This is a genomic window from Arthrobacter sp. RIT-PI-e (assembly GCF_001187915.1).
Taxonomy (GTDB): Bacteria; Actinomycetota; Actinomycetes; order Actinomycetales; family Micrococcaceae; genus Arthrobacter_D.
This window is the reverse complement of record NZ_LGIU01000085.1, coordinates 1-55428: the sequence shown is the minus strand read 5'-3', so window position 1 is coordinate 55428 and position 55428 is coordinate 1. Positions and strand designations below refer to the sequence as shown.

Annotated in this window: 54 protein-coding genes, 1 tRNA gene and 1 pseudogene (1 of these 56 only partly in view); 29 read left to right on the top strand and 27 right to left on the bottom strand. The window is 69.7% G+C overall.

Translation table 11 applies throughout. The annotated features are described in order from the left end of the window. Nucleotides 1-141: the 3' portion of a hypothetical protein gene (locus tag AC792_RS12130; protein ID WP_049830767.1), read on the top strand. It extends 468 nt beyond the left edge of the window; the window shows 141 of its 609 coding nt (coding positions 469-609); the start codon falls outside the window, past its left edge; the stop codon is at nt 139-141. A 157-nt stretch (nt 142-298) separates the two neighbouring features. Here the strand turns inward: AC792_RS12130 and malQ are convergent, their stop codons facing one another. The 8 genes and pseudogenes from malQ to AC792_RS12095 all read right to left on the bottom strand — a co-directional run bounded on the left by malQ (nt 299) and on the right by AC792_RS12095 (nt 8488). Then, entirely contained in the window at nt 299-2470 is a 2172-nt protein-coding gene (gene malQ, locus AC792_RS12125; protein WP_049830766.1) for a 4-alpha-glucanotransferase, read from the bottom strand. A 76-nt stretch (nt 2471-2546) separates the two neighbouring features. Beyond that, nucleotides 2547-3020: a MarR family winged helix-turn-helix transcriptional regulator gene (locus AC792_RS12120; RefSeq protein ID WP_049830765.1), complete on the bottom strand. Its 474-nt coding sequence runs from the start codon at nt 3018-3020 to the stop codon at nt 2547-2549. A gap of 62 nt (nt 3021-3082) precedes the next feature. Further along, nucleotides 3083-3676 (bottom strand): MBL fold metallo-hydrolase, encoded by a 594-nt coding sequence (locus AC792_RS17950; protein ID WP_082177703.1) that lies wholly within the window; start codon nt 3674-3676, stop codon nt 3083-3085. A gap of 32 nt (nt 3677-3708) precedes the next feature. Further along, nucleotides 3709-4005, bottom strand: a pseudogene (locus tag AC792_RS17945) (MBL fold metallo-hydrolase); the annotation flags it as partial. 236 nt (nt 4006-4241) lie between these two features. Further along, nucleotides 4242-4346, bottom strand: a complete 105-nt coding sequence (locus AC792_RS18220; RefSeq protein ID WP_442853618.1) for an MFS transporter small subunit — start codon at nt 4344-4346, stop codon at nt 4242-4244. 1 nt (nt 4347) lies between these two features. Further along, the gene (locus AC792_RS12105) at nt 4348-5730 is read right to left on the bottom strand and encodes an OFA family MFS transporter (RefSeq protein ID WP_049830762.1); all 1383 of its coding nucleotides are present in this window, start codon (nt 5728-5730) and stop codon (nt 4348-4350) included. A gap of 155 nt (nt 5731-5885) precedes the next feature. Next, nucleotides 5886-7529, bottom strand: coding sequence for an alpha-amylase family protein (locus tag AC792_RS12100; protein ID WP_049830761.1), 1644 nt, complete (start codon nt 7527-7529; stop codon nt 5886-5888). Next, entirely contained in the window at nt 7526-8488 is a 963-nt protein-coding gene (locus tag AC792_RS12095) for a TIGR03885 family FMN-dependent LLM class oxidoreductase (protein ID WP_049830760.1), read from the bottom strand. The genes AC792_RS12100 and AC792_RS12095 overlap by 4 nt, the downstream gene beginning before the upstream one ends. A 254-nt stretch (nt 8489-8742) precedes the next feature. On the opposite strand from AC792_RS12095, the gene AC792_RS12090 reads away from it, so the two are divergent. Together AC792_RS12090 and AC792_RS12085 are read left to right on the top strand one after the other, a co-directional pair. Continuing rightward, nucleotides 8743-9747: an NADP-dependent oxidoreductase gene (locus tag AC792_RS12090; protein WP_049830759.1), complete on the top strand. Its 1005-nt coding sequence runs from the start codon at nt 8743-8745 to the stop codon at nt 9745-9747. A 50-nt stretch (nt 9748-9797) separates the two neighbouring features. Then, a complete protein-coding gene (locus AC792_RS12085; protein WP_049830758.1) occupies nt 9798-10259 on the top strand; it encodes an SRPBCC family protein in 462 nt (153 codons plus the stop codon). Here the strand turns inward: AC792_RS12085 and AC792_RS12080 are convergent. After that, complete coding sequence (locus AC792_RS12080; RefSeq protein ID WP_152916188.1) at nt 10256-10849, bottom strand: GNAT family N-acetyltransferase; 594 nt, start codon at nt 10847-10849, stop codon at nt 10256-10258. The two genes, AC792_RS12085 and AC792_RS12080, sit on opposite strands and share 4 nt — an antisense overlap. A 206-nt stretch (nt 10850-11055) precedes the next feature. Here AC792_RS12080 and AC792_RS12075 point away from each other — a divergent pair, with 206 nt between their 5' ends. Next, a complete protein-coding gene (locus AC792_RS12075) occupies nt 11056-11883 on the top strand; it encodes an aldo/keto reductase (RefSeq protein ID WP_049830756.1) in 828 nt (275 codons plus the stop codon). 108 nt (nt 11884-11991) lie between these two features. On the opposite strand, the gene AC792_RS12070 is transcribed toward AC792_RS12075, so the two are convergent. Further along, nucleotides 11992-12660: a pyridoxine/pyridoxamine 5'-phosphate oxidase gene (locus AC792_RS12070; protein WP_049830755.1), complete on the bottom strand. Its 669-nt coding sequence runs from the start codon at nt 12658-12660 to the stop codon at nt 11992-11994. Nucleotides 12661-12918: 258 nt separating this feature from the next. On the opposite strand from AC792_RS12070, the gene AC792_RS12065 reads away from it, so the two are divergent. Both AC792_RS12065 and AC792_RS12060 read left to right on the top strand, forming a co-directional pair. Next, nucleotides 12919-13392, top strand: a complete 474-nt coding sequence (locus AC792_RS12065; protein WP_049830754.1) for a DUF4190 domain-containing protein — start codon at nt 12919-12921, stop codon at nt 13390-13392. Then, a complete protein-coding gene (locus AC792_RS12060; protein ID WP_049830753.1) occupies nt 13382-14209 on the top strand; it encodes a DUF1684 domain-containing protein in 828 nt (275 codons plus the stop codon). Before AC792_RS12065 ends, AC792_RS12060 begins: the two co-directional genes overlap by 11 nt. Before the next feature lie 15 nt (nt 14210-14224). Here the strand turns inward: AC792_RS12060 and AC792_RS12055 are convergent, their stop codons facing one another. The 3 genes from AC792_RS12055 to AC792_RS12045 form a co-directional block, all read right to left on the bottom strand. Next, the gene (locus AC792_RS12055; RefSeq protein ID WP_049830752.1) at nt 14225-14806 is read right to left on the bottom strand and encodes a sigma-70 family RNA polymerase sigma factor; all 582 of its coding nucleotides are present in this window, start codon (nt 14804-14806) and stop codon (nt 14225-14227) included. Between the two features lie 152 nt (nt 14807-14958). Then, on the bottom strand, nt 14959-15198 hold the full coding sequence (locus tag AC792_RS12050) for a hypothetical protein (RefSeq protein WP_235436701.1): 240 nt from the start codon (nt 15196-15198) through the stop codon (nt 14959-14961). A 3-nt stretch (nt 15199-15201) separates the two neighbouring features. Continuing rightward, complete coding sequence (locus tag AC792_RS12045) at nt 15202-16731, bottom strand: glycosyltransferase (protein ID WP_235436699.1); 1530 nt, start codon at nt 16729-16731, stop codon at nt 15202-15204. Between the two features lie 268 nt (nt 16732-16999). Here AC792_RS12045 and AC792_RS12040 point away from each other — a divergent pair, with 268 nt between their 5' ends. Beyond that, complete coding sequence (locus tag AC792_RS12040; RefSeq protein ID WP_049830751.1) at nt 17000-17662, top strand: alpha-ketoglutarate-dependent dioxygenase AlkB family protein; 663 nt, start codon at nt 17000-17002, stop codon at nt 17660-17662. A gap of 69 nt (nt 17663-17731) precedes the next feature. Here AC792_RS12040 and AC792_RS12035 read toward each other — a convergent pair whose 3' ends face one another. Further along, complete coding sequence (locus tag AC792_RS12035; RefSeq protein WP_049830750.1) at nt 17732-18244, bottom strand: mycothiol transferase; 513 nt, start codon at nt 18242-18244, stop codon at nt 17732-17734. Between the two features lie 121 nt (nt 18245-18365). Continuing rightward, nucleotides 18366-19367, bottom strand: a complete 1002-nt coding sequence (locus tag AC792_RS12030) for an alpha/beta fold hydrolase (RefSeq protein ID WP_049830749.1) — start codon at nt 19365-19367, stop codon at nt 18366-18368. 129 nt (nt 19368-19496) lie between these two features. Between AC792_RS12030 and AC792_RS12025 the strand changes: the two genes are divergently transcribed. The 7 genes from AC792_RS12025 (at nt 19497) to AC792_RS11995 (ending at nt 24159) form a co-directional block, all read left to right on the top strand. Then, a complete protein-coding gene (locus AC792_RS12025; RefSeq protein ID WP_152916186.1) occupies nt 19497-19811 on the top strand; it encodes a hypothetical protein in 315 nt (104 codons plus the stop codon). Nucleotides 19812-19977: 166 nt separating this feature from the next. After that, nucleotides 19978-20439: a DUF2243 domain-containing protein gene (locus tag AC792_RS12020; protein ID WP_235436697.1), complete on the top strand. Its 462-nt coding sequence runs from the start codon at nt 19978-19980 to the stop codon at nt 20437-20439. Continuing rightward, on the top strand, nt 20432-21307 hold the full coding sequence (locus AC792_RS12015) for a cytochrome c oxidase assembly protein (protein ID WP_049830746.1): 876 nt from the start codon (nt 20432-20434) through the stop codon (nt 21305-21307). The genes AC792_RS12020 and AC792_RS12015 overlap by 8 nt, the downstream gene beginning before the upstream one ends. A gap of 126 nt (nt 21308-21433) precedes the next feature. Then, complete coding sequence (locus AC792_RS12010; protein ID WP_049830745.1) at nt 21434-21886, top strand: hypothetical protein; 453 nt, start codon at nt 21434-21436, stop codon at nt 21884-21886. A gap of 215 nt (nt 21887-22101) precedes the next feature. Further along, on the top strand, nt 22102-23277 hold the full coding sequence (locus AC792_RS12005) for an alpha-amylase family glycosyl hydrolase (protein ID WP_235436695.1): 1176 nt from the start codon (nt 22102-22104) through the stop codon (nt 23275-23277). Nucleotides 23278-23366: 89 nt separating this feature from the next. After that, nucleotides 23367-23633: a hypothetical protein gene (locus tag AC792_RS12000; RefSeq protein WP_049830744.1), complete on the top strand. Its 267-nt coding sequence runs from the start codon at nt 23367-23369 to the stop codon at nt 23631-23633. A 55-nt stretch (nt 23634-23688) separates the two neighbouring features. Beyond that, a complete protein-coding gene (locus AC792_RS11995) occupies nt 23689-24159 on the top strand; it encodes a DUF5684 domain-containing protein (protein ID WP_049830743.1) in 471 nt (156 codons plus the stop codon). A 78-nt stretch (nt 24160-24237) separates the two neighbouring features. Here the strand turns inward: AC792_RS11995 and AC792_RS11990 are convergent. After that, nucleotides 24238-24310: transfer RNA gene (locus tag AC792_RS11990), tRNA-Ala, on the bottom strand. Between the two features lie 111 nt (nt 24311-24421). Between AC792_RS11990 and AC792_RS11985 the strand changes: the two genes are divergently transcribed. The 4 genes from AC792_RS11985 (at nt 24422) to AC792_RS11975 (ending at nt 29532) form a co-directional block, all read left to right on the top strand. After that, complete coding sequence (locus tag AC792_RS11985; protein ID WP_049830742.1) at nt 24422-26020, top strand: DHA2 family efflux MFS transporter permease subunit; 1599 nt, start codon at nt 24422-24424, stop codon at nt 26018-26020. A 60-nt stretch (nt 26021-26080) separates the two neighbouring features. Continuing rightward, nucleotides 26081-27547 carry a S10 family peptidase gene (locus AC792_RS11980; RefSeq protein ID WP_049830741.1) on the top strand — a complete coding sequence of 489 codons (1467 nt, stop codon included), beginning with the start codon at nt 26081-26083 and terminating at the stop codon, nt 27545-27547. Nucleotides 27548-27609: 62 nt separating this feature from the next. Continuing rightward, nucleotides 27610-27732 carry a hypothetical protein gene (locus tag AC792_RS17940; RefSeq protein ID WP_268753380.1) on the top strand — a complete coding sequence of 41 codons (123 nt, stop codon included), beginning with the start codon at nt 27610-27612 and terminating at the stop codon, nt 27730-27732. 30 nt (nt 27733-27762) lie between these two features. Next, complete coding sequence (locus tag AC792_RS11975) at nt 27763-29532, top strand: glycoside hydrolase family 15 protein (protein WP_049830740.1); 1770 nt, start codon at nt 27763-27765, stop codon at nt 29530-29532. Between the two features lie 34 nt (nt 29533-29566). Here the strand turns inward: AC792_RS11975 and AC792_RS11970 are convergent, their stop codons facing one another. After that, entirely contained in the window at nt 29567-30067 is a 501-nt protein-coding gene (locus AC792_RS11970) for a DUF456 domain-containing protein (protein ID WP_049830739.1), read from the bottom strand. 116 nt (nt 30068-30183) lie between these two features. On the opposite strand from AC792_RS11970, the gene AC792_RS11965 reads away from it, so the two are divergent. Then, nucleotides 30184-31140 carry a TIGR04086 family membrane protein gene (locus AC792_RS11965; RefSeq protein WP_152916183.1) on the top strand — a complete coding sequence of 319 codons (957 nt, stop codon included), beginning with the start codon at nt 30184-30186 and terminating at the stop codon, nt 31138-31140. Nucleotides 31141-31260: 120 nt separating this feature from the next. Here the strand turns inward: AC792_RS11965 and AC792_RS11960 are convergent, their stop codons facing one another. Next, complete coding sequence (locus AC792_RS11960; protein ID WP_049830737.1) at nt 31261-32178, bottom strand: SDR family oxidoreductase; 918 nt, start codon at nt 32176-32178, stop codon at nt 31261-31263. Between the two features lie 299 nt (nt 32179-32477). Continuing rightward, nucleotides 32478-33281: an SGNH/GDSL hydrolase family protein gene (locus AC792_RS11955; protein WP_049830736.1), complete on the bottom strand. Its 804-nt coding sequence runs from the start codon at nt 33279-33281 to the stop codon at nt 32478-32480. Between the two features lie 121 nt (nt 33282-33402). Between AC792_RS11955 and AC792_RS11950 the strand changes: the two genes are divergently transcribed. The 3 genes from AC792_RS11950 (at nt 33403) to AC792_RS11940 (ending at nt 36313) form a co-directional block, all read left to right on the top strand. Next, complete coding sequence (locus tag AC792_RS11950; protein WP_049830735.1) at nt 33403-34257, top strand: SDR family oxidoreductase; 855 nt, start codon at nt 33403-33405, stop codon at nt 34255-34257. Beyond that, complete coding sequence (locus AC792_RS11945) at nt 34250-34885, top strand: flavin reductase family protein (protein WP_049830734.1); 636 nt, start codon at nt 34250-34252, stop codon at nt 34883-34885. The genes AC792_RS11950 and AC792_RS11945 overlap by 8 nt, the downstream gene beginning before the upstream one ends. A gap of 162 nt (nt 34886-35047) precedes the next feature. After that, nucleotides 35048-36313 (top strand): alpha-hydroxy acid oxidase, encoded by a 1266-nt coding sequence (locus AC792_RS11940; protein WP_049830733.1) that lies wholly within the window; start codon nt 35048-35050, stop codon nt 36311-36313. Nucleotides 36314-36370: 57 nt separating this feature from the next. Here AC792_RS11940 and AC792_RS11935 read toward each other — a convergent pair whose 3' ends face one another. Both AC792_RS11935 and AC792_RS11930 read right to left on the bottom strand, forming a co-directional pair. Continuing rightward, nucleotides 36371-36631, bottom strand: a complete 261-nt coding sequence (locus AC792_RS11935) for a GlsB/YeaQ/YmgE family stress response membrane protein (RefSeq protein ID WP_049830732.1) — start codon at nt 36629-36631, stop codon at nt 36371-36373. 640 nt (nt 36632-37271) lie between these two features. Continuing rightward, complete coding sequence (locus AC792_RS11930; protein ID WP_160317642.1) at nt 37272-37763, bottom strand: winged helix-turn-helix domain-containing protein; 492 nt, start codon at nt 37761-37763, stop codon at nt 37272-37274. 292 nt (nt 37764-38055) lie between these two features. Here AC792_RS11930 and AC792_RS16530 point away from each other — a divergent pair, with 292 nt between their 5' ends. Next, a complete protein-coding gene (locus AC792_RS16530) occupies nt 38056-38226 on the top strand; it encodes a CsbD family protein (protein WP_082177701.1) in 171 nt (56 codons plus the stop codon). Between the two features lie 291 nt (nt 38227-38517). Beyond that, nucleotides 38518-39264 (top strand): hypothetical protein, encoded by a 747-nt coding sequence (locus AC792_RS11925; protein WP_152916181.1) that lies wholly within the window; start codon nt 38518-38520, stop codon nt 39262-39264. A gap of 1703 nt (nt 39265-40967) precedes the next feature. Here the strand turns inward: AC792_RS11925 and AC792_RS11920 are convergent. Then, entirely contained in the window at nt 40968-41549 is a 582-nt protein-coding gene (locus AC792_RS11920; RefSeq protein WP_049830729.1) for a TetR/AcrR family transcriptional regulator, read from the bottom strand. Next, nucleotides 41546-43051 carry an MFS transporter gene (locus AC792_RS11915; RefSeq protein WP_049830728.1) on the bottom strand — a complete coding sequence of 502 codons (1506 nt, stop codon included), beginning with the start codon at nt 43049-43051 and terminating at the stop codon, nt 41546-41548. The genes AC792_RS11920 and AC792_RS11915 overlap by 4 nt, the downstream gene beginning before the upstream one ends. 190 nt (nt 43052-43241) lie before the next feature. Here AC792_RS11915 and AC792_RS11910 point away from each other — a divergent pair, with 190 nt between their 5' ends. After that, nucleotides 43242-43508 carry a hypothetical protein gene (locus AC792_RS11910; protein ID WP_049830727.1) on the top strand — a complete coding sequence of 89 codons (267 nt, stop codon included), beginning with the start codon at nt 43242-43244 and terminating at the stop codon, nt 43506-43508. Nucleotides 43509-44165: 657 nt separating this feature from the next. Here AC792_RS11910 and AC792_RS11905 read toward each other — a convergent pair. Next, the gene (locus tag AC792_RS11905; protein WP_049830726.1) at nt 44166-45014 is read right to left on the bottom strand and encodes an HpcH/HpaI aldolase/citrate lyase family protein; all 849 of its coding nucleotides are present in this window, start codon (nt 45012-45014) and stop codon (nt 44166-44168) included. A gap of 108 nt (nt 45015-45122) precedes the next feature. Next, nucleotides 45123-46031 carry an NmrA family NAD(P)-binding protein gene (locus tag AC792_RS11900; RefSeq protein WP_049830725.1) on the bottom strand — a complete coding sequence of 303 codons (909 nt, stop codon included), beginning with the start codon at nt 46029-46031 and terminating at the stop codon, nt 45123-45125. A gap of 380 nt (nt 46032-46411) precedes the next feature. On the opposite strand from AC792_RS11900, the gene AC792_RS11895 reads away from it, so the two are divergent. Continuing rightward, on the top strand, nt 46412-49660 hold the full coding sequence (locus AC792_RS11895; RefSeq protein WP_326948142.1) for a glycosyl hydrolase family 65 protein: 3249 nt from the start codon (nt 46412-46414) through the stop codon (nt 49658-49660). A gap of 19 nt (nt 49661-49679) precedes the next feature. Here AC792_RS11895 and AC792_RS11890 read toward each other — a convergent pair whose 3' ends face one another. Continuing rightward, nucleotides 49680-50012 (bottom strand): L-rhamnose mutarotase, encoded by a 333-nt coding sequence (locus tag AC792_RS11890; RefSeq protein WP_049830724.1) that lies wholly within the window; start codon nt 50010-50012, stop codon nt 49680-49682. Between the two features lie 58 nt (nt 50013-50070). Further along, nucleotides 50071-51102 carry a LacI family DNA-binding transcriptional regulator gene (locus AC792_RS11885; RefSeq protein ID WP_049830845.1) on the bottom strand — a complete coding sequence of 344 codons (1032 nt, stop codon included), beginning with the start codon at nt 51100-51102 and terminating at the stop codon, nt 50071-50073. 171 nt (nt 51103-51273) lie between these two features. Between AC792_RS11885 and rhaI the strand changes: the two genes are divergently transcribed. From rhaI to AC792_RS11870, 3 genes are all read left to right on the top strand, one after another. Further along, nucleotides 51274-52440, top strand: a complete 1167-nt coding sequence (gene rhaI, locus AC792_RS11880) for an L-rhamnose isomerase (protein WP_049830723.1) — start codon at nt 51274-51276, stop codon at nt 52438-52440. Further along, nucleotides 52437-54560, top strand: coding sequence for a bifunctional rhamnulose-1-phosphate aldolase/short-chain dehydrogenase (locus AC792_RS11875; RefSeq protein ID WP_049830722.1), 2124 nt, complete (start codon nt 52437-52439; stop codon nt 54558-54560). Before rhaI ends, AC792_RS11875 begins: the two co-directional genes overlap by 4 nt. 1 nt (nt 54561) lies before the next feature. Next, on the top strand, nt 54562-55428 hold an 867-nt coding region (locus AC792_RS11870; RefSeq protein ID WP_268753379.1), incomplete at its 3' end, for an FGGY family carbohydrate kinase.

The window sequence follows — 55428 nt, the reverse complement described above, 5'->3', positions numbered from 1 at the left end:
GGCGGCACCTCTGTCAAGGACGCCTCCCCCGTGGTCGCGGCGTCGGGGAACACCGGCCCCAGCGGCGGTGACCCCTACGAGGTCGAGGAGGCCCCGTTCCAGGACCAGGACGAGTCCACCCGCCCGGAACTCGGCAAGTAGCAGCACTGCACGCAGGAGGGGCCCGGACACCGTCCGGGCCCCTCCTGCGTTCCGGTCCGGGCCCGTCGGCCTCCGTCGAGGGGCGGCACGGGACGGCTCGGTGCGTCCCGCCCCTCGGCACGCCGATCATGACGGCCCCTGACGAGTCACCTCGCGGTCAGGCGATCGGAACGCTCGGTCCCTGCTCGGTGACCGGGAGGCCGAGCGCCGCGACCAGTGCTGCGAAGCGGGGGTTCCCGGCGAGATCGTCCACGAGCACGGCGTTGCCGTCGGCGTCCGCCAGGGGGATCCGCCAGTTCGGGTACTCGTTCCCGGTACCGGGCTGGTTCTGCGTGCGGCGCTCCCCCACCGCGTCGGCGAGGGCGACGCCGAGCAGCACGGACGGCGTGCGCGCGATGAACGCGTGGAGCCCCTCGACGGTCTGCCGGACCGTCGGCTCCTTCCCGAGGAGACCGCGTTCGCGCAGCAGTGCCAGGAACTTCTCCTGGGTGGCGCGGTCCTCCGCCCGTTCCTCCTCCACGGGGCGGCTGAGCAGACCGAGCCGTTCCCGCAGTGCCACGTGCTCGCCCGCGAGATAGCCCTCGCTCGGCGGGAGATCGTGCACGGTGACCGTGGTGAGGCAGCCCTCCCGGTACGCCTCGGGCGGCTTCGGGCCGTCGTCGTCCTGCTCGAACCACAGGATCGAGGTGCCGAGGATCCCCCGCTCGGCGAGGTACTCCTGGACACCGGGCTCGAAGACGCCGAGATCCTCCCCCACCACCACGGCCCCTGCGCGCTCGGCCTCCAGGGCCAGGATGCCGATCAGCGCGCGGTGGTCGTAGTAGACGTAGGCGCCCGCGCCGGGCGAGGCACCCTGCGGGATCCACCAGAGCCGGAAGAGACCGAGGATGTGGTCCACCCGGATGCCCCCGGCATGCCGCAGGATGTTGCGGAGCATGTCCCGGAAGGCGGTGTACCCGGACTCGGCGAGCCGTTCAGGGTGCCAGGGCGGCTGGGCCCAGTCCTGCCCGTGCTGGTTGAACATGTCCGGTGGCGCGCCCACGCTGATCCCCGACGCGAGGACGTCCTGCAGCGCCCAGGCGTCGGCCCCGCTGGGGTGCACCCCCACGGCGAGATCGTGCACCACGCCGATGGACATGCCCGCCCCCGTGGCCCGGAGCTGCGCCTGCTGGAGCTGTTCGTCGAGGAGCCACTGGAGCCAGGCGTGGAAGTCGATCCGCGCCGCGTACCGCTGCGCGAGATCCTCGGCGGTCGCGGAACCGGGCCGGCCCACCTCGTCCCACTCCTCGGCGCCCGGCGCCAGGTGCTCGGCGAGCGCGGACCACAGGGCGAAGTCGACGAGGCCCTGCCCCTGGTCGGCGCGGTAGGCCTCGAAGTCCTGCTGCCGCTGCGCCGGGCGTTCCACGGCGAACACCAGGTCCAGTGCCTCGAGCTTGGCCGCGTAGGCGGGGTCCCGGTCGAGGAGGTCCGCGGTGGTGTTGTCCGCCGCGAAACTCGCCGCGAGCTCCTCGATCCGCGCCCGGCCGGTCTCGTCCAGGCGCGCGTACTCGGGGATGTCCTCCACGCGCAGGTACAGGGGGTGGAAGTAGCGGCGCGTGGTGGGCAGGTAGGGGGAGGGTTCCACGGGCGGTACGGGTTCGGCGGCGTGCAGCGGGTTGACGAGCACGAAACCTCCGCCGAGACCCGCGGAGGCCTCGGCGAGCCGGCCGAGGTCGGCGAGGTCGCCGATCCCCCAGGAGTCCGAGGAACGGGCCGAGTAGAGCTGCGCCATGAGCCCCCAGGTCCGGCGGTCCAGGAGCTTCTCGGTGGTGCCCAGCCGGTCCGGTGTCACCACGAGCGTGCAGGAGGACTCCTCGCCGTCCACCGAGGCGTGCAGTGTGTGCCAGCCCAGCGGGAGTTCCTCGGGCAGCAGGCCCTTCACCCGGCGCAGCTCCTGCCCGCCGACCGTCCGGGTCTCCACGGCGTCGTCGTCCACCGTCGCGGTGTGGCGGACGCCGTCCTCGGTCACGGCCCAGAGCACGGTCCCGGATCCCACCGGCACGGAGAGCGGGACCGGTTCGGCCCGGCCTTGCCGCACCACGACGACGGCGGGGAGCGCGGTGCGCCACGGGGCGTCCTCGGCCTCGGCCAGGGAGCCGGCGATCCGGTCCTCGGACCCGGCATCCACCCCGAGCGCCGCGAGCACCTTCACGAGGGTCTCGGGGGCCACCTCGGCCGGCTCGCCGTCCCATCCCTTGAAGGTGGTGCCCACACGGTGCGCCTCGGCGAGTCGCCGGAGGGCGGAGGTGTGGGCGGGAGCTGCTTCCGGGTGTTCCGTCGTGTCGGCCATGGTCCCAATCTAGGCGCCGGGCGTCGCGCCGCGCACCCGGCCACCCCCTGCGGTGGCGATCCGCCCGCTGCTGTCGCTACCAGGTGTCGCGTGCGTAGGTGCCGATTAGTCGGTCGATCAGCACGCCGAGCTGGTCCACGTCCGTGCGCTCCCAGCCCTGCAGCAGCTCCACGAACGCCGTGTGGCGGCCGGACTGCGCCTCCGCGAGCCGCTGCTCACCGAAGGGGGTCAGGAGCACGCGCTGCGAGCGGGCGTCGCCGGGATCGAGTTGCCGGAACACCAGCCCCAGCTGTTCCAGGCTCCTCAGCTGCCGGCTGATGGACGGCTTCCCCACGCCGATGCCCAGCGCGAGGTCCGTGGCGCGCAGCGCGCCATCGCGTTGCAGCAGCGTCAGGATGCCGTAGGCGGCGGGTTCCATCCCGGGGTGCACCGTCTTCGCGAGTGCATGGCAGGTGATGCGCTCACGGCGCCACAGCACACCGGTCTGCTCCTCGAGGACCTCGATGGCGTGGTCGAACCCGGGATTCCTCGATTCCTCGGTGGTGTCCATGGTGGAAGCGTATAGACGCTCGCGAGCCCGGGTGCACGGTTCCGGGAAAAAGACCGAAGATGTCAGGGCGCGGGCGCCCCCGGCTCGCCGACGTGGTCGCGGTGCATCGCCGTCTGGCTCAGCGCGGAGAGCAGCTGGAACCCCTGCAGCCCGGCCCATCCCGCGGACCAGGTGAGGCCCGCGGCGAGCTCCCACACCGTGGGCACGGTGCTCCGGGTCCTCGCCTCCTCGAGCGCGGCGGCCACCTGGCGTGTGCGCTGCAGCTGGTGCTCCAGGCATTCGCGCGCCCGGTCGGCGACACCCGTGAAACGGTGCCCGTGCCCGGGAAGCACCTCGTGCTCCGGGTACCTGCACACCCGCCGGACGGACTCCGCGTAGTCGGCCAGGGGGTTCGTGACGGTCGGCCCGCCGAGACCCAGACCGGGGAACACCGCGGGGAGGACGTGGTCACCGGTGAACAGCAGTTTCCGGCGCTCGTCCACGAGGCAGATGTGCCCCCCGGTGTGACCCGGCGTGGCCAGGACCCTGATCACGGAACCGGGGACGGCCAGGACCTCGCCGTCGGGGAGTTCGTGGTCCCCGGCGAGGCGAGCCCCGCGGGGAGGCGGCCCCCCCGGCCCGCGGCCCCCCCCCGCCGGTCCGGCGGGACCCCCCACGCCACGAGCTGCGCCGTCGCCTCCTCCGGATCCCGGCCGCGGGCCCCGTGATGCTCGAGCGCCCTGCACTCCGCGGCGTGCAGGGCGAACGGCGCCCCCGACGCGGCACGGAGCCGCACCGCCATGCCCACGTGGTCGGGGTGGAGATGGGTACCGGTGATGCCGCTGACGGCGGCCGCACCGGCGCCCCCGGGCACGACGACGTCGAGTGCGCTGACCAGCCGGTCCCAGTTCTCGTCGGAGTCCCACCCGGGATCGATCACGTGGACGCTGCCGTCGGCTCCCCCCACCAGGTAGCTGGACGAGTGGGCCAGGTGACCCCCGGGCATGGATTGCGCGAGCGCCCAGACGCCCTCGCGCACCTCCTCGAGGGGAGGGAGGCCCTCCGGGGGGACGGCCTCGTCCTGCTGGTTTCCGGTGCTCTCCATGGATCCTCCCGATGCTTCGGTGCCTCGCGCGTGCACGCCGTCGTCCTGTCCCACTGCGGCCGGGCAGCAGGACGCCCGCCGGGGACCAGGAGCGGGATGCTCCGCTCCCCGGCGGGCGTTCTGGAGGTGGGCGGGTGTCAGCCGCCGAACAGGGCCGACGCGCGGATGAGCGTCTGCGTGATGCCGTAGATCAGCGGGGCGCCCACGAGCGCCCAGGCGATGGCGATGCGTGCTCCGGTCATGTCAGGACTCCTTCACTGATTCTGGTGCGGTCTTCTTCACGGGCTCATGGAAACGCGGGTCCACGGGCTTGATGAGCAGGTTCGCGACGAACCCCACCACCAGCAGGCCCACCATGGTGAGCAGTGCGGGCTGGTAGGCGCTCTCGGTCAGCTGACCCGGGGTTCCCTGCGCGTCGAGGAAGGCGTTCACGATCAGGGGCCCCGCGACCCCCGCCGCCGACCAGGCGGTCAGCAGCCGGCCGTGGATGGCGCCCACCTGGAAGGTACCGAAGAGGTCCCGCAGGTAGGCCGGGACGGTGGCGAACCCGCCCCCGTAGAAGGAGATGATGAAGAACGCGAGCACCACGAACAGGAGCGTGCTGGAGGAACCGGCGAGGGCCAGTACCGTGTAGAGCACGGCGCCCACACCGAGGTAGATCATGTAGATGCGCTTGCGGCCGATGATGTCCGACGTCGTGGACCAGACGAAGCGTCCGGCCATGTTGCCGATGGACAGTAGACCCACGAACCCACCGGCCACCGCCACCGTCACGGCGCTGTCGGTGTCGCGGAAGAAGTCCTGGATCATGGGGGATGCCTGCTCGAGGATGCCGATGCCGGCGGTGACGTTGCAGAACAGGACGATCCAGACCAGCCAGAACTGCTTGGTCCTGATGGCGTTGGACGCCGAGACGTTGTCCGTGGTGACGAGCGCCTTCGACTTGAGCGTGGAGGGGTCGAATCCGGCGGGCTTCCAGTCGGCCGCCGGCACCTTGATGGTGAAGGCACCGAACATCATGTAGACGAGGTAGATCACGGCGAGGGTGAGGAACAGCTTGCCCACGGCGTCGCCACTGGCCACCCAGCCCTCCGCACCGGAGTTCGGGTCGTAGAAGCGCAGCAGCTGCGTGGACAGCGGGCTCGCGATGAGCGCGCCGCCGCCGAAGCCCATGATCGCCATGCCGGTGGCCAGCCCCGGACGGTCCGGGAACCACTTGATGAGCGTGGACACCGGGGAGATGTACCCGATGCCCAGGCCGATCCCGCCGATGAAGCCGTACCCCAGGTAGACCAGCCAGAGCTGGTTCGTGAAGATCCCGAGTGCACCCACCAGGAAGCCGGCGGTCCAGAAGAGCGCCGAGGTGAACATCGCCTTGCGGGGTCCGTTGCGGTCCACCCAGGTGCCGAGGACGGCGGCGGAGAGGCCCAGCATCACGATGGCGATCGAGAAGATGATGCCGATCTGCGTCAGCGAGGCGTCGAAGTGCGCCGTCAGTGCGGTCTTGTAGACGCTCGTCGCGTACGCCTGGCCGATGCACAGGTGCACGGCGAGCGCCGCCGGGGGGATGAGCCACCGGTTGAACCCGGGTGGCGCAATGGTCTTCTCGCGGTCGAGCCAACTCATCGAGGGCCTTTCTTCGTGCTGGAGAGGCCGCTCCCCGGCCATGGTTGATACAGGCAATTATGCTGTGCGTCACACCGTTCGGGAAATGCCGTACCGCACGAGGCCGATCGGGCAGGAAGAACCACCCCGGGCAACGGATCGTCCGGGGTGGTTTCTCACAGCAGTCGCTTCTCCCCGGCCCGGATGATCCTCAACCAGCGGTACCCGTAGCCCTCGAGCCCGATCTCGAGCTTCCCGTCGCGGCACTCCACCTGTTCGTCGCCGAGCAGATCGATCACGTGGGTGATCTCCTCGCCCTCCGGGAGCGTCACAGAGACGCTGCGGGCGTCGACCGCGAAGTTGTGGAGGGCCACGAGCTGACCCATGGAGCTGACCATCGTGTGCGCGAACACGCAGGGGTGCTCCTGCTCCAGAATGGTGAACGTCCCCCAGCCGATCTCCGGTGACTTCTTGTAGGCGGCGATGAGCTGTCGCATGAAGTGGAGCAGGGAGCCGGGATCGTGCTGTTGGGCCGCGACGCTCACGTGCTCCGGGGACGCCCCGCCCTCCACCACGGGGAGGGGGAGCTTCGAGGCGTCGGCGGCGGAGAAGCCCCCGTTCACCTCGGGTGACCACTGCATGGGGGTGCGCACCGCGGACCGACCGGGGACCGATGCATTCTCCGCCATCCCGATCTCCTCGCCGTAGTAGAGCACCGGAGCACCCGGGAGGGAGAAGACGAGGCTGTAGACCATGCGGATGCTGCGCGGGTCGTTCGCCAGCATCGGGGGCAGACGCCGGATGATCCCGCGCCCGTGGATCTGCATCGACTCCTCCGGCGCGAAGGCCTCGAACACCTCCCCGCGCTCCTGATCCGTCAGCTGGTCCAGGGTGAGCTCGTCGTGGTTCCGCACGAAGTTGGCCCACTGGTTCACCGCCGTGATCCCCGGGCGCTCGGCGAGCACCTCGGCCAGGGGCGTGGCGTCGTGACGCGCGAGGGCGAGGTACATGTGCTGGTTCGCAACGAAGTCGAACTGCATGGTCAGTTCGTTGCCCTGCTCACCGAAGAAGGCCTTCTGCTCCTCGTAGGGGAGGTTGACCTCCCCCAGCATCATCCCGGTGCCGCTGCGCCGTCCCACGTAGCCGCGCAGCGCCCGCAGGTACTCGTGCTCGTTCCGGCCCTCGGCCTCGATGAGGAACGGCACGGCGTCCACCCGGAAGCCGTCGATCCCGAGCTGCAGCCAGAACCCGATGACCTTCGCGATCTCCTCCCGCACCGCCGGGTTGGCGGTGTTGAGGTCGGGCTGGTGACGGTAGAAGGAGTGCTCGTAGTACTGGCCCGCCTCCTCGTCGTGGAACCACACGCCGTCCTCCACGTCGGGGAACATGCTGGCGCGCCCGTCCTCGGGCTTCTCGTCCCGCCACACGTAGAAGTCGCGGTACCGGTTGTCCCTCGAGGACCGGGCCTGGCGGAACCAGGGGTGGTCCACCGAGGTGTGGTTCACCACGAGGTCGATGATCACGCGCATCCCGCGGTCGTGGGCGGTACGGACCATCTCCACGAAGTCACCGAGGTGCCCGTTGCGCTCGTTCACCCCGAAGTAGTCGGCGATGTCGTACCCGTTGTCCTTCCGCGGGGAGGGGTAGAACGGGGCGAGCCAGATGCAGGTGACCCCCAGTTCCTCCAGGTAGTCCAGGCGCTGGCCCAGCCCCTCGAGATCCCCCACGCCGTCGTCGTCCCAGTCCAGGAACGTCTCCACGTTGAGGTTGTAGAACACCGCGGTCTTCCACCAGAGGTCGCTCGTGTCGGTGATCCTCATCGGGACATCACCTGCGGCAGCACGCTCTCGCCCATGACCTTGAGGAAGTACTCCTGCTTCTTGTCCACGTTGTGCAGATAGATACGATCAGCTCCTGTGTCGGTGATGCGGGTGAGCAGCTCGGAGAGCTCGGCGGCCTCCGAGGTGCAGAAGACGGAGTCCGCCACGGCCTCGGGGGAGATGAACTCCGCCGCCTGGTCGTAGTGCCGGACCGTCTCGAGGTCCCAGCACAGCGGTGGCGGCAGGATGTTGGTGCGCCACTGGTCGTGCGCGGTGTGCACCGCCTGCTCCCGGGTGGGCGCCACGCTGACCTGGGCCTGGACGACGACGTCCCCGCGACCGCCGGCGTCGCGGTAGGCGTCGACCACCCTCCGCAGCTCGTCCACCGGTTGCAGGATGGTGGCCAGCCCGTCCGCCCAGGAGGCCGCCCAGGCGGCCGTCTCCTTCGTGACGGCCGCCCCGAGCAGCGGCGGAGGGATGTCCGGGAGGGACCACACCCGCGCCCGGTCCACGGTGATCAGGCCCCGGTGGGTGACCTCCTCCCCCGCCAGCAGCGCCCGGATCACGTCCACGCACTCCCTCAGGCGGGCGTTGCGCTCGGGCCGCGTGGGCCAGCGCTCCCCGATGATGTGCTCGTTCATGGCCTCACCGCTTCCGAGGGCCGCCCAGAACCTGCCGGGGTACAGCTGCTCGAGCGTGGCGACGGCCTGCGCGGTGATCACCGGGTTGTACCTGTACCCGGGTGCGGTGACCACGCCGAAGGACAGCGAGGTCGCCTCGAGGGCCGCCCCCAGCCAGGACCAGGCGTACCCGGATTCCCCCTGCCGTTCGCTCCACGGGGTGAGGTGGTCGGAGCACATGGCGGCATCGAAGCCGGCGGCCTCCGCCTCCTTCACCAGGTCCAGGAGTGTGCGGGGGTCCAGTTGTTCGTGCGAACAGTGGAAACCGAGGAGGGTCACGGCTCATACCTCGTTCGTCGGTGGTGCGCGAGTCGGTCCTTCCACCCTTCAGGCTCCACGCCGAGGAGGCAAGCGGAACGGCGGCCGGTGGCCCGATGGTTACTGTTCCGGAATCTCCGACCACCTTGAGGGCGTACCCGTCATCGGCATCCGGCGTTCCGAGGATCACATCCTTCTCGGGAAGTGATCCGCCCCCGTACGGGGTTACCTCCCTGCGACAGTCTTCCGATCACCATCTCTTCCAAGGAGCAGCCATGACCCTCAGCACACAGATCCAGCTCGTCACACGGCCCGTCGGGGCCCCCATCGGGGACGACTTCGCCACCGTGGAGGTGGAGCTGCCGGATCTCGGTCCCGGTGAGGTGCGTGTCCGCAACGAGTTCGTCTCCGTGGACCCCTACATGCGCGGACGGATGAACGACACGAAGTCCTACGTGCCGCCCTTCGGCCTCGGCGAGGTCATGACCGGTGGTGCGGTGGGCCGCGTGGTCGAGTCCAACAGTGACACCCTGGCCGTGGGGACCGCCGTCCTCCACAACTTCGGCTGGCGAGACGTGGCCCAGGCACCGGCCGAGCAGTTCTCCCCCCTGCCGGACACCGAGCTGCCCCTGTCCGTGTTCCTCGGGGCTGCGGGCATGACGGGCCTCACCGCCTACGCCGGGCTGAAGCGGGCGGCGGCGCTCGCGGAGGGTGACGTCGTGTTCATCTCCGGCGCCGCAGGTGCCGTGGGCTCGATCGCCGGTCAGCTCGCCCGTGAGCTGGGGGCCTCCCGCGTGATCGGTTCGGCCGGGTCGGCGGAGAAGGTGGCGATGCTCACGGAGAAGTTCGGCTACGACGAGGCATTCAACTACAAGGACGCCCCGGTGCGGGAGCAGCTGCGCGCCGCGGCCCCGGACGGGATCGACGTCTACTTCGACAACGTGGGCGGGGATCACCTCGAAGCAGCACTCGACCGGATGAACACCGGAGGTCGTGCGGCGCTGTGCGGGGCCATCTCCCAGTACAACAACACGGAGCGCACCCCGGGTCCGGACAACATGTCGAACATCGTCACGAGGTCGCTCAAGCTCCAGGGCTTCATCGTGGGCCAGTACCAGGACCTGCAGGCGGAGTTCACCGAGCGGATGACCACCTGGCTCGCCGACGGCACCGTGGTGTTCGACGAGACGGTGGTGGACGGCATCGAGAACGCGGCCGGGGCGTTCCTCGACATGATGGCCGGGGCCAACACGGGCAAGATGCTCGTGCGCGTCCGGTAGTCCCTGCGGTATCGCAGCCGGCCGTCCCGACCGGCTGCGATACTGACCCGATGACCGTGTCCTTCACCTGCACCACCACCACGCAGCTGGACCGGGACGAGCTCTTCGAGAGGTCACTGAGCATCGACGCGCACACGGGGTCGATGCGCTTCTCCCGCGAGCGGGCGGTGGCCGGGGTGACGAGCGGGCGGATCGGCCTGGGGCAGCAGGTCACCTGGCGGGCGTGGCACTTCGGCGTCCCCGTGCGGATGACCAGCGCGATCACCGAGCTGGAGGCCCCGCACCGGTTCGTCGACGAGCAGGTGCGCGGTCCGTTCCGCGCCTTCCGCCATGTCCACGAGTTCTCGCTGCAGGACGGCGCCACCACCATGGTGGACAGGATCGAGTTCACGGCTCCGTTCGAGGTGCTGGGGGCGGTGGCGGAACGCTGGCTGCTCCGCCCCTACCTGCGTCATCTCATCGGTGTCCGCAACCGGTTCCTCGTCTCCCCCGCCGGGGCCGGGAGGGGCTAGTATCGGCCCGCCGGCAGCAGCGCGAGGTACTGCGGGAACTCCGCCAGGAACGCCTGCACCCGTGGGCAGCGGGGCACCACGGCCACCCGGCGCCGGTGCGTGTCGAGCAGGACCTGGCGGATCAGCGCGGGCTCCACGTCCACGGTCTCGAACCGGGGATCCACCACGGCCTGGGTGAGGACGGTGCGCTGCCCCTCCATCTCGTACTTCACATGGCCCGTCATGACGCCGTCGCTGAACAGTTCGAAGCGGGAGAACAGCATGTTGTCGCGGAAACCGGCGCGAGCCCCGACCGGCGCCGTCCCGGCCTCGGCCTGCGCCTCACGACGCTCGATCTCCTCGACCAGCAGCTCGTAGCGGTTCAGGGCGTCACCGGGCGGGAAGTCGCGGTCCAGCAGGCGGTAGACCTGGTTGCTGAGGACCCGCAGGCGGCGTGTGGAGACGGCCATGAGGTCCTCCGGGACGTCGACGTCCTGGGTCCGCGCGGCCGAGGTGCGCGGAAAATCCGCCACACCGGTCAGGCCGAACCGCCCCGGTCCGGAGGACTGCGCCCTGCGCGAGAGGTGCTCTACGAGTGAGGAAGTTTCCATGGTCAGCTCCACGACGGTGGTCGAACGGCCCGCTGCTAGGCCTCGTTCCGAACTATAGGCGCCCACCTGCCCGATGGGAAATAAAGCACCCTTACTATTTTCTCGGGGACCCGGGCGGTGATCCTCCCGCCGTCGGGGTCGGTTGACGCGCTGGTGGCACCCGGGAAAGGCTTGTCCGGTCAGCGATCCTTCGAGCAGGAGCCCCCATGGCACTCGCACCCACCGTCCAGCTGCGCAGCGGCGCACACCTCCCCCTCCTGGGCCTCGGCACCTGGCCCCTGGACGACGACGAGGCGGCGGCCACGGTGGGCCGCGCCATCGAGACCGGGTACCGGCTCATCGACACGGCGGAGAACTACCGCAACGAGAAGGGCGTGGGCGAGGGCATCCGGCGGTCCGGCATAGCCCGTGAGGAGCTCTTCGTCACCACCAAGTTCAACCGTGAGCACCACGGCCGCGACGGCGTGCGCCGGGCGTTCGAGACCAGCGCCCGGCTGCTGGGGCTGGAGTACATCGACCTCCTGCTCGTGCACTGGCCCAACCCGGACCAGGGCCATCACGTGGAGGCCGTCCAGGGCATCGCGGACCTGCTGGAACAGGGCCTGGTGCGAGCCGTGGGAACGTCCAACTACAAGCCGGCCCACCTGCAGCAGGTCCTGGACGCGGGGGTGGTCCCGGACGTCAACCAGATCCAGCTGGATCCGCAGCGCCCCCGTATCGAGGACCGGGCGTTCCACGACGAGCACGGGATCGTCACCGAGTCCTGGAGCCCGCTGGGACAGGGGGGCGGGCTCCTGCAGGAATCCGCCGTCGTCGCGATCGCCGAGACCCACGGCCTCACCCCGGCGCAGGTGGTGCTGCGGTGGCACGTGCAGCAGGGCCTCGTGGCCATCCCGAAGTCCTCGGATCCGAATCGCCTGGCCCAGAACCTGGACGTCTTCGGCTTCGAACTGTCCGCGGAGGAGATCGCCTCCCTCTACACGCTGGACACCGGGCAGGCGGAGATCGTGGACTCGGACGAGTTCGGCCACTGAGCAGAGCCGGCCGAGTTCGGCCACTGATCCGTGCAGCCGGCCCGCCCCGCGACCTTGACGGGGCCGGGCCGGAGCCCGGGCCGCCGGTCGATCGTCAGGGCCGGGGCATCAGGGCCAGAGTATCTCCCGGGTCCAGGCCTCGTCGGCCCGCGTGTAGCGCAGGCGGATGTGCTTGCGCTCCTGGTCCGCCTGCCAGAACTCCACGGTGTCGGGCGCCACGGTGAACAGCGTCCACGCCGTCCGGTCCAGGCCCTCGGTGTCGTCCTGGCCGATCCGCCCGGCCTGCTCCCGGACCGCCTCCTCCAGGGCCTCGCGGCTGGTGAGGACGGTGCTCTGGCTCCCGGCCAGCACCAGCGCTCGCGCCACCGGGTGGCGGCGCTGGAAGTCGGCGTGGTTCTCCTCGGCACCCGCGGTGGACACCGCACCGCGGATCCTGATCTGACGCCCGGCCTCGGGCCAGAAGAAGGTCAGCGCGGCGGCGGGGGTGTCGCTCAGCTGGCGGCCCTTGGGGCTGTCCCTGCTGGAGGCCACCTGCCACCCGGCCTCCGTGACGTCCTTGAGGATCACCACCCGGGCGTCGGGCAGACCCTCGGCGTCGGCGGTGGCGAGGTGCACGGCGTGCGGCGAGGCGACGCCGTCGTCCACCGCGCGTCGCAGCCAGTCCAGGAACAGGTCCACCGGCGACGGCGGGGCCGCGGACGGATCGAAGGAGGGCATGTGCTCGGGGAACACGGCGACCCCGCGGACGATGTTGCGGATCACACCTGAATCACTCATGGCGTCAGCCTAGCTGCCGGGTCCCCCGTGCGGCGGGGTGACTTCCCACGCGGGTCCGGGCAGGAGAGCGGGCGGGACGCACAGCCCGATGAGCAGCCCGATGTGCAGCCCGATGCAGGCCTGACGCACCGCCCGGGGTTCCGCCACGCCCGGCGCGTAACCCGGGGAAAGGGGTGCGCGGCGGGCGTGCGCACGGGACAATGGTGTTCCCGGGATGAGTTCCCGGACCTGCACAGCTGCCGAGCAGAGGAATCCACGATGTCCCAGGACCCGTATCCCAGCGATCGTCCGTCCGGCGGCCCTGGTGCCCACCAGGACGACGGCGGGCCCTACGGCCGCGAGGGCGGCCACGAACAGCACCCGCCGTACCAGCAGTCCCCTCCATACCGGCAGGAGGGCGGCCCCGCGCAGTACCGGCCCTACCAGCCCGGGCTCTACCGTGGGTACGCCCCCGGCATGTACGCGCCCACCGCCCGGACCCTCGAGGGCGAGAAGGCCGCGCAGCTCTCGATCGTCCTCGGGATCGTGGGCTTCTTCGTGGCCGGGCTGATCCTCGGCCCCCTGGCGATCTGGCAGGCCGGGAAGGCTGAACGCCTCGGCGTGCCCGCCACCGCGGGCAAGGTACTGGGCTGGATCCTCACCATCCTGTACGGCGGGCTGCTGCTCCTGGGGATCCTCCTCATGATCCTCCTGTTCGCCGGCATCGGCATGGCCGGCAGACTTGGGAACTGAGCCCCGATCCGCGGAGGAGCCCCCCGAGCAGTGGGCGCTCTTCCGTGCCCGCCGGGACGAGGCGCTCGCGGAACCGCACGGCTGGCTGACCCTCACCTCGTTCCAGTGGCTGCCCGCGGAACCGGCGGTCCTGGGGCCGGTGCCCGGCCTGTGGTCGGCGGACGGAGCGTCCGCCACGGTGACGGCGTCGGCCGAGGACGGCCTGACGGAGCTCGTGACCGCACAGCCGCTGACGGGGACGAGGACGGCGACCCTCGACGAGGAGGAGTCCCTGCGCTGGGTGGCGTACGGTGGCGCGGACGGCCACCGCACCGAGGTGGAGCTGGCGCGGCGGGGCGGACGCTACGCCGTGAGGACGCGGGACGCGCAGGCTCCCACCCTCACCGCGTTCACCGGGGTGCCCACCTTCGGCCACCGGCCCGACCTCGTGGTTCCAGGCCGCTTCGAGCCGTACCCGGAGCCGGTGCCGGAGCACATCCGCACGGCACACCCCGACGTCCCCGGCACCCATCTCACGGCGGGGGAGGGGCGCTTCGGCCTCCCCGGACAGGAGGCCGGGTTCCGCCTCCATGCCTCGCAGGACGACGACGGTTCGCTCGACGTCACGTTCCACGACAGCACGAACGGGGTCTCCACCGCGGGGTGGCGCAGGCTCGGGATCGCGCCGCCGGGCGAGGACGGCGCCGTGGTGCTCGACTTCAACCGGGCGGTCAACTACCCGAGTGCCTTCACCCCCTACGGGACCTGCCCCCTGCCCGTTCCCGCCAACCGGGTGGCTGCACCGATCGAGGCCGGCGAGAAGGACCCGCTGCGCTGAACGACGACGCCGCGGTCAGCCGCCGGCCGGCGTGAGCTCGCCGCGGAGCCGGATGATGCCCTCGCGGATCCTGCTCTTGACGGTGCCCGACGCCGTGCCCAGCTGCTGCGCCACCTCGTTGTAGGTGAGGCCACCGAAGTAGGCGAGATCGATCGCCTCCCGCTGCAGGGGTGTGAGGCGCGTCAGGGAACGGCCGAGCCGCTGCTGCTCCTCGGCGGAGAGGACGTCCTCGACCACGGAATCGTAGTCCGCCGGATGCGTGGTCCGCCCCCATACCTGCAGGCGCTCGGTGGCGGCGATCTCCGAGCGGACCCGGTCTATCGCACGACGGCGGGCCATGGTCATGGTCCAGCTGAGCGCACTCCCGCGCTCCGGGTCGAAGGACGCAGCCTTGGTCCAGATCTCGAGGAAGACCTCCTGCATCACCTCCTCGCTGATCTGATGATTCACCACCACCTTGCGGACCACCCCGAACACCCGGGCGGAGGTGAGCCGGTAGAACTCCGCGAACGCGGCGCCGTCCCTGCACCGGATCCGGGAGAGGAGGCCTCCGAGTTCGTCGCCGGAGAGGGGGAACACACCCGGTGCCCCCGTCATGACGGGGGCGCACCGATGGTGTGGGGAGAACGGATGGAGCAACGGACAGTGGGCATTGAGACCTCCGGAAGCACTGCACTGGATCACCCGGAAACGTCTCCGCCCGTGCGATCCCTCGCCCTCATCATGCCGCAAGGTCCGGCATCATGTGCTCACATCGGGTGGCGACTCTCCGCGTCGGGGTAGATGCTACGGGTCTCGGTGCGGCGGTTCCGGCCGGACACCCAGTCGCCCGGATAGATCTTGGGCAGGACGTTGGCGAGGGCCAGGGACGCGTAGAGCACCGTGTTGATGGCCACGAAGGCGGCGAGGACCGCGAAGATGCCGGAGTGCAGTACCGATTCCGGGAGGAGGATCCCCGTGTGGATGACGATGCCGGTGTGAGGGGCCATGGTTCAGGACTCCTGGGGTTCGAGGGTGCGTGCGGGGGCGGCGTGGACGAGGTGCTTCCAGCTGGCCTGGCGGCCGGACGAGAGATCGATGATCCCCTTGACGTAGACGAGGTTGAGGAACATGTCGAAGAACAGCTCGGGGAAGAGGGTGACAGCCAGCAGGCGCGCCTTCCAGCCGCCCTTCCACACGGTGATCACCCGTTCGAGGGTGAACAGGAAGCCGAGCCCCAGCCAGAACGGGAACCAGATCCAGGTGTCGAGGGACACGAGGGTGAGGATGATCAGCGCCAGGTAGCCGCTCAGGGCGATCACGCCGTACCCGATCCCGAGCTGCTGCGCCCAGTACCGGAGGGTGGTGGGGGTGATCCCGTAGGCGCCGATGTTCTCGAGGGCGCCCCGCTGCCACCGCAGGCGCTGGTTCCACAGCGTCCGCCAGGAGGGCATGAGCTCCGTGACCACGGTGCAGTCCTGCGGGGAGATCATCAGCCCGCCGAGCGACTTGACGGCGATGGTGAGCTCGTTGTCCTCGGTGAGTGCCGCGGTGTCGTACACGTCCCCCGGGGTTCCCGGGAGGGTGCGGTTCCGGCTCGCCGCGATGGTGCGCAGTGCCACGGGACGGAAGAGCGACGCCGTGCCGGTGAGCACGAACACCCTTCCACGACGACGGCGCATCTGGCGCGAGTACCGGATGTACTCGTTGCGCTGGAACTGGCCGATCAGCCCGTGGCCCTGCTCCCCGTAGAAGAGGCCTCCCACCGCCATCAGCGCGCGGTCCTGCACGAACCGGACCACGGCGTTGGCGAGGAAGCCGTCGTCGAGCTGGGTGTCGGCATCCATGATCATGATGACGTCGTTGTCCCCCTGCTGCGGCAGCACCACCTTCAGCGCCTGGTTGAGCGCGCCCGCCTTCTTCCCGGTGTTGGCCACGGACTCGATCACCTCGACCCCCGCCTCGCGAGCCAGCCGGACCGTGGCGTCGGTGCAGTTGTCCGCCACCACGATGATGCGCTCGGGCCGGTGCGACTGCTTCTCGAGGGAGGCGATGGTGTGTGGGAGCGAGGCCTCCTCGTTGTGCGCGGGGATCAGGACGGTGACGGTGACCTCGCCCGCGAACTCGCCGCGGTTGGAGGCCATGATCACCTTGGGTGCCAGGGGGAGGTGGTCCGGGTTCATCGACCTGCGGGAGCGGGTGGTGACCCGGCGTTCGAGCTGGGCGAGCCCGGCGGCGGCCAGCAGGGCGAGGGCGAGGGCGGTGAGGATCACGCTGGGAGCGGGCGCCTCGGAGTTGTAGAGCACCTGCCAGATCCCGATCACGGCCCGGTGGGACTCCTCGATCCCGGACTCCGGACGGTTCACCGCGATGGCGGTCCACAGGAGACCCGCCGCCGTGGTGACGATCCCGGCGATCACCAGACCCACGATGCGGTCGAACTTCCCCCTGGACCGGTACTCGTCCGCGGGGACGGATGCGTCCATGGCGTCCTCGACGACGGCGGGGCCGGGGCCACGCGTCTCCTGGGGTGTGGTGGTCATGGTCACGAGGAGTCCTCCGGATCGGGCAGCGGCTGCGTTCTCCGGTAAGTCTCGCGCCGTGATCTCAGGGCACCCCTACCGCCGGCTGAAGAAACCTTCAAGTAATTCCGTGGTTCGGCCGAACTGCGCGGACGGAGGTGCCCGCAGGTGGTGCAGGTCCCGACGCCGTCCTGCTCCGGGGTGCTCGGCCGAGAGGACACCTACGACCAAGGGACCCGTTGTCCGATGGTCTTTCCCGTCCTCTCGAGCGTCGGCGCACAATGGGACCATGAGCGACGTCCCCGAGGCCCTGCTCCCGCGGCCGCGCAGGGAGGTGGCACTGGGTGCCGTGCACCTCCCGGACTGGCTCGACGCCGCACGCCAGCGTGAGCTCGTGGTCCTCTGCCGCACCTGGGCCCGCGGGCCCGTGCCGATGCGGGCGGTGCGCATGCCGAGCGGCGGCACCATGTCCGTCCGCAGTCTGGGCCTCGGCTGGCACTGGCAGCCCTACCGCTACAGCCGCACGGCCGACGACGCCGGCGGGCAGGCGGTCCTCCCCTTCCCGGAGGTGCTCCGGGACCGGGGACGCGCGGCCGTGACCGCCCCGCACGGGCCGGGGGCAGGATCCGGGTACGAACCCGACGCCGCCCTGGTCAACTACTACGACGACGACGCGAGAATGGGCATGCACCAGGACCGGGGGGAACGGGGGGAGGCCCCCGTGGTGTCCCTGAGCCGCGGTGCCGGCTGCGTGTTTCGCTTCGGCAACGCACGGACCAGGAACCGCCCCTGGCAGGACGTGGAGCTGTACTCGGGGGACCTGTTCGTGTTCGGAGGCCCCTCACGTCTCGCGTACCACGGGGTGGTGCGGACGCTCCCCGGAACTGCACCGAACGGCATCGGCTTCGAGGGCCGGATCAACATCACCCTCCGGCAGACCGGGCTGGGCTGAACCTCCCCCGGATCCTCGGTGGACCTCCCCTGGACGGGCCGGGCGGAACTTCCCCTGGACCGGGCCGGGTCAGGCCCTGCCCAGGATGATGCCGCGTGCGTAGGCGGCCTGGCCCGCGTGCTGCACGGCGTCGTCGACCACGCTGACCAACCGGGCCAGCAGGGTCACCGGAGGATCCCAGTCCTCGTCCACCACCCGCGCGAGGTCCTCGTCCTCGAGATCGGCCAATAGCTCCGTGGCACGCCCGTGCGCGGCGTCGAAGTAGTCCAGCAGCTGCTGCGCGGATGCGACGCGCACGGCGTCCACCTGCTCGGACGAGTGCCCGTACCCGGTGTCGTCCGCCTCCAGCGGAAGCTCCCACCGGTCCGCATGACCGCCGGCGCCCCATACCTCCTCCGACCCGAAGGCGTCCGCGAAGTGGTTGTCCTCCACCCGGCTCAGGTGCCACACCAGCCAGGCCACGGAGTTGGCCGATCCGCCCGGACGCGCGACGAGCTGATCGGCGTCGAGCCCCTCCACGGCCCGGTGCACCAGCTCCGGCAGCCTGCCGTACGCCTCGACGAGTACCTCGACGGATGTCATGGATGTTCCTCCTGCGAGATCGGACGGCTCAGCGGCTCGGAGCCGTCCAGCCAGGATGGCACGGCACACCCCTTCGACTCCACCGTGTCCCGCCGCTCCTCCGTGTCGATTCTCCGCACCGCTAGTCGCCGGCGCCCTCCTTGCCGCGGCGGCGCGCCTCGGCCTGCTGCGTGCGGCCGAGCTCCACGAGGTGGTCGTCGTCGGTGTGGTTGCCCGTGAACTCGATCGCCACTCCCCTCACCTCGGCGGCGACCGCCTGCACCACGTCACCGGGATCCAGCGACGTCTCCTCCGCCGGCAGCTCCGGCATCACGGCGATCGGTTCGTCCGGCGCCGAGGCCTCCTTCGCACTGAGCGTCCCCTCGGCATGGCTGACACACAGCTGCGCCACCTCCCTGGCATGGGCGTGCATCACCGAGTGCGCGGCGCCCTCGATCTCCACGGTGGAGGCGTCGGGGAAGTCGCCCGCGAGCCGTGAGACCCACTCACGGGGGGAGACGGCGTCGTGCTCGCCGCGGATGATCAGCGTGGGGATCCGGATCCGCGGCGCCGTGTCCCGGATGCGGTAGGAGAGCATCTGCGGAAGCACCTTCAAGAACCAGCCAAACCCACAGGTCAGGTAGGCGACGACGGCCAGCAGCATCACCCGGAACGGCTCGTGCACGGCGGACCTGACGAACCGGACGGCCTGGACGGGGAGGGTACCCGCGCGGTCGTCGACCACCGGGCTGATCAGCACGAGCGTCGAGAGGCCGGGGCGGGCCGCGGCGAGCTCGGCGCAGATCTGCGTTCCCATCGAGTGGCCCACCACCACCGGGTCCTCCATGCCCACCTCGTCGATGGCCGCACCCACGAGCTCGGCGAAATCGCTGATCGTCAGCGCGTGCCGGGCATGCGGCACCCCGCCGAAACCCGGGAGGTCCAGGGCGTAGACGGGCCCGAACTGCATGAGGTGCGGGGCGAGCTGCTCGAAGTAGTGCGAGGAGACGCCCAGCCCGGAGACCAGGAGGAAAGGCCGTTCGCCCTCGGTACCCACGCGGCTGACCCGGGTCCAGAGGTTCCCGTGGTGGACCCTCCCCACCGTGATGTCCGGGAGGTCCTCACCCTTCGTCGATCTCGCCACGCGCCGTTCTCCTTTCCTGCAGCGGGATGGACCCGATCGGGAACTATCATTTCTCCTGTGGCCCCACCCGCTGGGGTCGTACAAAAGTCTGGGGAGACACATATGGAGCGTAGGCGGGTCTATCGTCCGTTGCGTTACAGGCGCGCGCGAACACTACTGATCATCATCGGCCTCTTCTGGTCGTGGCTGGGCCTCGGGGGCGGCGGTGACCTGATCGCCGCCCTCCATTCACCGATCACCGGGGCGTTGGTACTCTACGCGCTGGCCGTGAGCATACCGGTGACCATCGCCGCCGCCGTGCTGGCCGCGATGCGGATGCTCCTGATGCACCCGCGGCGGGGCGGCGTCGTGGTGAGACTCCCGGCCGCTCCCCGGTACCCTCCGCGGAGCAGGGCGGCCGAGGAGGTGGACCGCGGGTGGTCCTACCGTCAGGAAGCCTCCTGACGTGACGGCGGAGCCCTTCCGACAAAGTGCTGGACGGCCCTGCCGTCCGCTGGCACGCTGAGGAGTACACGACTCCTTCGACGTCAGGCCCGCCATCACCACCGCCCAACCGCCCCTCCACCCTGCGTCCGCCACCGGCACCGGTCCGGCGCGCCGCAACGTCCTGGTGGGATTCCTGTTCGGCTGCGGGATCATCGCCTTCGTTGACGAGGTGGTCTTCCCCCAGCTCCTCCATTGGCATTCCTTCTACGATCGGTCCACGCCGTCCGCCGGCCTGGTCTCGGACGGGATCTTCCACGCCTTCAGCTGGTTCGCCACGGTGGCTTCGCTGTTCATGTTCGCGGACCTCCGGCGCCGGTACGCCCTGCGGTCCCGGCTGTGGGCCGGCGGCATCCTGCTGGGCGTGGGCACCTTCCAGCTGTACGACGGCCTGGTGCAGCACAAGGTCTTCGGGCTGCACCAGATCCGCTACGACGTGGACCTGCTGCCCTACGACCTGGCCTGGAACATCGCCGCCGTGGCCCTGCTGATCGCGGGGGCACTGCTGGTCGTGGTGGATCTCCGGCGGAACGGGCGACGGCGCGGCGCGGCGCAGGACGAACAGCGGCACGGCATCGGGCATGGGTGAGGACCTGCACCATGGCGGTCTCCCGGCCGGGGCCGGTGGCCCGGACCCCGGTGACCTCCTCCTCGACGTGATGGTGGGCAGCGCCTGGCTCGTGGTCGCGGCGGGATACCTGGTGGCCGGACGCGCGGCGGCCCTGCGCGGACGCCCGGACCGGCCCGCGCACCGCACGGCCGCATGGCTGGCCGGCACGATCCTCGGGCTCCTGGTCACGGTGGGCCCGCCGGCCCGCGCCGCGCACGACGATTTCGTGGCGCACATGCTGGTGCACCTGGTCCTCGGCATGCTGGTCCCGCTGCTCCTGGTCCTCGGGGCTCCGGTGACGCTCTTCCTGCGGGCCGTGCCGGTCCGCGTGGGGCGTCGCTACAGCAGGATCGCCGGAGCACGCCTGCCGAGGTTACTCGCCCACCCGTGGACGGCACTGCTGCTGACCACGGTGCCGCTGGCCCTGATCTACGGCAGTGGCAGGTCCCTGGACATCGTGCACCATCCGGTGCTCGGGCCCCTTGTGCACCTGCACTTCCTCGCGGCCGGGTTCCTGTTCACCTTCGCCGTCGTGGGGCCGGACCCCAATCCGCACCGTGCGCGCCCCTGGGTGCGCGGCAGCGCGATCGTCGCCGGGATCACGGCCCACGGCGTGGTGGCCAAGCACATGATCGCCGTGGGCCAGCAGGGTGTGCCGGCCGCCGCCGTCGAGCAGGGGGCGCAGCTCATGTACTACGGCGGTGACGTGGTGCACGCGCTGGTCCTGGTGATGTTCTGCGCGCAGATCTACCGGAGCACCGGCCGGCGCCTCGGTGTCGTGCCCGGTCCGGGCTCCCCTCCCGGCGCTTCGGACCACAGGGTCCGCACTCCTCTGCACACCCCGTGACGGACGTGTCAACGTCCTTTTGGAGCGGGACCGCAGGAATGGACAGGGATGGTCCACCAGACATATAACTAGACAAACGAACTACTTCGGAGCACGCTCCGTTCTCTGCGAAAGGGTAGGAGAGCCATGACGGCAACCATCACCGAGATCCTCGGCCCCGGCGACCTCGCAGCGGATGCCCCCCGGCACTGCGGGGACGCGATGACCCTCCGCGAGACCTCCTACCGGGGTGCCGGCTACGGCGTCATCGGCCAGGTGCACGCCGGGTTCGACGTCGAACTCGTGTGGGCCTGTTCCTGTGGCTTCCAGCTCTCCTTCGCCGAGCCCGCCGACCTCGCACTGCCCCTCTCCCCCGCCCTGCGTCGCGTCGCCGCGGCCACGGCGGCCCTGGAGTCCTGCCAGGGGAAGGTCGACCAGGCGGACGCCGAACTCGAGGCGGCGATCCACCGCGCCCCCGCCGCCGGGGTGCCGGTCCCGGACATCGCAGAGGCCGCCCAGCTGGACCCGGCCGCCGTCCGGGCGCTCCTCTCCGCTCACGTGGGTGCAGGGAACACCGATCTCCTCTCCCACGTAGGCTAGACGGGAGCAGCGGCCCTGCGGGGCCGGGACGCGGCCCTCCGTGGGGCGGACACCGACCACGGAGGAGTTCCACCCATGACCGAACCCGACTGGGCCCGGCACGCCGTCTGGTGGCACGTCTACCCCCTCGGCCTCACCGGGGCCGAGCAGCCCCCACCGCCGATCCCGCAGAACCGCCCCGCCTGCTGAGCCTGATCCCCTGGCTGGACTACGCGGTGGAACTCGGCGCCTCGGGCCTGGCACTCGGGCCCGTCTTCGCCTCCGAGACCCACGGGTACGACACCACCGACTACTTCCGGATCGATCCGCGCCTCGGCACCCTCGACGACTTCGACACCCTCGTCACCGAAGCACGCGCGCGCGGTCTGCGGATCCTGCTGGACGGCGTCTTCAACCACACGGGCCGGTCCTTCGGCGCGTTCCGGCAGGTCCTGGATGAGGGTCCGTCCGCCGAGCGGGCCTCGTGGTTCTCGCTGGAGTGGCCCGAGGACGCCGGTCCCGGCGCCGAACCCGCATACCGCGACTTCGAGGGGCACCACCACCTGGTGGCGCTGAACCACGAGGAACCCGCCGTGGCCGACTTCGTGGTGGAGGTCATGGACCACTGGCTGCAGCGCGGCGCGGACGGGTGGCGGCTCGACGCGGCCTACGCGGTGCCGTCGTCGTTCTGGGCCGGCGTGACCGCCCGGGTGGGCGCGTCCCACCCGGAGGCCTACTTCGTGGGCGAGTACATCCACGGCGACCACGCGGCCGCCGTCCGGGAGGGCGGCCTCGATTCCACCACCCAGTACGAACTGTGGAAGGCCGTGTGGAGTGCGCTCAACGACGCCAACTTCTTCGAGCTCGCCGCGGCACTGGAGCGGCACAACGCCCTCCTCGGATCCTTCGCGCCACTGACCTTCCTGGGCAACCACGACGTCACGCGGATCGCCAGCAGGCTCGAGGACCCCGATCTCCTGGCGCACGCCCTGGTGATCCTGTTCACCGTGGGCGGGAGCCCGTCCGTGTACTACGGCGACGAGCAGGCCTACCGCGGCGTCAAGGAGGACCGGGCGGGAGGCGACGACGACGTCAGGCCCCGCTTCCCGGCCTCCCCCGAGGAGCTCTCCCCCGTGGGACGGCCCGTGTACGAGCTGCACCAGCAGCTGATCGGCCTGCGCCGGCGGCACGCCTGGCTGCACCGGGCCCGTACCGAGGTGCTGCAGCTGACCAACGAGGTACTGGTGTACCGGGTGTCCGAGGGCAGTGACCACCTCGTGGTGGCGCTGAACCTCTCGCAGGACTCCCGTGGCACGGGGCAGGCCGGGGAGGTCCTCGCGGGGCAGGCGGGCGCCGACGGCTCGGGTCAGCTGATCCTCCCGCCCTGCGGCTGGGCCGTCCTGGGATCATGACGCAGCTGCGGGGTGCCGCCCGGAGGTGACGACGCCCCCGCACCACAGTGGATAATGGAGGCGGACAGCCAGGAGGACGGGGAGGCCGCATGAATTCCGAGGAACACCCGACGGAGACCGATCCCGCCGACTTCACGCCCTGGCCCCGACCCATCCCGCTGCAGGTGCTCGGCACCGTCAAGAAGGTGCTCCTCGTGGTGGTGATCGTCGTCGCCGTGCAGCAGCTGCTTCCCGCCATCACGCTGGGTTCCTCGCTCAGCAGCACCTTCACCCTGCTCCTGATGCTCTCCTGGCTCGCGCCGCTGGTGCGCGTGGTGACCAAGCGCCCCTGGGCACGGAGGCAGGCGGAGGAGTAGCGCCACGCCACGCCGTTGACGTGGATCCGGCAGGGGCGCCCGTACTGTTCGAGGCATGACACCACTTCTCCTCGCCGCCGGCGGCATGCTGCCGGCGCTCTCCTCGAACACCACCACCGATCCCGCCTTCGCTGCCGGTGCCGCCATCGGCGGCCCCCTCGGCTTCATCCTCACCATCGTGATCACCGGCTTCGCCCTCAAGGGCATCTTCGCGAAGGCCGGGCGCCCGGCCTGGGCCGCCTTCGTCCCGATCTACAACTACATCGTCCTCTTCCGGATCGCCGGGCTGTCCGCCTGGCTGGTGATCCTCCTCTTCATCCCACTGCTCAACCTCGTGGCCCTGGTCCTCCTCGCGATCAACGTGGCGAAGGTCTTCGGCAAGGGCGTGGGCACGGCGATCCTGCTCTTCCTGTTCGCCGTCATCATGTACTTCGTGCTGTCCTACGGCTCGGCCCGCTACCTGGGACGCGAGGCGGCGCAGCGCCCCCTCGGGTCCGCTCCCCGGACTCCGACCGGGGCCTACTGACCGGGACCTGTGGCCACGATCCGGAACGACGAAGAAGGGCCCCTGCATGCAGGGGCCCTTCTTCGTCGTTCCGGATCGTGGAGCTTAGGGGAATCGAACCCCTGACCTTTTCATTGCGAACGAAACGCTCTACCAACTGAGCTAAAGCCCCGCACCACTTCCGAACACCAATACTGTACCCAGAAGCGGAGGGTATGCCCAAAGCACACCGTTCCCCGGGCGAGCCCGGGATTTGTCAGGAGGCGGGAGTAGTCTTCTCGGCATGCCCAGCAAAGCCCCCCGGTCGACCCCTGCCCAGCACACGGATCAGGACATCAGGCCCTGGCCGGCCCTGTGGTCCCTCGTCATCGGTTTCTTCATGATCCTCGTGGACTCCACGATCGTCTCGGTGGCCACCCCCGCCATCATGGAGGGACTCGGAGCGGGGATCGACAGCGTGATCTGGGTGACCAGCGCCTATCTCCTGGCCTATGCGGTGCCGCTGCTCATGGCCGGGCGGCTCGGGGACCGCTTCGGCCCGAAGCGCATCTACCTGATCGGGCTCGTGGTGTTCACCGTCTCCAGTGCCTGGTGCGGGTTCGCCGGCTCCGTGGACGCCCTCATCCTCGCGCGCGTGCTTCAGGGCCTCGGGGCGGCCCTGATGACACCGCAGACCATGTCCGTGATCACCCGGATCTTCCCGCCGGAGCGGCGTGGGGCCGCGATGGGGCTGTGGGGGTCCGTGGCCGGCATCGCGACCCTCGTGGGGCCCGTGGTCGGCGGCCTGCTGGTGGACTCCGCCGGCTGGGAGTGGATCTTCTTCATCAACGTGCCCGTCGGCGTCGTCGGCTTCGTCCTGGCCGCACGCCTGGTGCCCACGCTGCCCACCACGTCCCGCCGGTTCGACTTCCTCGGAGTGTTCCTCAGCGCCGCCGGCCTCTTCTGCCTGGTGTTCGGCATCCAGGAGGGCGAGACGTACGACTGGGGCACCATCGCCGGGCCGCTCTCGGTGTGGTCGCTGATCATCGGCGGCATCGTGCTGCTCTTCGCCTTCGTGCTCTGGCAGCGGTTCAACCGGGGCGAGCCCCTGGTACCCCTGAGGCTCTTCGGGGACCGCAACTTCTCCCTGGCCAACACCTCCATCACCGCCATGGGCTTCACCATCACCACCATGACCCTGCCGCTCATGCTGTACGCCCAGACCGTCCGGGGCCTCTCCCCCACGCAGGCGGCACTGCTCCTCACCCCCATGGCCGTGATCTCCGGCGTCCTGGCACCGTTCGTGGGGAAGTACGTGCAGCGCGGCAACCCCAAGTACATCGCGATCGCCGGGTTCGCCGGCATGTCCGCGGCACTGTTCTGGCTCGGCTCCATCCTCACCCCGGACGTCCCGATCTGGCAGCTGCTCCTGCCGATCGCCCTGCTCGGACTCTCGAGCGCGGGGATCTGGTCACCGGTGTCCCTGACCGCCACCCGCAACCTCAGCCCGTCGCTCGCCGGTGCGGGATCCGGCGTCTACAACACCACGCGGCAGATGGGCGCGGTGCTCGGCAGCGCGGCGATCGCCGCGATCATGCAGGCGCGCCTGACCACGAACCTGGTGGGGGCGGACGGCGTCAGCACCACGCCGGGGACGGCGCTACCGGACGAGGCACTGGCCGGGTACGCACTGTCGATGGGCCAGGCCCTCTACCTCCCGGCCACCGTGGTGATCATCGGCTTCGGTGCCGCCCTGTTCTTCGCGAAACCGCAGCACACCACCGCCTGGGCGGACGACGCCGGCGCGACCGGGCATTCCCCGGCCGGCGGCTCCGCCGCGGAACCGGCGCTCGACGACGCACCCTCACCCGGGTCCGCACAGCAGGTGCAGCAGCCCCGGTAGGACACCCGGACCCACCGGCGGAGATCTGTTGCTTCGGGGAACCACCGGTAGAGTGCTGGCATGGCTGACGAGACGAAGGACACACCCAAGGATTCCTCCCCGGTCACGGCGAAGGAGGTCTCCGACGACTTCGCGGTCAAGGAGCACACCTCCCCCTCGGGCCTGAGGTACACCACCACCACGGGCCGGCTGGTGCTGCGGCGCGAGGAGACGAAGGACGGCAAGGCGGACGGCTTCAGGCCCAAGGCCGAGATCTTCGTCGTGGCCTACACGAAGCAGGACGCCGAACCCGGCAGGCCCGTGACCTTCGCCTTCAACGGCGGGCCGGGCTCCGCCTCCGTGTGGCTGCACCTGGGGCTGCTCGGCCCCCGCCTGGTGGACTCGGGCGACGTCGGCTCCATGACGCCGGCACCCTTCGGCCTCGTGGACAACCCGGACTCGCTCCTGGAGTCGAGCGACCTCGTCATGATCGACCCCGTGAACACCGGGTACTCCCGCGTGGTGGAGGGTGAGCAGGCCGACGAGTTCCACGCCTTCGTCGAGGACCGGGACCTCGTGGCCGAGGTCATCCGGCTCTGGACCACGCGCAACAACCGGTGGCTCTCCCCCAAGTACCTGGTGGGCGAGAGCTACGGCACGCTCCGCGCGGTGGCCGTGGCCGGCAGGCTCTTCGACGCCTACGGCATGACCGTGAACGGCCTGGGCCTCATCTCCACCGTGCTGAACATGTCCACGCTGCGGTTCTTCCCGGGCAGCGACCTCCCGTACGCGCTGCACCTGCCCACCTACGCGGCGGTGGCCCACTACCACGGCAGGCACGGCGACCGGGAGCTCGCGGACGTGGTCCGTGAGGCCGAGGAGTACGCGGCGCGCGACTTCGGGTACGCGCTCACCCAGGGCAGCCGGCTCACCGCTGCGGAGAAGGACGAGGTGGTGGCACGCCTGCACGCCATCACCACCCTGGACGAGGGCTTCATCCGCCGGACAGACCTCCGCTGGGCGTACCACGAGTTCGCCGCGGAGCTCCTGCGCGAGGAGGGTCTGGCCGTCGGCCGGATCGACGCGCGCTTCACGGCCCGGCCGGAACACCTGCAGGCCTCGGACTCCTTCGACGATCCGAGCATCAGGGCCATCACCGGCCCGTACTCCGCGGCGATGAACCACTACGTCCGCGCCGAGCTCGGGTACGAGAACGACCTCCCCTACGAGATCCTCACCGCGCGGGTGCACCCGTGGAGCTACCGGACGTTCGAGGGTGCTCCCGTGGACGTGTCGGGCGTGCTGGAACGGCTCATGGTGCACAACCCGGCCCTGCGGGTGCACGTGGACTACGGGTACCACGACGGCGCAACACCCCATTTCGCGGCCGAGTACGTGTGGGCGCACATGAACCTCGACGACGCCGCACGCGCACGGTTCACCCACCACTACCACGAGGCGGGTCACATGATGTACCTGAATCCGACGGCACGGGACGCCCAGCTCCGGGCCCTGCGCGCGTTCGTGACGGAAGCCGGAACCATGTAGGAAATAGTCAGTAGGATGATGATCACCACCGCGGCACCGACCGCTGATCGTTAGGACATCCCATGCTGAAAAGAATCCTCTGGGCCCTGGTACCCGTCATCGCCTCCCGCGTCCTGAACAGGAGGGGCAACCAGCAGCAGCCCCGCGCGGACAAGCGGCGGTACAACGGGAAGTACGGCAGGTAGGACCACGGCGGCGCAGGAACGAGAGGGCACATCATCACACGAGACCAGGCCGGCTTCGTCGACCTCCGTTCCTACGCCGCCCTCGGTGACGGCCGTACCGTGGCACTGGTGGCACTGGACGGTTCGATCGACTGGTATCCCACGCCGGACCTCGACTCGCGCCCCGCCTTCGCGCGGATCCTGGACGCCGACGAGGGCTTCATGATGCTCGCGCCGACCACCGAGTACGCGGTGGAGAGGCGGTACGCGCCCGGGACCAACGTGCTGGAGACCACCTACACCACGGACACCGGGACCGTGCGCGTCACCGATTCCCTCAACACCGGTGTGGCCGGGCGGTTGCCCTGGGGGGAGTTGGCCCGTCGCGTCGACGGTCTCTCCGGCCAGGTGGGCATGGCCTGGCAGGTCAGGCCCGGTACCTGCTTCGGGGCGGCCTCGCCCTGGCTGGACCTCGGTGCGGACCATCCGATCCTGCGGCTCGACGGCACGGCGCTCGGGATCCTGGGGATCGACCACGGGCTCACGCAGCCGGAGGGCCAGCTGGTCGAGGGAGCCTTCACCACGCAGGAGGGATCACGCCACCTGATCGCGGTGGTCTCCACCCACAAGGAGCCGCTCCCGCTCCCGGATCCGCGGACCATCGACGACGGCGTGGACCGCACCATCCGCAACTGGGAGACCTGGTCCGAGGACTTCGCGTACGACGGCGACTACCGGGAGGAGGTGCTCCGGAGTGCCCTGGCGCTGAAGCTCCTGCTGCACAGCCCGTCGGGGTCGATCGCCGCAGCGGCCACCACCTCCCTGCCGGAGAGCCTCGCGGGCGGTAAGAACTGGGACTACCGCTACACCTGGGTACGGGACACCGCCTACACGCTGCACTCGCTCACCCGGGTGGGGGTCCGCGAGGAGGTCCACGCCGCGGTGTCCTGGATGCTGAAGAACCTCCGCGCGCAGGGTACGGAGCTCGAGGTGTTCACCCGGCTCAACGGCGACCTGCCGCAGGGAACCAAGACCCCCGACCTGACGGGGTGGCGCGGGATCGGCCCCGTGGTGGACGGCAACCCCGCCGCCGGACAGCTCCAGCTCGGGGTCTTCGGCGACGTCTTCGACATCGTCTGGCAGTACGTGGACGCCGGTCACGTCCTGGACCCGGCCACCATCCGCCAGCTCGCCGACCTCGCCGATCTCGCCTGCGACGTCTGGCACCGGCGCGACGCAGGGATCTGGGAGCTACCGGAGGAACGGCACTACGTCAGTTCCAAGCTCGGGTGCTGGAACGCCCTGCGCTGCGCGGTACTGCTCGCCGAGCGTGGGCAGATGCAGGGCTCGGTGGAACGCTGGGCGGCCGAGCGGGACCGCATCAGCGAGTGGGTCCACGAGAACGGATGGTCCGAGGAGCGCCAGAGCTACGTCTGGTACCCGGGCTCCACCGAACTCGATGCCTCGATCCTGCTGCACGCCATGACCGGGTTCGACACCGGCCCCCGGATGTCCGCCACCATCGACGCCCTGCGCGAGGAGCTCGGCGCCGGCCCCCTGCTGTACCGGTACAGCGGGATGGAGAAGGAGGAGTCCACGTTCGTGGCCTGCGCCTACTGGGCCGTGTCCGCCCTCGTGGCCGTGGGCCGCCGCGAGGAGGCGGTGGAGCTGATGGAGCAGCTCCTGCCCCTCGCGAACGACGTCGGCATCATGGCGGAGATGATCGAGCCGTCGGACAACTCGTTCATGGGCAACCTGCCACAGGGGCTGAGCCACCTCGCGCTCATCGTGGCAGCGCTCTCGCTCTCCGCCCAGTACTGACGTCACACCCCGGCCCGATACCTCGGGCCGGGCGTCAGGCGGTGGCGAAGTAGACCCAGGCGCCGATCACCCAGGTGGTCGCGGCCGCGCAGGCGAGACCGAGCTCCACGAGGATCCCGAGGCCCGTGGCCTTCAGGGCGTGGATGCTCGAGCCCACGGCGGGGCCCACGCTGCGCTGGCGCACCCACTCGCTGGCGAACAGGCCCAGGGCGAAGCCCACGAACAGGCCCACGACGGGGATCACGAACAACCCCACGATCCCCGCCAGCACCCCGACGACCACCGAGCGTCCGGGGATCTGGCGCTGCTGGAGCGCCCGGCCGGTCAGCACGAGCCCCGAGGCGAGCCCCGCACCCGCCAGGACGGTGCCGATCGCGAAGACCACCCAGCCCTCGGTGCTGGCCACGGTGAGCGCCCACACCAGGAGCGACACGATGACGAGGATGCTCCCGGGCAGCACCGGGATGATGATCCCGGCGATCCCCACCGCGATGAGCGCCCCGCAGACGACCGTCATGATGACCTGTAGTTCCATGACGCAAGTCTCGCATCCACGGGCGCCGCGCCACGGCCTCCACCTGGAGGCGCCGTGGAATACTGGTGATGCTAAGCCGACTTAGGAGCCTCCGGGCCCTGACATCAGGAGGACCAGTGAGTACACCAGGCAACAGGGACGGCGACCGGCGGGATCCCGCCGGTCAGGGCATGTCCGGCGGATCGCGGGACGCCGCGGGCAGTCACTCCGTGGACGACGACCTCACCGAGGAGTACGTCCCGGGCATGTACTCGGGGGGCTCGGCGGACGAGATCCGGCCCTCCACATCACCCATCCCCGCCTCACGGACCACCGACACCACCCGGAGCCCGGAGGTGACAGGGCCCGGGATGCAGGGGCGCACGGACACCCGGGCCGTCCCGGTCACCGCGACCAGGGACCACCGGCCGGCACGTGACCTCGACACGGGGAACCGCGACCTCGACCGTGACCTCGACCGCTCCCCGGCACCGGGCACCACTGCCCGCCCCCTGCCCAGCCTCGAGGACAGGAAACTGATCCACCAGCGGGAGAAGGAGCACTTCGGTGGCATGAAGTTCGGATCCGCCTTCTTCGGCTGGCTGACGGCCACCGGGTTGTTCGTGATCCTGACCGCGCTGGCCGGCTCCGTGGCGGCCCTGTTCGGGTACGGGTCCGACCTGACCACCGCTGATCTGACCACCGGCTCGGCGGAGCTGCAGGCCACCGGCATCACCGCCGCCGTCGTCCTGGGTGTGATCCTCCTGGCCTCCTACTACGCGGGCGGTTACGTCGCGGGCCGGATGGCACGCTTCAGCGGGCTCCTGCAGGGTGTCGCCGTGTGGCTCTGGGCGTTGATCGTGGCCGTGGTGCTGACCATCATCGGCCTGATCGCCGGCAACAGGATCGACGTTCCGGCCCAGTTCGGGAGCATCGGCGTCCCTGCACTCGGTGACCTCACGGGACCGGGGCTGATCGGGCTCCTGGTCGTGGCCGCGATCGCCCTGGTCGGCGCGGTGCTCGGTGGACTCACCGGGATGCGGTACCACCGCCGGATCGACCGCATGGACTTCGACGCCCCCGGGGAACGCTGAGCACTTCGAACCTCCCCTGTTCCGGGGTCCAGGAACGGAAGAACCCCCGGTCTCCTCGCGGAGACCGGGGGTTCTTCGTGCGGGGCACGATCCACTCGGGATGGATCGCACCGCTGCGGATCACGGCGAAGGCATACCGCCGTTGACGTTGAGCGTCTCACCGATCACGTAGCTGGACTCCGCCGAGGCGAGGAACACGTAGGCCGGTGCGAGTTCGGTGGGCTGGCCGGCGCGGCCGAGCGGGGTGCTCTTGCCGAACTCGGGCAGCTCCTCGGCGGGCTGTCCGCCCGAGGGCTGCAGCGGCGTCCAGATGGGACCCGGGGCCACGGCGTTGACGCGGATCCCCTTGGGTGCCAGCTGCTGGGCCAGTCCCTTGGTGAAGTTGTTGATCGCGGCCTTGGTGCTGGCGTAGTCCACGAGGGTGGGTGAGGGCTCGTAGGCCTGGATCGAGGTGCTGTTGATGATCGCCGAACCGGCGGGGAGGTGCTTCAGCGCCGCCTTGGTCACCCGGAAGAACGAGTAGATGTTCGTCTTGTAGGTGTGGTCCAGCTGCTCGTCGGTCAGTTCCTCGAGCGTCTCGACGGCGATCTGCTTGCCGGCGTTGTTCACGAGGATGTCGAGGCCACCGAGGCCGTCGACGGCCTGCTGCACGAGGGACACGCAGTAGTCGGCGTCCTTGAGATCGCCGGGAAGGCACACCGCGGTGCGCCCCTCGGCCTCGATCAGGCCCTTGATGACCTGGGCGTCCTCCTCCTCCTCGGGGAGGTAGGAGAGGGCGACGTCGGCACCCTCACGTGCGTAGGCGATGGCGACGGCGGCACCGATGCCGGAATCGGCCCCGGTGATGAGTGCCTTGCGGCCCTCGAGCCGGCCGGTGCCGCGGTAGGAGGTCTCGCCGCGGTCCGCCTTGATCCCCATGTCGGCGTCGAGGCCGGGCTCGGGCGTGTGCTCGGCCGGCGGCGTGATGCTCTCGAACCGGGTGACGGGGTTCTGGAATGTGTACTGGTCGGTCGATCCTGCTGTGTTCTCGGAGGCCATGGATATTCTCCCTCTACAGACGGGGTGTCCGGCGCTGGGGTGCCGGACGGGTCAAGCCGAGCGTCGAACGCTAAGCATGCTTATCACCCTACTCGGTGGAGCGCACCCGTGCGACCCGTCGTCGGACCCTGGTCACCGGACCCGGGCGTCGGGTAGGGCTCAGAAGACGACCTGGAAGAAACCCGCGCCGATCCCGAGGACGAGGCCCACAATCAGCAGCCAGATGATCGGGGTGCTCAGTCTGCGCATGAAGTCCATAGTCCGCCCAGTCTAACCGCGGCACTCCCTGCCCCCGGGGTTCACTTCGTGACCGCCCGCCGCGCGCGGGCAAGGCGCTTCAACCCGTCGGCAGGTCGCACCGGGGTGGGCCACCTCGGCTGCAGCTCGTCCCCCAGGGTGATCCTCCGCAGCCGCCGGCCGAACATCGGCACCACCCACTCCCCCAGCCACGCCGTCTCCCGGCGCAGGCCCGCCACCAGACCCGCGTACCCCTCAGGCTCGGGGAGCCGCGGTACCAGGGAGTGGTCCACGCCGAGGATCCGCAGCACGTGGGCGGCGAGATTGCGGTGCCCTGCAGGTGACATGTGGATCCTGTCCGCGTCCCAGAGACCGGGGTCCGAGTACTCCTCGAAGCACCAGTAGTCCACCAGGACGGCGTCGTGGTCGCCGGCGATGCGCCGCACGGCATCGTTGAACTGCCAGTTACGGCGCTTCATCGGCTCGAACACGGGACTCAGCGGGATGTCGAACCCCGTGAAGAGCAGCGGGCGCGCCCCGGAGTCCGCGATGCGCGCCACCATGCGCTCGTACTCGCCGAGCAGCACGGGCATGTCGGTGCGCAGCTCGAGGATGTCATTGCCCCCGGCGTAGAGGCTGACGAGCGTGGGCTCCAGGGCCAGCGCCCACTCCAGCTGTTCGTCGCGGACATGGTGCAGGCGCTTGCTGCGGATGGCCAGGTTCGCGTACTCCCAGCCCGGGTCCTGCCGCCCGAGCTGCTTGGCCACGCGATCCGCCCACCCGCGCACACCGTTGGGGAACGTAGGGTTCCAGTCCCCCACGCCCTCGGTGAAGGAGTCCCCGATCGCCACGAATCGTCCGGCCATTGGAGCCACGGTAGACGCACGCGACCTACGGGGCCCTACGCCGGGGCGAACAGGGGATGAACGGACACGAGGAGATGATCGACGAGGAAATAATTCCGGCCCGGTCGTGGCTGGGACGGACATGGAACCTCGCATCGCAGTCACCGGATCCACCGGGGTGGTGGGCGGCGGCGTCGCCCGCATCCTCTCCTCCGAGGGCGTACCGCTCGTGCTCCCCGTCCGCTCACCGGACCGGGCGCCGCAGCTCCCGGAGTCGGTCGTCCGGCAGGCCTCCTACGCCGACGTCGGGGCGACCGTCGAGGCACTGACCGGCGTCGACGTGGTCCTCATGGTCTCCGCCGCCGAGGAGGAGGACCGCGTGGCCACGCACCGCTCCTTCATCGACGCCGCGCGGCAGGCCGGGGTACGTCACGTCGTGTACACGTCCTTCTTCGGTGCCTCCCCCGAGGCCACGTTCCTCCTCGGCCGCGACCACTGGCACACGGAGGAGTACCTCCGCGCCTCGGGCCTCTCCTGGACGTTCCTGCGGGACAACCTCTACCTCGAGGCCGTTCCCGCCTTCGCCGAGGACGGCGTCATCCGCGGACCGGCCGGTGACGGGCGCCTCTCCGCCGTCGCGCAGTCCGACGTCGCGGCCTCGGCCGCAGCGGTGCTCAGGGACCCCGGCGCCCACGCCGGGAAGAGCTACGATCTCACCGGATCCGAGGCCTTCACGCTCACGGAGGCGGCGGCGCTGATCACGGAGCTGACCCCGGCCACCGTCCGCTTCGTGGACGAGACGCACGAGGAGGCTCTCGCCTCGCGCGCCCACCACGGCGCACCGGAGTGGGAGGTGGAGCGCTGGGTCAGCACCTACACGGCGATCGCCCGCGGCGAGATGGCCGGGCTCTCCCCCGACGTCGAGCACCTCACCGGGCGCCCGCCGCTCACCCTGCGCGCACTGCTCGCCGGGAAGGCACCGGGCTCCGATGCGTAGGGACGTGGTGCCCGATCCGGCGTCGAGCCGGGACTTCTACGCGTTCCTCACCTCCGTGGTGGTCCCGCGCCCCATCGCCTGGATCTCCTCCACCTCCGCGGACGGCATGGACAACCTCGCCCCGCACTCCTTCTTCACCATCGCCTCGGTGAACCCGCCGATCGTCCAGTTCACCTCCGTGGGACGGAAGGACTCGGTGCGCAACATCGAGGCCACGGGCGAATTCGTGGTGGCCTTCACCCCGGAGCGCCTGTTCGAGGAGGTCAACGCCACCGGCACCGGCTTCGCACCGGACGTGAGCGAGTTCGACATGGTGGGGCTCACCCGCGAACCGAGCGCCACCGTGCGGCCCCCGCGGGTCCTCGAATCCCCCGTGGCACTGGAGTGCAGACTGCACTCCACCCAGGAGATGGGCGACTGCACCCTGGTGTTCGGGGAGGTGCTGCACGCTGTGGTCTCCGAGGACGTGCTCGACGGCGACCACCCCGCCATCGACGCCCTGGAACCGCTCTCACGGCTGGGCCGGAACGAGTGGGGTACCGCCGGTGAGATCCGGGACATCACCCGCATCCGGCTGGAGGAGTGGCCCGGTCACTACGGCGGGCCCGGTACCGGGACCTCCGTGTAGCCCGCCGCAGTTCCTGCTGGTCGGTCTCCGGATCCGATGGTTGCCCTCGGGTTCGCCGGACGGTTAGAGTGAATCGTTTCAACGAGTGGATCCGGTCCCGGTCGCCGGGGCGGGCACCCGCTCACCCGATCCTTCGCCGTCGAAGTCCAAAGGACGTTCCCCGTGATCCAGCGCCAGCTTCCCGTCCCCGCCGAACTGCTCGAGTTGATGCAGTTCAAGAAGTTCGAGCTGAACGGGAAGAAGCGGAGGCTGGACGCGGCGCTGACCATCGGGGATCTGCGCACGATCGCCAAGCGGCGCACCCCGCGGGCCGCCTTCGACTACACGGACGGCGGCGCGGAGGGCGAGCTGTCCATGAAGCGTTCCCGGCAGGCGTTCGAGGACATCGAGTTCCACCCCTCGATTCTCCGCCCGGCCGAGCACGTGGACACCTCCGTGGAGATCCTCGGCGGCCCCAGCGCCCTGCCCTTCGGCATCGCCCCCACCGGGTTCACGCGGCTCATGCAGACCGAGGGCGAGACCGCGGGGGCCGGCGCCGCGGCGGCCGCGGGCATCCCCTTCACCCTCTCCACCCTCGGGACCACCTCGATCGAGGGCGTGAAGGAGGCCAATCCGAACGGGCGCAACTGGTTCCAGCTGTACGTGATGCGACAGCGGGAGATCTCCTACGAGCTCGCACGCCGTGCCGGTGAGGCGGGATTCGACACCCTCATGTTCACCGTGGACACCCCGGTGGCCGGCGCCCGCCTGCGGGACAAGCGCAACGGGTTCTCGATCCCACCTCAGCTGTCCATCGGCACCATCCTCGACGCCGTCCCCCGGCCGTGGTGGTGGATCGACTTCCTCACCACGCGCAAGCTCGAGTTCGCGTCCCTGACCGACACCGGCGGAACGGTGGGGGATCTGATCAACGCGGCCATGGATCCGACCATCAGCTACGAGGACCTCGCCGTCATCCGGGACCTGTGGCCCGGGAAGATCGTGATCAAGGGTGTGCAGAACGTCGAGGACTCCGTGCGCCTGGTGAATCTGGGGGTGGACGGCATCATCCTCTCCAACCACGGCGGCCGTCAGCTCGACCGCGCACCCATCCCCTTCCACCTGCTGCCGCAGGTGGTCCGCGAGGTGGGGGCGGATGCCACGGTCATGGTGGACACCGGCATCATGAACGGGGCGGACATCGTGGCGTGCATGGCCCTGGGGGCGAAGTTCACCCTGATCGGCCGCGCCTACCTCTACGGGTTGATGGCCGGCGGGCGCGAGGGCGTGGACAGGACTATCGCGATCCTCCGGGACGAGATCGAGCGGACCATGCGCCTGCTCGGCGTCAGCCACCTCGGCGAGCTCGAACCCAAGCACGTCACCCAGCTCACCCGCCTCGTACCCGTTCCACGGGCAACCGGTGAGATGGCCGCCTACCCGGGATAGGCCGGACCGGCGCCGGGTAGGGGAGGAACAGCCGGCGCCGCCCCTCCCCTGCAGTACTCAGCGGGTGACGCGGCGGCGACCGGCGAGCGTCTCGGCGACGCCGATCAACAGTACGGCCGCGATGACCGAGACGATGAATCCGAAGATGTTCAGCTCGAAGATGTCGCCCGTGCCGAGAAGGCTCGCGACCGAGCCGCCGATGATGGATCCCACGAGCCCCAGCAGCAGCGTGGCGAGAAGGCCCAGGTTCTGCTTCCCCGGTTTGATGAGGCGTGCAAGTGCGCCGATGATGAGGCCGGCGATGATGAATCCGATCATGAGGTGTCTCCTGGTAGGTCGATGAACAGCGGGAAGCTGGTGTCGAACGGTTGTAACCTGTCTGCGCCCGTTTCTATTGCCTGCCCCGGGATCCCCGCCCGGACGAGAGGAGCCACTGCACGGCTGGGCGAGGCGCGATCAGATCCTGTCGGCCTCCACGGGCATGAGCCATGGCTACGCGAATCCCCTACTCGGTTCTCCTCGGGGGCGTACGGCGAGCTCGCCTCTTCGAAGGCCATGATCACGGATGCCCGATGGTCCCTGCAGCATCCTCGTCGAGCCATGCGGTATCTGCTTTGCCCAAGCCTGCAGCCATAGCCGTTTCCCTCCAGGACGTCAGCCCTGTCAACGCCTTCTGGACGGTCTCAGTGGATGGGAAACTTCTCGGGACAGTCCGAAGTCGTCGTCGGTTCGGATGAGGGAACATGTGTCGACTTCAGTCGTCGAGCGGTCGACGGGGCTGTCGGCCATTGGAGGACAGGGCGTCGTGTTCACCACTCCGTGCTGATGCTCCCGAGTACGGGCGGCGTCGTGTTGCCGGTCCCGTAGTTCGACATGAGCATCCATCCCTGCGGGAACATGCCAGGAAGGTCTTGCTCCTGGGTGAGCTCTGCTACTCATGATCCGGACGAGGCGGTTCTCAGGTCAGGCGTCGTCGGACGTCGTCGAGGACCGTGGAGAGATAGCCCTGGACGATGCGGGCCTCCTCACCACCGAGATGAGTGGCGGCGTCGATGACGCTTGCCCGTAATGATTCGACAGGATGCCGCCGTTCCCAATCCTTCATCGCCGGTGCCGGCGTGAGATGAACCCCTCTGCGATCACGCGTGGCACGACGGCGCTGGAGATATCCCTCGTTCTCGAGCCTGTCGATGATCGCCGTCGTCGTGGCGGAGGTCAGCCCCAGGTGTGCCGCAACGTCTTTGGGACTCACCGTGCGTTCGTCCTTCCACTCCTGGGACAGATACTCCAGAGCAGCCATGTCCTTGTCATTGAGGTGCATGGCGTCCCGGTGCTCCCGGTATCCCCGATCGGTGAGCTGACGCAACTGGCGCAGGGTGTCCACCATGGTCTCGACGTGCTCGAGCGGGTTCGATCGGGAGCGAGCCCGATCATCGTCGCACTCACTCATCTTTGCCTCACCTTCCATGACCGTCCTGAGGACCAGACGTCAGCTGACGTCAACGAACCAGCCTGTCACACAATGATAACAAGAGTACTTATTACTAAAATAATGACTAAAAAGAATACCTAGTTTGTAGATTTTCGAGTGAGTCTGTATGGTCTGGTAGAGGTGATGGATACATCGATCAAGGAGTTCGGCGACACACCAGCCGCCAGATCTCGGAGATGATCCCTCATCCCTGGATGACAGCAGTGCACCGACCCGATCCATCAGCAACATCTACACGAAGGAACACGCCATGGGACTGGACGACAAGATCAAGAACGCCGCCGAGAAGGTCGCCGGAAAAGCCAAGGAGGCCTACGGGGATGCGACCGATAACGAGCGTCTCCAGGCGGAAGGGCAGGCCGAACAGTCCGAGGGCAACCTCAAGGACGCCGGCGAGAACGTGAAGGACGCGTTCAAATAACCATCCCCGGGCAACCACCTGGTATTACCCCTTACTACCAGGTGGTCCAGGTCAGGCGGAGGTCGGGGACCACCCGACACCACCCCCACGCTGTCGGGTGGTCCCTGACGCCTGCTCGACCACATCTGCCCCCACCTGCACCAGGCGAGCCGGGACAGCCCTCCGGAGTTCTCCTCGAGACCCGCGCAGCCCTCGCACGCCCGCATGGATACGCATCAATACCCTTACTCACATCATCCCCGCGTACCCTTCATCCACCGGGGATGACCTCCACCTCTTTCAGGAGCTCCCATGCCCAGCACCACACCCTCGAAGGCCGGTCGCGCTTCGTCCCACGAAGTCTCCGTAACACCGAGGACCTCATGGAAAGAAGCCGCTTTCGGCGACGACCGACCCGGTAGCCTCCGCAACATCTCCTGGGGAGCGGTGATCGCCGGCGTCGTCACGTTCCTGGCCCTGACCATCCTGCTCTCCCTCATCACCGCGACCCTCGGTCTGGGTCTGGCGGACCTGGATTCAGGTAATCCCGGCGAGGGCGTCGGAATCGCCACCGGAATCTCCTCCATCATCACCCTGGCCCTCGCCCTGGCCGCCGGCGGATACGTCGCCGGCGCCCTCTCGGCCCGCAGCGGCCTCATCCACGGCTTCCTCACCTGGGCCACGTCCCTGCTGGCCATCGTGGTACTCGCCGGCCTGCTGGTCGGCAATGTCCTGGGCGCCGCCGGCAGCATCCTCGGATCCACCGCCTCCACCGTCAGTGACGCCGTGACGCAGAACCCCCAGCAGGCCGCCGACGCCGCTCCTGACGTCAGCGCCGCAGAAGCCAGCCAGGCAGCCTCCGACGCACAGGACGAGGTGGCCCGAACCGCACAGGAGAACGCCCCCGAAGCCGAAGAAGCAGCCGACACCGCGGCCGCAGGGACCCTGTGGACCTTCTTCGGCCTCCTGATCGGCGCAGTCGTGGCCTCCTTCACCGGACTCCTCGGATCACGCTCCGTCAGCACTTCACGCATCGACGAGCACACCACCCGCAAGTAACCCGACGACATACTCCTGCTGGACGAAGAGGCAGATACGTCGCTCACACCACGAGCCCTGTTTCCGGCAACGGAAACAGGGCTCGTGCCATCTCTCACGGGCGATGTGCTCCTCGAGCTCCACCCGCTCCATGCCACTGACCACCGGATCCTCGACCACACCGGTCGGTGTCATGAAACCCGGCCCGGGACCCATGAACCGATCCCACGCTCCACCACACAGCAGACCCCTCCACCCCGGTGAGGACGGCATCATCCCCATCCGGCGCGATCCTGCAGCGCTCCTCGACGAACGCGGAGAATTCGCCCTGGGAGCACTGGACGGCCGAGTTGACGCAGGGAATCGTCTCCCACGGGGTGTGAGCACGACCTGCACCGTCCTCGACGGCGCCGATCCGGCGGTGGTGATACTTCATGGACTCGCCGGTGGCAGCCGGGAATTCCTCTCCTGACACCCACACTCCACCGGCCGAGAAGTCGTCCTCGTGGGCCACTCTCGGGGACCGCCCTCCTGCGTCTGCGTGGGTCGCGAACGTCGAAGAACGCGACGATGGTTCGTGGCCGCGGTTCGATGCGGGCGTGATGGCCCGGGCGATCACCGTCATCATGGGACCCTGCTGGGAGGAATGGACGAGTATCACCGCCCCGACCCCGGCCCTCTACGCCGAACACGGCATGTTCACCGACGAGCAGACGATCCCGTTCACCCACCGCGGCACGAGGACAACCGTGCCGAACCCGCCGACGTCTCCCACGACGCACACCTCGGCGCCCTCACCCGATGGATCAACACCCCACCTTCATCGACGCACGCTGAACCGCGCTTCCGCTGGACCACTCGTCATGAGTCACTCGGTCCCGTCTCCGGCGGGTCCCGCCTGCACGGGTCAAGCTTCGGACGATGAGCAGAGGTACCGTCACCGTCGTCCGAACGCTTGATGTGACCATGGTCGTGATAGTCGCCGTGGAAGCCACGGCAGAACTCGGTGGCTTCCACGGCCGTCGTTTCCGGGGTACTCGAAATTGTCCTCACACAGTTCGGATTCGGTCGGGGTGTACAGGCGCCCCGGAGGAGGTGGGCGTCGTGTGATGTGGGCGCCAGGGATCCGTGAACCACCTGTCACTGCGACGACGGCCCCTCAGGCGATGTTCCGACTCCAGGGAGCGACGCCTCCGAGGACACCGACCGGTAGTACCGCTCTGAGCAGCTTTGCCGGATGCAGACACGAGCATCATCGACCGAGCTGTCGCGCGTGGTCCCCGTCGGGGTGCTCGAGCTCGACCCCGCCGTGTGCGGGAAAACAACGAGAACGGTGTGAAGAACGGCCGAACGACCGCAGAAGAGTCTGCGGTCGTACGCACGGCGGACCCGGACGTGTTCCTCGACCGGTCGAGGCCGGCTCCGGCCGGCGCTCCTACTGGCTTATGGCATCGTCGGTCCGATCATCTTCTGGCTGGTCGCACCACCGGGACCGGGAGTACGACAACCCCACCTGGCCCTGGAGCGGACGGCGATTTTTCGCACAGTCGTCGTAAGGGTCGTGATGGTGGTCGTCGACGGGTCGGTGGAAGCCCAACCGAGCAGGCTGCGGCTCGCGGGCTCGGACCTGACGCGACCACCGAGGCTCGCCCACATTCCCGTCCGCCCACCTCATCGTGTTGCAAGGGTGGTCGGGAGTCCGAGCCCCGCGGCGCTCGGTGGGCTCAGATCCCACCCGGAACGGCGGTGACCAGGTCGAGGAGGGCGCCGCGAGCCACGGCGAGCTCATCGGGCGTGAGGTAGGGGGAGACCGTGGAGGCCGCGGCCAAGCCCTCGGCTGCATGACGGACCACCAGGTAGCGCGCCGCAGGGAGCCCGTCCTCGCCGAAGAACCGGCGCCAGTACTCGGCGTCCTGGCGCACCAGGGCCTGCGCACCGGGGACGGTGAGAAGGGCGTTGAGCAGTGCGGTCGGCGAGAACAGGGCCGCGGCTCTCGGGCTGTCTCCGCAGAGCGTCCGGACATAGGCCCGGGTACGCCGACCAGGGGTTGTGTCAGCAGGGTCGAGGTGCCGCTCGACCTCGTCGATCAGCTCCTGCAGGCCCCGCTCGGCAACAGCGAGGAGCAGCGCCTCCCGCGAGGGGAAGTGGTGCAGGAGCCCGCTCTTGGAGACACCTGCCCGCTGGGCGATGCCGGCGACGCTCACTGCCAGGCCTTGTACCGCGATCATCCGTTCCGCGGCTTCCAGGATCTGCGCCCTCGTCCGGTCACGATCACGCAGGGGGCGAACCCCCCGGCTGCCGCTCACGTGGCGTCCTCATCGGCGGCGATGACCCGTAGGGCGATGACGCCCCCCACGACGAGGAGCACGGCGGCGCACACGGAGGTCAGCTGCATACCGACAGTGAACGCCTCCTGGGCCCGAGAGAGGACCTCCGAGCTCGGGGGCAGGACGTCCGAGGCCCTCGCGAGGGACTCGCGGACTGCGTCGACGTCCTTTGCGGGCACGCCGTCGAGATCCAGCTGTGAGCGGTAGAAGGCCATCTGCAGGGACCCCAGGACCGCGATACCGAGGGCCGTGCCGAGTTCGTACCCGGTCTCGGAGATCGCCGATGCGGCTCCGGCCCGTTCGCGAGGTACCGCCGCGACGACGGCGTCGGTGGCGAGCGTCATCGACACCCCGACGCCGAGCCCGAGGGCGACGAGTGACAGGGCGATGCCGGCATACGTCGAGAAGCCCTCCGTCACCACCAGGGCTCCCATACCGGCACCCGCGACGAGGAGGGCACCGCCGATGGCGCGTCCACGACCGAGACGGCGTGCGAGCAGGCCCACGACGGCGACAGCCGTCACGGAGGCGACGGTCGAGGGCAGCTGGTGGATGCCCGCCTCCAGCGGTGAGAGTCCGCGGACCAGCTGCAGGTACTGCGAGAAGAAGAACAGCAGCCCGATGAACGCGAAGACGCCCAGTGAGTTCGCGAGTATCGCCCCCGTGAACGCGGGGACGCGGAACAACGTGAGATCGATCAGCGGGGTGCGGAGATGACGCTGGCGCCGGACGAAGGCGACGCCCGCGACCACACCGAGCACCGCCGAGGCGGGCACGGACCACTCCAGACCGTGTCCGGCGAGGGGCTTGACGGCGTACACCACCGGGACGATCGCCGTGACGGACAGTCCGGCCGAGAGCAGATCGATCGCGGCGCGATCCCGACCCCGCGACTCCTCGAGCAGGAAGACACCTGCGACGAGGATCACGACGATGATCGGCACGTTGATCATGAAGACCGAGCCCCACCGGAAGTGCTCGAGCAGCGCGCCGCCGACGAGGGGGCCTGCCGCGGCCCCGCCTGAGGCCCCTGCCGCCCAGACGGCAATGGCCGTGGTGCGCTGCCGCGGGTTGCGGAATGTGGCCCGCACGAGGGAGAGCGTCGAGGGCATCAACGTCGACCCCGCAACGCCGAGCAGGGCCCGAGCCATGATGAGCACCTCCGGGCTCGGCGCGAAAGCCGCCAGCACCGACGCCGCACCGAAGCAGGCGGCCCCGATCAACAGCAGTCGCTTACGTCCGACCCGGTCGGCCACATTCCCCATCGTGACGAGGAGGCCCGCGAGGGCGAAGGAGTAGATGTCCCCGATCCATAGGACCTGGGTGCTCGTCGGTCGCAGATCCTCGCTGATCGAGGGTACGGCGAGCGCCAGAACGGTTCCGTCGACCGATAACAGCCCGACCGCCAGCGTGAGGACGCCGAGCGATGCCCACTCCTTCGTCGTGGCTCTGGTGGCCGCTTGCTCTTCGACATTGTTCATGCGAGGAATCTAACAGACCAAATGGTCTGTTGAGTCAAGTGTCGTTGGTACTCCGAAGCGGACCTCGTGAAAACCTGTGGAGAAGACCCTCCATGACTGAGCAGTCCCCGACGTCCACCCTCCGACTTGTCGAGCTCGAGCCGTACGACCGCATGGACCGGCTTGCCTGCACGGCCGACGCGGACTTGAGTTGTTCTTCATCGATGCCGGTCATCACGGGGACGGAGTTGGCGGCGGCGCCCGGGAAGCGATCGGGGCCCGCTACCCCGGCACCCGGGTATGGGAGACGAATACCCCCCACTTCGAGCAGCGCAACATCCACTTCTACGTCAACCGGTGCGGGTTTCGCATCGCCGAGTTCTTCCACCCCGGCCACCAACCACCGATGCGCAGCCACACCCACCACCCGGGCCCTGACCGCTCCTTCCGCTTCGAAAAAGTGATGCTGGGGTGCTAGGTATGGTGCACGGTAGAAGCACAACTGCTGGTAACACCAGAACCAGCAGCGCAGTCACACCGACCCCGCTGCTGCGAGAACATGGTGTTCCCGGGTAGAGGCGAACGCCTCGTGTCTGATGCCCGCCCACGCTGCCAATCCCTGCTTGTGTCGATCGTCCATCCCTCGGCGCTGCCGAACGCGTTCCGAGGGATGCCCACTGGTCGAGACCGGTCGCACGATCACATGCGATGGATGATCGGCGGATTGGATCGGTACTCTTCGAGCTTCGTGACTTCCGCAGACGTTCAAGGGCTCGGCTGTCCTGGAGAGTCGTGTCGTAGCAGAACGCTTCAGACTTCGTACCGCGAGGATCGTCCGAGGAATGCCGGTCGACGAAGGTATGTCGGAAACACCCGCGCGAGCACATCCGCCCGGGATGCGAAAGTGCAGCTCGACGCGTTCATCGCGGCAGGAGTACGGCAGGACTGCGGAAATGGGACTCCCTCACCGATGTGGTTCCAGGGAGCCGGATCACGCTCGAGCATCACATGATTCCCGGAGAGCGGTGGGCCGTGGACGCGTGCACCCCGTCGTTCGCTTGACGGCCGTGCCGCTCCGCGTGGTGGAGCCCGGAGTCCGCCCCTGCGCAGACGACCCAGAGGATCGCCGGCGGGGTCAGGCGTTCCAGAGCCCGTAGGAGTCCGCGAGCGAGGAGATCTTCTGGGCGCGGGCCAGACGGGGAAGGTAGGAGCCGTCGCCCACGATGGCGCCCGCCTCGTGCTCCCGCAGGAGCTCCGACGCCCACTTGATCTCGGAATCGCTCGGGGACAACCCCCGGTTGATGGTGTCCGTTGCATCCGTCAGCAGGCACAGCTTGCCGGTCATCCCCATGGACGCGGTGACCTTGCACGCCTCCAGCAGGGTGTCGCCGAGCGCCCCCACGGTGGGGCCGTCGATCGGCCCGGGCAGCTGTCCCACGCGGGATGCGACGACGAGCTTGGCGCGCGCGTAGGCGAGCGCCATGGGCTCGTCCGAGGCTCCCGTGTCACGGCGGAAGTCACCCACGCCGAACGCGAGACGGAAGGTGCCGGGGGCGCTGGCGATCGCCGTCGCGTTCTCGATGCCCAGGGCGGACTCGATCAGGGCCAGCACGGGGGTACCGGCCGTGAGTCGCATGGCCGTGTGGGTGACCTGCTCCGGCTTCTCGGTCATGGCGAGCATCACCCCGCGCAGGCCCGGGGCCTTGGAGAGCGCGGCGAGATCGTCCGCCCAGTAGTCCGTCTCGATCCCGTTGACCCGCACCCACGCCGTCATTCCCGTGGAGAGCGCCTCGACCACGCGCTCGCGGGCCTCCGCCTTGCCGCCGGCGGGTACGGCGTCCTCCATGTCGAAGACCACGGAGTCCGCCTCGGAGGTCAGGGCCGGGATGAAGTTGTCCTCGGACGCCGCGGAGGCCAGCAGCCAGGATCGGGAGAGCTTGGCGGGAAGCGCAGCAGCGCGGCTGTTTCTGAGGGAGGAGGCCATGGTCAAACAGTACTGAGGCCGCGCCGGTATTGCCCAACGACGACGGACGCCGGACGGACCGGGGCTGCGACGCGTCGGTCTCGCTCCCCGCAGCGCGGGGTGCCGGGCTCAGCCCTGTGCGGCCAGATGGGCGCCGATGACGTCGCGCACGGTGGTCCACTCCCACCGTCCGTACCGCTCGTTGTCCACATGGCGCAGCTGGGCCTGGCCGCTGAACATGCTGACGAAGTACTGCATGCCCTGCCAGGCCGGGAAGGGCTCGGCCGTGGTCCTCGAGAACCGCCGCATGAGATTGCTCATGGCCGCGAGGGATCCCGTGGTACCCGCCCACTGCAGGCCGAAGGGCGTTCCCGTCAGCTCACCCATGATGCGCGCGACGTCGCGGGCGGTCACACGATCCCCCGCGATCTCGACCACGCGGGGGGCGTCCTCGTCCAGCGCCACGCGTGCGGTGACGGCGGCGGCGTCGTCCTTGGTGGTGAAATCGAGGACCTGGTCCGCCGACGACCAGAACAGCACGCGCCGCCGGGCGAACAGGATCATGGGCGCCTGACCGGTGAGCATGTCCGTGAAGGCGCCGTTGAGGATCGAGGTGGCGCGGACGGGAGCGGCGTCGAGATCCGCCGCGAACTGCCGGCGGAGCTCGAAGTTCCGGTTGCTGCCCAGCGCGATCCGTCGGTAGTCCGCCGAGTAGTCGGAGGGGATGAACCGCGGCACCCCGGCGCGGACGGCGGCCGCGAGCAGGGCACGCTGGGCGTCGAGGATCACGTCCTGGGTCCCGTTCACCGCGGACACCACCGCGTCCGCGCCCAGCAGGGCTGAGGTGAGCGCCACCGGATCCGTGTAGGCGGCCTCGACGACGTCCACGCGGTCCCGGCGGGGCCCGCAAAGCACGGCGGCACGGGACCCGCCGGGACGGGGGGGCACCCGCACCCGGGTGTCGTGGAGGAGGAGTTCACGGACGATGCGCTCACCGAGATCTCCGGTGGCACCGGCTACCAGGACTGTCGTGGTCATGGGGTGTTCCTTCGTGGTGGCGGCGGCTGCGGGGAGCGGAGGGGTGACGGTGGGGTCCGCGCGGCACCGCGTCACAGCCCCTGCCGGGAGTCTAGCCGCGGAACACACCGACCCGTGCGGTCTCACACGAACACCCTCCGCCGCGTGCGCCCGTAACAGGGCACCGGGAGCACCCGCTCCGGAGGTCCCGGAGGATAGGATGGGGTCGGTCCCGACGCAAGGTGCGGCTCGGGCCGACCGGATGTCGACAGCCGGATGTCACAGGCGGTCCTCGACCCGCCCGGTTCCCGGTCCTGTCCGGTGAACCGGAGCCGGATCGTCCTCCTGGCCGGGGCCGGACCGTCGTCGCCCCTCCCCGCGAACCCGAAAGCTGCCGCCCCGTGCCGTCATCTCCCCTCTCGAGCCGCCTCGCACCGCTCGAGGCGCTCCTCTTCGATCTCGACGGCGTACTCACGCCCACCGCCGAGGTGCACATGCGGGCCTGGTCACAGCTGTTCGACGACCACGCGGTCACCGCGGAATCCGGGGCCTACACGGACAGCGACTACTTCACGTACATCGACGGACGCCCCCGCTACGACGGCGTGCGCGCGTTCCTGGCCTCACGCGGTGTGTCGCTGCCGGCGGGCCTCCCGGACGACCCACCGGACCGCGAGACCGTCTGCGGACTGGGCAACCGGAAGAACGCCGTGTTCAACCGCACGCTGCGCGAGGAGGGCGTCACCGCGTACCCGGGCTCCGTGGCACTCCTCGACGCGGCCGTGGCCCACGGCCTCCAGATCGCCGTGGTCACGAGCTCGCGCAACGGCGTCGCCGTCCTCGAGGCCGCGGACCTCCGGCACCGGTTCACGGTGGTGGTGGACGGCCTCGTCGCCGCCGAACGCGGCATGGCGGGCAAACCCGCCCCGGACACCTACGCCTATGCGGCGGAGCTCCCCGGCCCCCCGGCCGCCGCCTGCGCGGTGATCGAGGACGCCCCGCCGGGGGGGAGTCGGGCCGGGCCGGCGGCTTCGGCCTCGTGGTCGGGGTGGATCGCGGCGTGGGCGCCGAGACCCTGCTCAGCCATGGCGCCGACGTCGTCGTCGACGACCTCGGCGAGTTCGTTCCCCTCCTCCCTGCAGCCCCCACCTCCTAGTCCGGGATCGCACTCCATGAATCTGATCACCTCCGATCCACTCGACCGCAGTCACTTCCCCGTGGACGAGTGGGCGCTCGTCGAGGCGGAGTTCGACCCCGCGCTCCAGGGCCGCAACGAGACCCTGTTCTGCGTGGGCAACGGTTACCTCGGACTCCGCGGCAATCTCGACGAGGGCCGCGACGCGTACGCGTCCGGGAGCTTCATCAACGGGTTCCACGAGACGTGGCCCATCCAGCACGCGGAGGAGGCGTTCGGTTTCGCGCGCGTGGGGCAGACCATCGTCAACGTCCCCGACGCCAAGATCATCCGCCTGTACATCGACGACGAGGCGTTCGTGCTGACGGAGGCGGACATCCTCCGCCATTCGCGGCGGTTGGACTTCGCCGACGGCGTCCTGGTCCGTGAGCTCGAATGGCGTACGCCCTCGGGCAAGCACGTCCTGGTCCGCTCACGCCGCCTGGTCTCCTTCACGGACCGTCACCTGGCCGTCATCGACTACGAGGTCGAGATGCTCGACGCCGAGGCGTCCGTGCTCATCTCCAGCCAGATCCTCAACCGGCAGGACGCCGTGGACGAGTACCATGTGGCAGCCGTCGCGGAGCAGGGGGCCTTCGACCCGCGCAGGGCGGAGTCCTTCCGCGACCGGGTCCTCCAGCCGCGGCTCAAGTGCCTCGAGGACTCCCGCTACCTCCTCGGTTACAGCACCACCAACTCCACGATGACCATCGCGTGCGCGGTGGAGCACCGGCTCGTCACGAACAACGAGTGGCAGGAGGACTCCTTCCTCGAGGACGACCTCGCGAAGCACGTCTACCGGATCAAGGCGAAGCCGGGACGCCCTGTGCGGCTCGTCAAGCACATCTCGTACCACACCTCCAGCGGCGTCCCGGTGCGGGAGCTCGCCGACCGCTGCCGCCGCACGCTCGACCGCGCCCGCGAGACGCCCCTGGACGAGCAGTACCGGAAGCAGCGTGCGTGGCTGAACGACTTCTGGGCGCGCTCCGACGTCGAGGTGGAGGACCAGCCCGCCGTCCAGCAGGCCGTGCGGTGGAACCTGTTCCAGCTCGCGCAGGCCACCGCGCGGACCGACGGCGGGGGCGTCGCCGCGAAGGGCGTCACCGGGTCCGGGTACGGGGGCCACTACTTCTGGGACACGGAGGTGTACGTGCTGCCGTTCCTCAGCTACACCGCACCGGTGGTGGCACGCAACGCCCTGCGCTTCCGCCAGAGCATGCTCGAACCGGCGCGCGCCCGTGCCGCCGAGCTCAACCAGCACGGGGCGCTGTTCCCGTGGCGCACCATCAACGGCCAGGAGTCCTCGGCCTACTACGCCGCCAGTACCGCGCAGTACCACATCGACGCCGACATCTCCTACGCCCTGATGCAGTACGTGGCCGCCACCGGCGACGAGGACTTCCTGACCCGCGGGGCGATCGACATCCTCGTCGAGACTGCGCGCATGTGGGCCGACCTCGGCTTCTGGCGCAGCAACGGGGACGACAACTTCCACATCCACGGGGTGACCGGACCCGACGAGTACACCACCGTGGTGAACGACAACCTCTACACCAATGTGATGGCACGGGCGAACCTCCGCTCGGCCGCCCGCGCCGTGGAACGGCTCCGGGCCGTCGACGCCGTCGCCCACGCCAGGATGGTCTCGCGCCTGCAGTTGCGTGAGGAGGAGCTCAGCGACTGGATACTGGCCGCCGACAAGATGCACATCCCCTTCGACGAGCGGGCCGGCATCCACCCCCAGGACGCGGCGTTCCTCGAGAAGGAGCTGTGGGACCTGGAGCACACGCCCGCGGACAAGCGTCCGCTGCTCCTGCACTACCACCCGCTCGTGATCTACCGCTTCCAGGTGCTCAAGCAGGCCGACGTCGTCCTCGCGCTGCACCTGATGGGCGACGAGTTCACCGCGGAGCAGAAGCGCTCGGACTTCGAGTACTACGAGGCCCTCACCACGGGGGACTCCACGCTCTCGGCCGTGGTGCAGTCGATCATCGCGTCCGAGGTGGGGTACCAGGACCTCGCCCTCAAGTACTTCGTGTCCTCGCTGTACGTGGATCTCGCCGACCTCCACCGGAACACCTCCGACGGCGTGCACGTCGCCTCGACCGGTGGGATCTGGAGCGCGATGGTGTACGGCTTCGGCGGCATGCGCGACCACGGCGGGCGCATCACCTTCGAGCCGCGTCTGCCCGAGACCTGGAGCCGCATCAGGTTCCGGGTGACCCTGCGCGGCACGCGGCTGCGCGCCGAGGTGACGCAGCAGGCGATCACCCTGACCGTGGAGGCCGGCGACGCCGTCGACGTCTCGGTCCACGGTGCTCCGGTGCACGTGCGCATGGATGCCCCGGTGACGGTTCCTCTCCCCCACCAGGGCCCGCGGCTGCGGGGCGCCCCGTCCACCAAGGACATCGCCGGGACGCGACGCGCGGACGGGTCGCTGATCACGGCGTCCATCCCACGGATCACCGTCCCGTAGGTCCTCGCGGGACCGCCGGTCAGCGTTCCAGCTGGTCCTCGAGGTGGAAGACCTCCTCGAGGCGGAGGAACCCCTCGTCGGGGCGACCGTCGAGGGCCACGAAGAACTCGCCCATCTCCGCCTGCCACCGGGCATTGACGTCGGTCGCGGCCATGGCGGCCTGGGCGGCCGCGAAGTCCTCGGACTCCACGTACCCGATCAGCAGACCGTCCGGGCGCAGGAACAGGGAGTAGTTGTGCCACCCCGTGTCCTTCAGCGCCCGGGCCATCTCCGGCCAGATCGCCCGGTGGCGCTCGCGGTACTCGGCGATGCGCTCGATCTTGACCTGCAGCTGGAAGCACACGCGTTCCATGGGGTTCCTTCCATGAGGGGGAGCGTGGAGATCTCCACGCCCAGTGGTCCAATTGACGTCAGCCGGCGGCCGTGATGAGCGCCGTCGTGCTGCCGCGTTCCACGAGCTCTGGGTGGAAGACCACCTGCCGCCGCGGTGAGTCCGGGTCCTCGATCTGCTCCAGCAGGAGCTCGACGGCGGTGCGCCCCATCAGCTCCGTGGGCTTGCGGACACTCGTCAGGGGCACCACGGTGGAGGTGGCGAAGTCGATGTCGTCGTAGCCGATCAGGGCGAGGTCCTCGGGGACGCGCAGGTCCCGGATCAGCAGCGCCGCCTGCATGACACCGATGGCCAGCAGATCGTTGGCGCAGAAGATGCCGTCGGGGAGCTCGGCGGGCGAGCGCCGGGCGACCACCTCGCCCACCTCCCGGCCCGCGAGGACGGTCATGTCCTCCGCCTCGAGCACCTCGAGCACGGCGCCCGCACACTCCCCGACCGCCTGCCGGGCACCGGTGAGGCGATCGGTCACCTGACGGTACCCGGCACGCGCACCCACGAAGACGATGCGGCGCCGGCCGGCGTCCAGCAGGTGCCGCACGGCCAGGTACCCGCCGGCGACGTCGTCCACGGACACCGAGCTGCACCGCGCCTGCGGGTCCACCCGGTCCACGAGCACCACGGGTGTGCCACGCCCGCGCAGCTCGTCGATCCGCACGCCGAGGTCGCCGACCGGCGAGACGAGCATCCCCTGCACCCGCTGCTGCTCGAAGACGTCGAGGTACCGCGCCTCCCGCCCGGGATCCTGCCCGCTGTCGCCCAGCACCACGGTGCTGCCGTTCTCGGCGGCGCAGTCCTCGGCCGCCCGGGCCAGCGAGGAGAAGAAGGGATTGCCGACGTCGAGCACGATCAGCCCGATGGTCCGGCTCTGGCCCGCGCGGAGCTGACGGGCGGCGTCGTTCCGCACGAAGCCCAGCTCGTCGATCGCGCTCTGCACGCGGGACCGGGTGGTGTCCGAGACCCGCGCGGGGTGGTTGAGCACGTTGGACACGGTGCCCACCGCCACCCCCGCGCGGTCGGCGACGTCCTTGATGCTGACCGGCCGACTGCTCATCGTCACCTCGGGATCCTGATGCGCCGCATGCAGGAATGCCTGCGGGACTGTTGACACTCGTTCAGGAGCAAGGATAGCTTTGAAACGTGCTAATGAAACGATTCAAAGCACATTCTCCTTCTTCCGGCTCGGCCGGGAGGAGGATCCACGACATATCGCGCCGGAGAGAACATGACTGTCATCGACGACATCGCCACGGAGCTGGACCAGCTCGCCATCGAAGTGCCCTCGTGGGCGTACGGCAACTCGGGAACCCGGTTCAAGGTCTTCGCCACCCCGGGCACGCCCCGCACGGTGCACGAGAAGATCGCCGACGCCGCCACGGTGCACGAGCTGACCGGCCTGGCACCCAGCGTGGCCCTGCACATCCCGTGGGACCGCGTGGACGACTACGGTGCACTGGCCTCCTACGCCGCCGATCACGGGATGAAGCTCGGCACCGTCAACAGCAACACGTTCCAGGACGACGATTACAAGTTCGGCAGCCTCACCCACAGCGACGCCATGGTGCGGAACAAGGCGATCGACCACATGTACGAGTGCATCGACATCATGGGCGTCACCGGGTCGCGTGACCTGAAGATCTGGCTCGCGGACGGCACCAACTACCCCGGTCAGGGCGACATGCGCTCCCGGCAGGACCGGCTCCAGGACTCCCTGCGGAAGGTCTACGACCGCCTCGGGGAGAACCAGCGCCTGGTGCTCGAGTACAAGTTCTTCGAGCCGGCGTTCTACCACACGGACGTCCCCGACTGGGGTACCTCCTACGCCCACTGCCTGCAGCTCGGCGAGAAGGCACTGGTGTGCCTGGACACCGGGCACCACGCCCCCGGCACCAACATCGAGTTCATCGTGGCGCAGCTGATCCGCCTCGGGAAGCTGGGCTCCTTCGACTTCAACTCGCGCTTCTACGCGGACGACGACCTGATCGTGGGATCCGCTGACCCGTTCCAGCTCTTCCGCATCATGGCCGAGGTGGTGCGCGGCGGCGGCCTGGACCCGGCGAACGGGATCGCCCTCATGCTGGACCAGTGCCACAACCTCGAGGAGAAGATCCCCGGGCAGATCCGCTCGGTGCTGAACGTGCAGGAGATGACGGCGCGTGCCCTGCTGATCGACCGCCCCGCACTGACCGCGGCGCAGGAGTCCGGCGACGTTCTCGGAGCGAACGCCCTGGTGATGGACGCCTTCTACACCGATGTGCGCCCCGGCCTCGCCGCCTGGCGCGAGGCGAAGGGCCTGCCGGCGGACCCGATGGACGCCTACCGCGCCAGCGGGTACCAGGACCGGATCAACACCGAACGACAGGGCGGTCGGCAGGCCGGATGGGGAGCATGAGCGTGAGCACAGGGCAGAAGAACGACGACGCCGGCCGGACCGTTTCCGAGCTGATCGAGCGCTCCAACCGGTTGGGTGCGGACAAGCGGAACACGAACTACGCCGGCGGCAACACCTCCGCCAAGGGCGTCGGCACCGATCCCGTGACGGGTGAGGACGTGGAGCTGCTCTGGGTCAAGGGCTCCGGCGGGGACCTCGGGACCCTGCAGGAGTCCGGGCTCGCCGTGCTGCGCCTGGACCGCATGCGGGCGCTCGCGGGTGTGTATCCGGGCGTGGAGCGCGAGGACGAGATGGTGGCGGCGTTCGACTACACGCTGCACGGCAAGGGCGGCGCCGCGCCGTCCATCGACACGGCCATGCATGGTCTCGTGGATGCCGCGCACGTGGACCACCTGCACCCGGACTCCGGCATCGCGATCGCGACGGCGGCCGACGGCGAGGCACTCACCGAGGCGATCTTCGGGTCCAGGGTTCTCTGGGTGCCCTGGCGCCGGCCCGGTTTCCAGCTCGGGCTCGACATCGCCGCCATCAGGCGGGCCCACCCGGAGGCCATCGGCACGATCCTCGGCGGTCACGGCATCACGGCCTGGGGGGACACCTCGGCCGAGGCCGAGGCGAACTCGCTGGAGATCATCGAGACCGCCGAACGCTACATCGCCGAGCACGGCACGTCCGAGCCCTTCGGTCCCCCTCTGGAGGGCTACGGGGCACTGCCCGAGGCCGAGCGCCGCGCGAAGGCCGCGGCCCTCGCCCCGACCATCCGCGGACTCGCCTCAACGGACAAGGCACAGGTGGGTCACTTCACGGACGATCCCCGCGTGCTCGACTTCCTCGCCTCCACCGAGCACCCGCGCCTCGGCGCCCTCGGCACCAGCTGCCCGGACCATTTCCTGCGCACCAAGGTGAAGCCGCTGGTCCTCGACCTCCCGGCGGACGCCGACGTGGAGAGCTGCCTGCTGCGCCTGCGCGAACTCCACGCGGAGTACCGGGCCGACTACGCCGCCTACTACGACCGCCACGCGCACGAGGGCCACGGCAGCCCCCTCGCCTCGCAAGCTCGGCCTGGGAACCCTGCTGACGCGGCTCCATCCCCCGCGATGCGCGGGGCGGACCCCGCGATCGTGCTGGTGCCCGGCGTCGGCATGTTCTCCTTCGGCGCGAACAAGCAGACCGCGCGGGTGGCCGGGGAGTTCTACCTCAACGCCATCAACGTGATGCGCGGCGCCGAGGCCGTCTCCACCTACTCCCCCATCGAGGAGAGCGAGAAGTTCCGCATCGAGTACTGGGCGCTCGAGGAGGCCAAGCTCGCGCGCATGCCCAGGCCGAAGTCCCACGCCGGGCGCGTCGCGCTCGTGACGGGAGCGGCCTCCGGCATCGGCAAGGCGATCGCCACCCGGCTCGCGGCCGAGGGTGCCTGCGTGGTGATCGCGGACCTGAACATCGACAGCGCCACCACGGTCGCCGAGGAGCTCGGCGGACCCGACGTCGCCGTCGGCGTGCAGGCGGACGTCACCGACCCCGCCCAGGTCCGGGCGGCCGTGGACGCCGCCGTCCTCGCCTTCGGCGGACTGGACCTCGTGGTCAACAACGCCGGGCTGTCCATCTCCAAGCCGCTGCTCGAGACCACGGAGAAGGACTGGGACCTGCAGCACGACGTCATGGCGAAGGGCTCCTTCCTGGTGTCGCAGGCCGCTGCCAAGGTATTGATCGAGCAGGACATGGGCGGGGACATCATCTACATCTCCTCGAAGAACTCCGTGTTCGCCGGCCCGAACAACATCGCCTACAGCGCCACGAAGGCGGACCAGGCGCACCAGGTCCGCCTGCTCGCCGCCGAACTCGGCGGGCACGGCGTGCGGGTCAACGGCATCAACCCCGACGGCGTGGTGCGCGGCTCCGGCATCTTCGCCGGGGGCTGGGGCGCCAAGCGCGCGGCGGTGTACGGGGTGGAGGAGGACAAGCTCGGCGAGTACTACGCCCAGCGCACCCTGCTCAAGCGCGAGGTGCTCCCCGAGCACGTGGCCAACGCCGTCGCCGTCCTCACCTCCGCCGAGCTCTCGCACACCACGGGGCTCCACGTGCCGGTGGACGCGGGCGTGGCCGCGGCGTTCCTGCGCTGACGTGGCGGACGTGTTCGCCGCCGTCGACATCGGCGCCTCCTCCGGGCGGGTGATCCTCGGGTCGACGACGGGCACCGGTACGCACCTGACGACGGTGCACCGGTTCCCCAATGGTGCGCAGATCCTGGATGGGGCGCTGCGCTGGGACGTCGAGGCCCTGGTCGCCGAGGTGGTGACCGGTCTCGGGAACGCCGCGGAGGCGGCGTCCGCGGCGGGGGACACCGTGGTGAGCATCGGCATCGACACCTGGGCGGTGGACTACGGGCTGGTGGACGACGCCGGGGCCCTGCGGTACCTGCCGTTCAGCTACCGGGACGGGCGGACGGCGGCGGGCGTCGACGCCGTCCATGCCGTCGTGCCCCCGGAGGAACTGTACGGACGGACCGGCCTGCAGTTCCTGCCGTTCAACACGCTGTACCAGCTGGCCGCCGACCCCTCGCTCACCGGCGTGCAGGCCCTGCTGGTCCCGGACCTGCTCGCGTACCGGCTGACGGGTGTGCGGCGGACCGGGGCCACGAACGCCTCCCCCACGGGGCTGCTGGGCGCCCGGCGGGGCGCCGGGGCGGGGGACCTGTTCCCCGCGCTCGGCCTGCCCGCGGAGCTCTTCCCGCCGCTGGTGGAACCGGGGGCCCCCAGCGGCCCGCGGCGGCCGGCCGTCGCCGCGGCCGCGGGACTGCCGGGGAGCACCGCCGTCGTCGCCGTCGGGTCGCACGACACCGCGTCGGCGGTGGCCGCCGTCCCGGCGGGGACGGAGCGCTTCGCGTACATCTCCTCGGGCACCTGGTCCCTGGTGGGGGTGGAACTCGACGTGCCAATCCTCACCGCGGGGAGCCGCGCGGCGAACTTCACGAACGAGCGCGGCGTGGAC

Excerpts from the sequence above, each read along its gene's own strand:
- AC792_RS11970 (WP_049830739.1), bottom strand. The coding sequence starts at position 30,067 with ATGGAACTACAGGTCATCATGACGGTCGTCTGCGGGGCGCTCATCGCG.
- AC792_RS12065 (WP_049830754.1), top strand. The coding sequence starts at position 12,919 with ATGTCCCAGGACCCGTATCCCAGCGATCGTCCGTCCGGCGGCCCTGGT.
- AC792_RS11945 (WP_049830734.1), top strand. The coding sequence starts at position 34,250 with ATGCGTAGGGACGTGGTGCCCGATCCGGCGTCGAGCCGGGACTTCTAC.
- AC792_RS12035 (WP_049830750.1), bottom strand. The coding sequence starts at position 18,244 with ATGACATCCGTCGAGGTACTCGTCGAGGCGTACGGCAGGCTGCCGGAG.
- AC792_RS12120 (WP_049830765.1), bottom strand. The coding sequence starts at position 3,020 with ATGGACACCACCGAGGAATCGAGGAATCCCGGGTTCGACCACGCCATC.
- AC792_RS12055 (WP_049830752.1), bottom strand. The coding sequence starts at position 14,806 with ATGACGGGGGCACCGGGTGTGTTCCCCCTCTCCGGCGACGAACTCGGA.
- AC792_RS11955 (WP_049830736.1), bottom strand. The coding sequence starts at position 33,281 with ATGGCCGGACGATTCGTGGCGATCGGGGACTCCTTCACCGAGGGCGTG.
- AC792_RS12075 (WP_049830756.1), top strand. The coding sequence starts at position 11,056 with ATGGCACTCGCACCCACCGTCCAGCTGCGCAGCGGCGCACACCTCCCC.
- AC792_RS11930 (WP_160317642.1), bottom strand. The coding sequence starts at position 37,763 with ATGAGTGAGTGCGACGATGATCGGGCTCGCTCCCGATCGAACCCGCTC.
- AC792_RS11995 (WP_049830743.1), top strand. The coding sequence starts at position 23,689 with ATGACACCACTTCTCCTCGCCGCCGGCGGCATGCTGCCGGCGCTCTCC.
- AC792_RS11905 (WP_049830726.1), bottom strand. The coding sequence starts at position 45,014 with ATGGCCTCCTCCCTCAGAAACAGCCGCGCTGCTGCGCTTCCCGCCAAG.
- AC792_RS12010 (WP_049830745.1), top strand. The coding sequence starts at position 21,434 with ATGACGGCAACCATCACCGAGATCCTCGGCCCCGGCGACCTCGCAGCG.
- AC792_RS11885 (WP_049830845.1), bottom strand. The coding sequence starts at position 51,102 with ATGAGCAGTCGGCCGGTCAGCATCAAGGACGTCGCCGACCGCGCGGGG.
- rhaI (WP_049830723.1), top strand. The coding sequence starts at position 51,274 with ATGACTGTCATCGACGACATCGCCACGGAGCTGGACCAGCTCGCCATC.
- AC792_RS12085 (WP_049830758.1), top strand. The coding sequence starts at position 9,798 with ATGACCGTGTCCTTCACCTGCACCACCACCACGCAGCTGGACCGGGAC.
- AC792_RS11890 (WP_049830724.1), bottom strand. The coding sequence starts at position 50,012 with ATGGAACGCGTGTGCTTCCAGCTGCAGGTCAAGATCGAGCGCATCGCC.
- AC792_RS17940 (WP_268753380.1), top strand. The coding sequence starts at position 27,610 with ATGCTGAAAAGAATCCTCTGGGCCCTGGTACCCGTCATCGCCTCCCGC.
- AC792_RS12015 (WP_049830746.1), top strand. The coding sequence starts at position 20,432 with ATGGGTGAGGACCTGCACCATGGCGGTCTCCCGGCCGGGGCCGGTGGC.
- AC792_RS11925 (WP_152916181.1), top strand. The coding sequence starts at position 38,518 with ATGCCCAGCACCACACCCTCGAAGGCCGGTCGCGCTTCGTCCCACGAA.
- AC792_RS11875 (WP_049830722.1), top strand. The coding sequence starts at position 52,437 with ATGAGCGTGAGCACAGGGCAGAAGAACGACGACGCCGGCCGGACCGTT.
- AC792_RS12040 (WP_049830751.1), top strand. The coding sequence starts at position 17,000 with ATGAGCGACGTCCCCGAGGCCCTGCTCCCGCGGCCGCGCAGGGAGGTG.
- AC792_RS18220 (WP_442853618.1), bottom strand. The coding sequence starts at position 4,346 with ATGACCGGAGCACGCATCGCCATCGCCTGGGCGCTCGTGGGCGCCCCG.
- AC792_RS12090 (WP_049830759.1), top strand. The coding sequence starts at position 8,743 with ATGACCCTCAGCACACAGATCCAGCTCGTCACACGGCCCGTCGGGGCC.
- AC792_RS11960 (WP_049830737.1), bottom strand. The coding sequence starts at position 32,178 with ATGGCCTCCGAGAACACAGCAGGATCGACCGACCAGTACACATTCCAG.
- AC792_RS11900 (WP_049830725.1), bottom strand. The coding sequence starts at position 46,031 with ATGACCACGACAGTCCTGGTAGCCGGTGCCACCGGAGATCTCGGTGAG.
- AC792_RS12000 (WP_049830744.1), top strand. The coding sequence starts at position 23,367 with ATGAATTCCGAGGAACACCCGACGGAGACCGATCCCGCCGACTTCACG.
- AC792_RS11985 (WP_049830742.1), top strand. The coding sequence starts at position 24,422 with ATGCCCAGCAAAGCCCCCCGGTCGACCCCTGCCCAGCACACGGATCAG.
- AC792_RS12080 (WP_152916188.1), bottom strand. The coding sequence starts at position 10,849 with ATGGAAACTTCCTCACTCGTAGAGCACCTCTCGCGCAGGGCGCAGTCC.
- AC792_RS12045 (WP_235436699.1), bottom strand. The coding sequence starts at position 16,731 with ATGACCACCACACCCCAGGAGACGCGTGGCCCCGGCCCCGCCGTCGTC.
- AC792_RS12100 (WP_049830761.1), bottom strand. The coding sequence starts at position 7,529 with ATGAGGATCACCGACACGAGCGACCTCTGGTGGAAGACCGCGGTGTTC.
- AC792_RS12050 (WP_235436701.1), bottom strand. The coding sequence starts at position 15,198 with ATGGCCCCTCACACCGGCATCGTCATCCACACGGGGATCCTCCTCCCG.
- AC792_RS11915 (WP_049830728.1), bottom strand. The coding sequence starts at position 43,051 with ATGAACAATGTCGAAGAGCAAGCGGCCACCAGAGCCACGACGAAGGAG.
- AC792_RS11980 (WP_049830741.1), top strand. The coding sequence starts at position 26,081 with ATGGCTGACGAGACGAAGGACACACCCAAGGATTCCTCCCCGGTCACG.
- AC792_RS11950 (WP_049830735.1), top strand. The coding sequence starts at position 33,403 with ATGGAACCTCGCATCGCAGTCACCGGATCCACCGGGGTGGTGGGCGGC.
- malQ (WP_049830766.1), bottom strand. The coding sequence starts at position 2,470 with ATGGCCGACACGACGGAACACCCGGAAGCAGCTCCCGCCCACACCTCC.
- AC792_RS11935 (WP_049830732.1), bottom strand. The coding sequence starts at position 36,631 with ATGATCGGATTCATCATCGCCGGCCTCATCATCGGCGCACTTGCACGC.
- AC792_RS16530 (WP_082177701.1), top strand. The coding sequence starts at position 38,056 with ATGGGACTGGACGACAAGATCAAGAACGCCGCCGAGAAGGTCGCCGGA.
- AC792_RS12105 (WP_049830762.1), bottom strand. The coding sequence starts at position 5,730 with ATGAGTTGGCTCGACCGCGAGAAGACCATTGCGCCACCCGGGTTCAAC.
- AC792_RS12070 (WP_049830755.1), bottom strand. The coding sequence starts at position 12,660 with ATGAGTGATTCAGGTGTGATCCGCAACATCGTCCGCGGGGTCGCCGTG.